At 59.6% G+C, this 56,648-nt stretch carries 50 protein-coding genes, 4 tRNA genes and 1 pseudogene (1 of these 55 only partly in view); 35 read left to right on the top strand and 20 right to left on the bottom strand.

Going from position 1 to position 56,648, the window contains the following annotated elements:
• On the top strand, positions 1-195 hold the end of the coding sequence (locus NL64_RS21255) for a class II glutamine amidotransferase (RefSeq protein ID WP_034150022.1). 582 nt of this gene lie to the left of the window's left edge; only the last 195 of its 777 coding nucleotides appear in the window; its start codon lies off the left edge, out of view; its stop codon occupies positions 193-195.
• 12 nt (positions 196-207) lie between these two features.
• Positions 208-750, top strand: coding sequence for a DUF2937 family protein (locus NL64_RS21250; RefSeq protein WP_034150021.1), 543 nt, complete (start codon positions 208-210; stop codon positions 748-750).
• A gap of 104 nt (positions 751-854) precedes the next feature.
• Here NL64_RS21250 and NL64_RS21245 read toward each other — a convergent pair whose 3' ends face one another.
• Complete coding sequence (locus tag NL64_RS21245) at positions 855-1,769, bottom strand: LysR family transcriptional regulator (protein WP_034150020.1); 915 nt, start codon at positions 1,767-1,769, stop codon at positions 855-857.
• 146 nt (positions 1,770-1,915) lie between these two features.
• Here NL64_RS21245 and NL64_RS21240 point away from each other — a divergent pair, with 146 nt between their 5' ends.
• The 4 genes from NL64_RS21240 (at position 1,916) to NL64_RS21225 (ending at position 5,643) form a co-directional block, all read left to right on the top strand.
• A complete protein-coding gene (locus tag NL64_RS21240) occupies positions 1,916-3,202 on the top strand; it encodes an MFS transporter (RefSeq protein WP_034150019.1) in 1,287 nt (428 codons plus the stop codon).
• A 73-nt stretch (positions 3,203-3,275) separates the two neighbouring features.
• Positions 3,276-4,028 carry a 5-oxoprolinase subunit PxpA gene (locus NL64_RS21235; protein ID WP_034150018.1) on the top strand — a complete coding sequence of 251 codons (753 nt, stop codon included), beginning with the start codon at positions 3,276-3,278 and terminating at the stop codon, positions 4,026-4,028.
• Entirely contained in the window at positions 4,025-4,729 is a 705-nt protein-coding gene (locus NL64_RS21230) for a 5-oxoprolinase subunit B family protein (RefSeq protein WP_034150017.1), read from the top strand. Before NL64_RS21235 ends, NL64_RS21230 begins: the two co-directional genes overlap by 4 nt.
• Positions 4,726-5,643 carry a biotin-dependent carboxyltransferase family protein gene (locus NL64_RS21225; RefSeq protein WP_034150016.1) on the top strand — a complete coding sequence of 306 codons (918 nt, stop codon included), beginning with the start codon at positions 4,726-4,728 and terminating at the stop codon, positions 5,641-5,643. Before NL64_RS21230 ends, NL64_RS21225 begins: the two co-directional genes overlap by 4 nt.
• Before the next feature lie 113 nt (positions 5,644-5,756).
• Here the strand turns inward: NL64_RS21225 and NL64_RS21220 are convergent, their stop codons facing one another.
• Positions 5,757-6,935: a vWA domain-containing protein gene (locus tag NL64_RS21220; RefSeq protein ID WP_027925858.1), complete on the bottom strand. Its 1,179-nt coding sequence runs from the start codon at positions 6,933-6,935 to the stop codon at positions 5,757-5,759.
• An 18-nt stretch (positions 6,936-6,953) separates the two neighbouring features.
• On the bottom strand, positions 6,954-7,799 hold the full coding sequence (locus tag NL64_RS21215) for an AAA family ATPase (RefSeq protein ID WP_034150015.1): 846 nt from the start codon (positions 7,797-7,799) through the stop codon (positions 6,954-6,956).
• A gap of 202 nt (positions 7,800-8,001) precedes the next feature.
• On the opposite strand from NL64_RS21215, the gene NL64_RS21210 reads away from it, so the two are divergent.
• Together NL64_RS21210 and NL64_RS21205 are read left to right on the top strand one after the other, a co-directional pair.
• Positions 8,002-8,232, top strand: a complete 231-nt coding sequence (locus NL64_RS21210; protein ID WP_034150014.1) for a DUF4160 domain-containing protein — start codon at positions 8,002-8,004, stop codon at positions 8,230-8,232.
• Positions 8,220-8,720: a DUF2442 domain-containing protein gene (locus tag NL64_RS21205; protein ID WP_034150013.1), complete on the top strand. Its 501-nt coding sequence runs from the start codon at positions 8,220-8,222 to the stop codon at positions 8,718-8,720. Before NL64_RS21210 ends, NL64_RS21205 begins: the two co-directional genes overlap by 13 nt.
• Here the strand turns inward: NL64_RS21205 and NL64_RS21200 are convergent.
• Positions 8,717-9,823, bottom strand: coding sequence for a DUF748 domain-containing protein (locus NL64_RS21200; RefSeq protein WP_437176928.1), 1,107 nt, complete (start codon positions 9,821-9,823; stop codon positions 8,717-8,719). The genes NL64_RS21205 and NL64_RS21200 overlap by 4 nt on opposite strands.
• A 98-nt stretch (positions 9,824-9,921) precedes the next feature.
• Here NL64_RS21200 and cysK point away from each other — a divergent pair, with 98 nt between their 5' ends.
• The 4 genes from cysK to NL64_RS21185 all read left to right on the top strand — a co-directional run bounded on the left by cysK (position 9,922) and on the right by NL64_RS21185 (position 13,397).
• Positions 9,922-10,896 carry a cysteine synthase A gene (gene cysK, locus NL64_RS21195; RefSeq protein ID WP_034150011.1) on the top strand — a complete coding sequence of 325 codons (975 nt, stop codon included), beginning with the start codon at positions 9,922-9,924 and terminating at the stop codon, positions 10,894-10,896.
• A 231-nt stretch (positions 10,897-11,127) separates the two neighbouring features.
• A complete protein-coding gene (locus NL64_RS21190) occupies positions 11,128-12,066 on the top strand; it encodes an aspartyl/asparaginyl beta-hydroxylase domain-containing protein (RefSeq protein WP_034150010.1) in 939 nt (312 codons plus the stop codon).
• Between the two features lie 206 nt (positions 12,067-12,272).
• The gene (locus NL64_RS30395; protein WP_172668696.1) at positions 12,273-12,437 is read left to right on the top strand and encodes a hypothetical protein; all 165 of its coding nucleotides are present in this window, start codon (positions 12,273-12,275) and stop codon (positions 12,435-12,437) included.
• Between the two features lie 96 nt (positions 12,438-12,533).
• Entirely contained in the window at positions 12,534-13,397 is an 864-nt protein-coding gene (locus NL64_RS21185) for a DMT family transporter (RefSeq protein WP_034150009.1), read from the top strand.
• A 69-nt stretch (positions 13,398-13,466) separates the two neighbouring features.
• On the opposite strand, the gene NL64_RS21180 is transcribed toward NL64_RS21185, so the two are convergent.
• The 4 genes from NL64_RS21180 to NL64_RS21165 form a co-directional block, all read right to left on the bottom strand.
• Positions 13,467-14,408, bottom strand: coding sequence for a LysR family transcriptional regulator (locus tag NL64_RS21180; RefSeq protein ID WP_034150008.1), 942 nt, complete (start codon positions 14,406-14,408; stop codon positions 13,467-13,469).
• A 69-nt stretch (positions 14,409-14,477) separates the two neighbouring features.
• Positions 14,478-16,007, bottom strand: a complete 1,530-nt coding sequence (locus tag NL64_RS21175; protein WP_034150007.1) for a tripartite tricarboxylate transporter permease — start codon at positions 16,005-16,007, stop codon at positions 14,478-14,480.
• The gene (locus tag NL64_RS21170; protein WP_034150006.1) at positions 16,004-16,537 is read right to left on the bottom strand and encodes a tripartite tricarboxylate transporter TctB family protein; all 534 of its coding nucleotides are present in this window, start codon (positions 16,535-16,537) and stop codon (positions 16,004-16,006) included. The genes NL64_RS21175 and NL64_RS21170 overlap by 4 nt, the downstream gene beginning before the upstream one ends.
• A gap of 53 nt (positions 16,538-16,590) precedes the next feature.
• Complete coding sequence (locus tag NL64_RS21165) at positions 16,591-17,607, bottom strand: Bug family tripartite tricarboxylate transporter substrate binding protein (protein WP_034150005.1); 1,017 nt, start codon at positions 17,605-17,607, stop codon at positions 16,591-16,593.
• Between the two features lie 505 nt (positions 17,608-18,112).
• Between NL64_RS21165 and NL64_RS21160 the strand changes: the two genes are divergently transcribed.
• From NL64_RS21160 to NL64_RS21135, 6 genes are all read left to right on the top strand, one after another.
• A complete protein-coding gene (locus tag NL64_RS21160) occupies positions 18,113-19,435 on the top strand; it encodes an MFS transporter (RefSeq protein ID WP_034150004.1) in 1,323 nt (440 codons plus the stop codon).
• A complete protein-coding gene (locus tag NL64_RS21155) occupies positions 19,428-20,384 on the top strand; it encodes an amidohydrolase family protein (protein WP_034150003.1) in 957 nt (318 codons plus the stop codon). The genes NL64_RS21160 and NL64_RS21155 overlap by 8 nt, the downstream gene beginning before the upstream one ends.
• Positions 20,381-21,385, top strand: a complete 1,005-nt coding sequence (locus tag NL64_RS21150; protein ID WP_034150002.1) for a 4-hydroxythreonine-4-phosphate dehydrogenase PdxA — start codon at positions 20,381-20,383, stop codon at positions 21,383-21,385. Before NL64_RS21155 ends, NL64_RS21150 begins: the two co-directional genes overlap by 4 nt.
• A gap of 575 nt (positions 21,386-21,960) precedes the next feature.
• On the top strand, positions 21,961-23,136 hold the full coding sequence (locus NL64_RS21145; protein WP_034150001.1) for an L-rhamnonate dehydratase: 1,176 nt from the start codon (positions 21,961-21,963) through the stop codon (positions 23,134-23,136).
• A gap of 52 nt (positions 23,137-23,188) precedes the next feature.
• Complete coding sequence (gene araD1 / locus NL64_RS21140) at positions 23,189-24,184, top strand: AraD1 family protein (RefSeq protein ID WP_034150000.1); 996 nt, start codon at positions 23,189-23,191, stop codon at positions 24,182-24,184.
• 136 nt (positions 24,185-24,320) lie between these two features.
• Entirely contained in the window at positions 24,321-25,901 is a 1,581-nt protein-coding gene (locus tag NL64_RS21135) for an aldehyde dehydrogenase (NADP(+)) (protein WP_034149999.1), read from the top strand.
• A gap of 129 nt (positions 25,902-26,030) precedes the next feature.
• Here NL64_RS21135 and NL64_RS21130 read toward each other — a convergent pair whose 3' ends face one another.
• Positions 26,031-26,939, bottom strand: coding sequence for a DMT family transporter (locus NL64_RS21130; protein WP_034149998.1), 909 nt, complete (start codon positions 26,937-26,939; stop codon positions 26,031-26,033).
• Positions 26,940-27,096: 157 nt separating this feature from the next.
• Here NL64_RS21130 and aceK point away from each other — a divergent pair, with 157 nt between their 5' ends.
• The 3 genes from aceK to NL64_RS21115 all read left to right on the top strand — a co-directional run bounded on the left by aceK (position 27,097) and on the right by NL64_RS21115 (position 34,495).
• Entirely contained in the window at positions 27,097-28,815 is a 1,719-nt protein-coding gene (gene aceK / locus NL64_RS21125) for a bifunctional isocitrate dehydrogenase kinase/phosphatase (RefSeq protein ID WP_034149997.1), read from the top strand.
• A gap of 306 nt (positions 28,816-29,121) precedes the next feature.
• The gene (gene hrpA, locus NL64_RS21120) at positions 29,122-33,033 is read left to right on the top strand and encodes an ATP-dependent RNA helicase HrpA (RefSeq protein ID WP_034149996.1); all 3,912 of its coding nucleotides are present in this window, start codon (positions 29,122-29,124) and stop codon (positions 33,031-33,033) included.
• A gap of 340 nt (positions 33,034-33,373) precedes the next feature.
• Entirely contained in the window at positions 33,374-34,495 is a 1,122-nt protein-coding gene (locus tag NL64_RS21115; protein WP_034149995.1) for a beta-ketoacyl-ACP synthase III, read from the top strand.
• A 130-nt stretch (positions 34,496-34,625) separates the two neighbouring features.
• On the opposite strand, the gene xopAW is transcribed toward NL64_RS21115, so the two are convergent.
• From xopAW to NL64_RS21100, 3 genes are all read right to left on the bottom strand, one after another.
• Positions 34,626-35,471, bottom strand: a complete 846-nt coding sequence (xopAW, locus tag NL64_RS21110) for an EF-hand domain-containing protein (RefSeq protein ID WP_034149994.1) — start codon at positions 35,469-35,471, stop codon at positions 34,626-34,628.
• A gap of 186 nt (positions 35,472-35,657) precedes the next feature.
• Entirely contained in the window at positions 35,658-36,707 is a 1,050-nt protein-coding gene (locus NL64_RS21105) for a sensor histidine kinase (RefSeq protein ID WP_034149993.1), read from the bottom strand.
• Positions 36,707-37,465 (bottom strand): response regulator, encoded by a 759-nt coding sequence (locus tag NL64_RS21100; protein WP_034149992.1) that lies wholly within the window; start codon positions 37,463-37,465, stop codon positions 36,707-36,709. Before NL64_RS21100 ends, NL64_RS21105 begins: the two co-directional genes overlap by 1 nt.
• Positions 37,466-37,758: 293 nt before the next feature.
• On the opposite strand from NL64_RS21100, the gene pyrF reads away from it, so the two are divergent.
• Positions 37,759-38,457, top strand: coding sequence for an orotidine-5'-phosphate decarboxylase (gene pyrF, locus NL64_RS21095; RefSeq protein WP_172668695.1), 699 nt, complete (start codon positions 37,759-37,761; stop codon positions 38,455-38,457).
• A 102-nt stretch (positions 38,458-38,559) separates the two neighbouring features.
• On the opposite strand, the gene NL64_RS21090 is transcribed toward pyrF, so the two are convergent.
• Complete coding sequence (locus NL64_RS21090; protein WP_034149990.1) at positions 38,560-39,564, bottom strand: NADP-dependent oxidoreductase; 1,005 nt, start codon at positions 39,562-39,564, stop codon at positions 38,560-38,562.
• 236 nt (positions 39,565-39,800) lie between these two features.
• Here NL64_RS21090 and NL64_RS21085 point away from each other — a divergent pair, with 236 nt between their 5' ends.
• The 4 genes and pseudogenes from NL64_RS21085 to NL64_RS31210 all read left to right on the top strand — a co-directional run bounded on the left by NL64_RS21085 (position 39,801) and on the right by NL64_RS31210 (position 44,267).
• Positions 39,801-40,562, top strand: a complete 762-nt coding sequence (locus tag NL64_RS21085) for an SDR family oxidoreductase (protein ID WP_034149989.1) — start codon at positions 39,801-39,803, stop codon at positions 40,560-40,562.
• Positions 40,563-40,820: 258 nt separating this feature from the next.
• The gene (locus tag NL64_RS21080) at positions 40,821-42,194 is read left to right on the top strand and encodes a PLP-dependent aminotransferase family protein (RefSeq protein WP_034149988.1); all 1,374 of its coding nucleotides are present in this window, start codon (positions 40,821-40,823) and stop codon (positions 42,192-42,194) included.
• Positions 42,195-42,302: 108 nt separating this feature from the next.
• Positions 42,303-43,406, top strand: a pseudogene (locus NL64_RS31215) (HAMP domain-containing protein); the annotation flags it as partial.
• Positions 43,386-44,267: a methyl-accepting chemotaxis protein gene (locus NL64_RS31210; protein WP_437176930.1), complete on the top strand. Its 882-nt coding sequence runs from the start codon at positions 43,386-43,388 to the stop codon at positions 44,265-44,267. The pseudogene NL64_RS31215 and the gene NL64_RS31210, both read left to right, overlap by 21 nt.
• Here NL64_RS31210 and NL64_RS30170 read toward each other — a convergent pair.
• Together NL64_RS30170 and NL64_RS21070 are read right to left on the bottom strand one after the other, a co-directional pair.
• Positions 44,257-44,394, bottom strand: a complete 138-nt coding sequence (locus NL64_RS30170; RefSeq protein WP_155292772.1) for a hypothetical protein — start codon at positions 44,392-44,394, stop codon at positions 44,257-44,259. The two genes, NL64_RS31210 and NL64_RS30170, sit on opposite strands and share 11 nt — an antisense overlap.
• 72 nt (positions 44,395-44,466) lie before the next feature.
• Positions 44,467-45,225: a hypothetical protein gene (locus tag NL64_RS21070; RefSeq protein ID WP_034149986.1), complete on the bottom strand. Its 759-nt coding sequence runs from the start codon at positions 45,223-45,225 to the stop codon at positions 44,467-44,469.
• 387 nt (positions 45,226-45,612) lie between these two features.
• Here NL64_RS21070 and NL64_RS21065 point away from each other — a divergent pair.
• The 4 genes from NL64_RS21065 (at position 45,613) to NL64_RS21050 (ending at position 46,025) form a co-directional block, all read left to right on the top strand.
• Positions 45,613-45,688, top strand: a tRNA-Glu gene (locus NL64_RS21065).
• Positions 45,689-45,690: 2 nt separating this feature from the next.
• Positions 45,691-45,766 (top strand) — tRNA-Gly (locus tag NL64_RS21060).
• Between the two features lie 104 nt (positions 45,767-45,870).
• Positions 45,871-45,946, top strand: a tRNA-Glu gene (locus NL64_RS21055).
• A gap of 3 nt (positions 45,947-45,949) precedes the next feature.
• Positions 45,950-46,025 (top strand) — tRNA-Gly (locus NL64_RS21050).
• Positions 46,026-46,107: 82 nt separating this feature from the next.
• Here the strand turns inward: NL64_RS21050 and cqsA are convergent.
• From cqsA to NL64_RS21035, 3 genes are all read right to left on the bottom strand, one after another.
• Positions 46,108-47,328 carry an alpha-hydroxyketone-type quorum-sensing autoinducer synthase gene (cqsA, locus tag NL64_RS21045; protein WP_052321276.1) on the bottom strand — a complete coding sequence of 407 codons (1,221 nt, stop codon included), beginning with the start codon at positions 47,326-47,328 and terminating at the stop codon, positions 46,108-46,110.
• A gap of 185 nt (positions 47,329-47,513) precedes the next feature.
• Complete coding sequence (locus NL64_RS21040) at positions 47,514-48,152, bottom strand: LysE family translocator (protein WP_034149985.1); 639 nt, start codon at positions 48,150-48,152, stop codon at positions 47,514-47,516.
• 90 nt (positions 48,153-48,242) lie between these two features.
• Complete coding sequence (locus NL64_RS21035) at positions 48,243-48,869, bottom strand: serine-tRNA(Ala) deacylase AlaX (protein WP_034149984.1); 627 nt, start codon at positions 48,867-48,869, stop codon at positions 48,243-48,245.
• 91 nt (positions 48,870-48,960) lie between these two features.
• Here NL64_RS21035 and NL64_RS21030 point away from each other — a divergent pair, with 91 nt between their 5' ends.
• Complete coding sequence (locus NL64_RS21030) at positions 48,961-49,959, top strand: LysR family transcriptional regulator (protein ID WP_034149983.1); 999 nt, start codon at positions 48,961-48,963, stop codon at positions 49,957-49,959.
• Positions 49,960-50,019: 60 nt separating this feature from the next.
• Here NL64_RS21030 and NL64_RS21025 read toward each other — a convergent pair whose 3' ends face one another.
• On the bottom strand, positions 50,020-50,427 hold the full coding sequence (locus NL64_RS21025) for a PA2817 family protein (protein WP_007972361.1): 408 nt from the start codon (positions 50,425-50,427) through the stop codon (positions 50,020-50,022).
• An 81-nt stretch (positions 50,428-50,508) separates the two neighbouring features.
• Positions 50,509-52,956 carry an acyl-CoA dehydrogenase gene (locus NL64_RS21020; protein WP_034149982.1) on the bottom strand — a complete coding sequence of 816 codons (2,448 nt, stop codon included), beginning with the start codon at positions 52,954-52,956 and terminating at the stop codon, positions 50,509-50,511.
• A 248-nt stretch (positions 52,957-53,204) separates the two neighbouring features.
• Between NL64_RS21020 and NL64_RS21015 the strand changes: the two genes are divergently transcribed.
• The 4 genes from NL64_RS21015 to NL64_RS21000 all read left to right on the top strand — a co-directional run bounded on the left by NL64_RS21015 (position 53,205) and on the right by NL64_RS21000 (position 56,374).
• Positions 53,205-53,864 (top strand): transglutaminase-like domain-containing protein, encoded by a 660-nt coding sequence (locus NL64_RS21015; protein WP_034149981.1) that lies wholly within the window; start codon positions 53,205-53,207, stop codon positions 53,862-53,864.
• A gap of 44 nt (positions 53,865-53,908) precedes the next feature.
• Entirely contained in the window at positions 53,909-54,532 is a 624-nt protein-coding gene (locus NL64_RS21010; RefSeq protein ID WP_034149980.1) for a glutathione S-transferase family protein, read from the top strand.
• A 133-nt stretch (positions 54,533-54,665) separates the two neighbouring features.
• A complete protein-coding gene (locus tag NL64_RS21005) occupies positions 54,666-55,598 on the top strand; it encodes an ABC transporter ATP-binding protein (RefSeq protein ID WP_034149979.1) in 933 nt (310 codons plus the stop codon).
• Positions 55,595-56,374 (top strand): ABC transporter permease, encoded by a 780-nt coding sequence (locus NL64_RS21000; protein WP_034149978.1) that lies wholly within the window; start codon positions 55,595-55,597, stop codon positions 56,372-56,374. Before NL64_RS21005 ends, NL64_RS21000 begins: the two co-directional genes overlap by 4 nt.
• The last annotated feature ends 274 nt before the right edge of the window (positions 56,375-56,648 follow it).

Below are 56,648 nucleotides of genomic sequence, written 5' to 3'. Positions count from 1 at the left end.
GCCCCGTTCGGCCCGGCCCGCTTGAAGGATGTCGATGTGATCGTCGACTTCCAGGCCGAAACCACGCCCAACGACGTGGTCACGGTGATCGCTACCGAACCCTTGACCGAAAACGAAACCTGGACCCGCTACGAACCGGGCCAATGGAGCCTGTGGCGACGCGGCGAATGCGTCAGCCAGGGCAAGACCGAATAAGGATTCTCCTCCATGTTGCTCAGTTATCTACGGCTGGTGTTGTTCGCGGCGGGCCTGTTGATCGGTGTCCAGGTGCCGGGGTTCATCAACGACTACGCCAAGCGGGTCGAAGCGCATTTGATTGAAGCGCAGGCCAGCCTCAGCGGTTTTCAAGGCACCGCCAATCAGTTCTTCAAGGGCGATATGCAGGCACTGGTGGCGCATTATCGCGCCAGCGAAGACCCGATTTTCCGTAGCGACGCCGACAGCCTGAGTAACCTGCTGACTCGTCAGGTGGCGTTGGACAAGCAATTCCAGGCGATGCAGGGGCCGTGGTACATCCGCTTGCTGCAAGTGGTGTTGGCCGCCGATCCGGACATCCGCAAGGAAACCTGGAATGGCTACAGCTACCAGATCCTGCTGACGCCGGAAGCGATGGTCTGGGGCATGAGCGGGGCGTTACTGCTGTCGTTCGGGATTGAATGCCTGTTCCGCTTGATCGACTGGGTGGTGTTGGGCGGCAAGCGTTTGCGCCAGAGCCGGCCGATTGAAGAGCGGGATTTGCGCGGGTTGTAAGATCAACATCAAAAGATCGCAGCCTTCGGCAGCTCCTACAGGGATCCGCCCCCGACGCGTTCCCCTGTAGGAGCTGCCGAAGGCTGCGATCTTTTGATCTTGCTTCAACGATTCAAAACGATGTAACCCTCACCCACCCTGCGCGCATACCCCTCCAGCACCTGCTGACACAACGCCACAATCTCCTCGACCCATTCCGCGCCCACCCGCCACGACACCACCACCTGCAAATTCGGTGGTCGTTGCTCGATGTCCAGCAAGGTCAACTCGCCACGCGCCAGTTCCTCGGCCACCAGCACCGGCGGTAGCGCGCCGATGCCGAAGCCGTCACGCAGCAACCGGGTAATTGCCGACACCGAATTCACGCAGTTCAATCGCGGCGCCATGACGCCGTTGGCCTGCATCAAGGCGAGCACTTCCTGGTGCGGATGGGAGTTTTTCGAGTAAGTGATGATCCGCTCATTCGCCAGGTCGGCGATGCCCGAATACTCACGGTTGTACAGGGAATTGCTGGCGACGATCCAGCCCATCGGGTGGCTGGCCAGTTCCAGGCTGCGCACGCTTTCCTGGCGCAGCAGGTCGGTTTGCAGGATCACATCGAGAAAGCCTTTTTGCAGCTGATCGCAGAGGTTCAGCGAGGTATCGGCCACCAGCTCGATTTCCACCAGCGGGTAGTGATCGGTCATCTGCGCCACCAGCGGACTCAGCCAGGTATGGATCACCGTGTCCATCACGCCGATGCGCACGCGACCGGTCTTGCTCGAACGGGTCTCGATCGACTGCTTGAGCGCCTGCATGGTGTCCATCATCTGCTCGGCGTAATCGAGCACTTTCAAGCCTTCCGGCGTCAGGCTCACGCCGCGTGAGTCACGCAAAAACAACTTCACCCCGAGCTCGCTTTCGAGCACGGCGATGCGGCTGGAAATCGACGCCTGGGTGGTGAAGAGCTTGTCGGCGGTCAGGCGAAAACTCTTGAGTCGTGCGACCCAGACGAAGGTCTCGAGAAACTTCAGGTTCATGGGATAAAGATTTCTTATGCCTAAGGCGGGTTTTTATTAGTTGGACGCAGCGGGGGCAGGCGCCCAAGAATCAGGCCATCCGGTTCCCACGATAGGCGTCGTCGGGGCTCAGAACAATACCAATAAAATCAGCGCGGAGATTTGCCATGAGTGCGCCCGACACCCCCTTCATTCCGAAAGCCTCGGCTCGCCCGGGACCTTTCGACTGGTATCGCAATATCAATCAGCAGGAACGCCGCACCTTCTGGAGCTGCAAGATCGGCTATGGCCTGGACGGCATGGACACCCAGATGCTCAGCTTCGTGGTGCCAACCCTGATTGCCATGTGGGGCATCACCACCGGCCAGGCCGGGCTGATTCATACCAGCACGCTGATCGCTTCGGCCATCGGTGGTTGGGTGGCGGGGATTCTCTCTGACCGCATCGGTCGCGTGCGCACCTTGCAACTGACGGTGCTGTGGTTTGCCTTCTTCACCTTCCTCTGCGGTTTCGCGCAAAACTACGAGCAGCTGCTGATCGCGCGCACATTGATGGGCTTCGGCTTCGGCGGTGAGTGGACGGCCGGCGCGGTGCTGATCGGCGAAGTCATTCGCGCTCAGGACCGTGGCAAGGCCGTGGGTATGGTGCAATCGGGTTGGGCGCTGGGCTGGGGACTGACGGCGATCCTGTATGCGCTGCTGTTCTCGATCATGCCGCCGGAAGACGCCTGGCGCGCACTGTTCATCCTCGGCATCGTGCCGGCGATTTTCGTGATCTTCGTGCGCCGCCTGGTGAAAGACCCGGAAATCTACCGCGAAGCCAAAGCCAGGCAGGAACCGAGCAACCCGTCGAAGTTCTACGAGATCTTCGCCCCTGGCATGCTCTTCACCACGATTCGCGCTTCGTTGCTGACCACTGGCGCATTGGGCGGCTATTACGCGATCACGTCCTGGTTGCCGACTTTTCTGAAGAACGAACGCGGTTTGAGCGTACTCGGCACCGGCGGTTATCTGGCGATGGTGATCATTGGTTCCTACGTCGGCTACGTCATCAGCGCCTATTTGACCGACATCCTCGGGCGCAAAAAGAACTTCATCCTGTTCGCGGTGGGTTCGTTCACCATCGTCTTGCTGTACACCCAACTGCCAGTCAGTAACGGCGTGATGCTGTGGCTGGGCTTTCCGCTGGGCTTCTTCGCCTCGGGCATCTTCAGCGGCATGGGTGCGTTTCTGACCGAATTGTTCCCTACGCGCATTCGCGGTTCGGGCCAGGGTTTCTGCTACAACATCGGTCGGGCGCTGGCGGCGTTGTTCCCGCTGTTAATCGGCCTGCTCAGCCAGACAGTGCCGCTGAGTGTAGGAATCGGTGCCTTTGCGGCGGTTTCCTACGGCGTGGTCATCCTCGCGGCGCTTAGCCTGCCGGAAACCCGTGGCAAGCAACTCGACGCCCAGTAACTGATAACCTGCGGGCATGTCCTACGGATGTGTCCCGCAGCTAAAAAGAATAAAGCCTACAGGAGTGTTCATCGTGAGCCGCCTGCTACTGAACTGCGACATCGGCGAGAGCTTCGGCAACTGGACCATGGGTCTGGACGCCGAGGTCATGCCCTTCATCGATTGCGCCAACATCGCCTGCGGTTTCCATGCCGGCGACCCGAGCATCATGCGCAAGACCGTCAGCCTGGCCCTCAGCCACGGCGTGCAGATTGGTGCGCACCCGGCGTATCAGGATCTGGTGGGATTTGGCCGTCGTTCCATGGCTTATTCCACCCAGGAACTTCAGGACATTCTGCATTACCAGATCGGCGCCCTAGACGGTATTTGCCGGGCCCAGGGCGGGCGCGTCAGCTACGTTAAACCCCACGGTGCGATGTACAACGACATGATGGCCAACCCGGCGCAATTGCGTGCGGTGCTGCAAGCCGTGGCGTCCTATAACCGCAGCTTGCCGTTGATGCTGATGGCCACCCGCGACAACAGCGCCGCGCAGCAGTTGGGCGAGGAGTACGGTGTGACGTTGTGGTTCGAAGCCTTCGCCGACCGCGCCTACGACAGCGCCGGCATGCTGGTGTCGCGTCAATTGCCGGGGGCGGTGCATCACGATCCGGAAAAAATCATCGAGCAGGCGCTGATCATTGCCCGTGGCGATCACCTTACCGCCAGCGATGGCAGCGCCTTGCATTTGCAGGCCAACACCCTGTGCGTGCACGGCGACAACACCAGCTCGGTGGCCGCCGTGCAGCGCATTCGTGAAGCCCTGAATCAGCAGAGCGCGTCATGAAACTGCGGGTAGAAGTGGTCGCGCTCGATTGCCTGATGGTGCGTCTGTTCGATGAAATTGCCGAAGCCAACATGCCTTGGATGCTTGCTGCCAGCGAAAGTCTGCGGGCTGCATTCGGTGAGCATTTGATCGATTTGGTGCCGTCTTACACCACGTTGATGGTGCATTACGACCTGACCGCGTTGAGCCCGGTCCAGGCTCGGGAATTAATCGCTGAAGCGTTAATCGATCTATCGCCCAATGCACGCACAGGTGGCAAATGTCATGTGCTGCCGGTCTGGTACGACTTGAGCGTCGGGCCGGAGCTGAACCTGTTGTCGCAGCGCAGCGGCTTGGCGGTGGCGGAGGTGATCCGTCGGCACTGCGAGCGTGAATATCAGGTGTTCGCCTTGGGCTTTGCGCCGGGGTTCGCGTTCATGGGTTTAGTGGAAGAAGTGCTGGCCGCACCGCGTCTGAACACACCGCGCAAGAGGGTCGCCGCTGGCAGCGTCGGCATCGCTGAGCGGCAAACGGCGGCCTATCCGGTGGTTTCTCCGGGCGGCTGGAACCTGATCGGCAGAACGCCAGCCAAATTGTTCGACCGCCACCGCGACGGCTACAGCCTGATGCAACCGGGTGACACCGTGCGTTTCGAAGCGATCGGCCATGCCGAGTTCATCAACCTGGGCGGCGACGACACGCCATTGGAGGCGCAGGCATGAGCCGACTGACGATTGAAGCGAGTACGCCGTTGTGCCTGTTGCAGGATGCCGGTCGTTTCGGCGTGCGGCATCTGGGCGTGACCCAGGGCGGCGCGGCCGATTGGCGTTCGATGTCGTGGGCTAATTGGTTGCTGGGTAATGGACTGGATGCGCCGGTGATCGAAATCACCCTGGGCGGGTTCAGTGTCGTGGCCGAAGACGATTGCGTGCTGGCGCTGGCGGGGGCGGATCTTGGCGCGCAGGTGAACGGCGAGCCGCTGGCTCCGTGGCGCAGTTTCAGGCTGCATAAGGGCCAGCGATTGCAATTCACCCAGCCATTGCTCGGCGCCCGCGCTTATCTGGCCGCGCCGGGTGGCTTCGATGCGCCGAGGGTATTGGGCAGTAGCTCGACGGTAGTGCGTGAAGAGCTTGGTGGACTGGACGGGATGGGCCGGGCGCTGGGCAGGGGCGAGTCGCTGGGTTATTCGGGGAATTCGGTCATGTTGTTGCGGGAGTTGTCGTCAGAGCAGCGACCGAATCTGAACCTCAACGAACCGTTGGACGTGGTGCTCGGTGCGCAGATCGGAGAATTCAGCGGGCAAAGTTTGTTCGACGCGTTCAACAGTGTGTGGAGCCTCGACAGCCGCGCCGACCGAATGGGCATTCGTCTGTTGGGCACGCCCTTGCAGTACCAGGGCAAACCGATGATTTCCGAGGGGATTCCGCTGGGTGCGGTGCAGGTGCCACCGGACGGGCAACCGATTGTGTTGCTCAATGACCGGCAGACCATTGGCGGTTATCCACGGTTGGGAGCGTTGACGCCGTTGGCATTGGCGCGGCTGGCGCAGTGTCTGCCGGGGGCGCAGGTGCGATTGCGGCCGGTGGTGCAGGAAGTGGCGCATCGGGAGCACGTCGAATATCTACAGCGCTTTTAACTGTGGCGAGGGAGCTTGCTCCCGCTGGACTGCGCAGCAGTCCCATTTTTTTGAGAAAAGGGGTCGCTTCGCAACCCAGCGGGAGCAAGCTCCCTCGCCACAGGTTCAGTGTGTTATTTGGAAAGAAACCGCATCCCTTCCTCCAACCCGCGAAGGGTCAGCGGATACATCTGGTCATCAATCAAATCCCGCACAATATTGGTCGACGAGGTATAGCCCCAAGTGTCCTTCGGATACGGGTTGATCCAGATGAGCTTCTTGTACTTCTCCTTGAACCGCTGCATCCACACGTAACCTGCTTCTTCGTTCCAGTGCTCGACGCTGCCGCCGGCCTGGGTGATTTCGTAGGGGGCCATGGCGGCGTCACCGATGAAAATCACTTTGTAGTCGGCGCCGTATTTATGCAGCAGGTCCTGGGTCGACGTGCGCTCGGAGGTGCGGCGCATGTTGTTCTTCCACACCGATTCATAAATGAAGTTGTGGAAGTAGAAATATTCCAGATGCTTGAACTCGGTCTTGCAGGCCGAGAACAACTCCTCGCAAATTTTCACATGGGCGTCCATCGAGCCGCCGATGTCGAACAGCAGCAACAGCTTCACGGTGTTGCGCCGCTCTGGACGCATCTGGATGTTCAGCAACCCGGCATCTTTGGCGGTGTGGTCGATGGTGCCATCGATGTCCAGTTCTTCCGCCGCACCCTGGCGGGCAAACTTGCGCAACCGCCGCAAGGCGACCTTGATGTTGCGCGTGCCCAGTTCCACTGAATCGTCGAGGTTTTTGTATTCGCGCTGATCCCAGACCTTGACCGCTTTGCCCTGGCGCTTGCCGGCATCGCCGACCCGAATGCCCTCCGGGTTGAAACCGCCGGAACCGAACGGGCTGGTGCCACCGGTGCCGATCCACTTGTTGCCGCCGGCGTGGCGCTCCTTCTGTTCTTCCAGGCGTTTCTTGAACTCTTCGATCAGCTTGTCCAGCCCGCCGAGCGACTGAATCGCCGCCCGCTCTTCGTCGGTCAGCGAGCGCTCGAATTCTTTGCGCAGCCAGTCTTCGGGGATCAGGGCCTGCAAGTGATCGTCGAGTTTTTCCAGGCCGTTGAAGTAAGCACCAAAGGCCCGGTCGAACTTGTCGAAATGCTTTTCGTCCTTCACCAGGATCGCCCGGGACAAGTAGTAAAACTCGTCCATGTCGGCGAAGGTCACGCGCTGTTTCAGCGCGTTGATCAGGTCCAGCAGCTCGCGTACCGAGACCGGCACCTTGGCTGCGCGCATTTCATTGAACAGGTTGAGCAGCATGGTATTTGCCCCGGATGATCAACGACTGCCGCGACGGCTCATGAACGCCAGGCGCTCAAGCAGTTGCACGTCCTGTTCGTTCTTCACCAGCGCACCGGCCAGCGGCGGAATGGCTTTGGTCGGATCGCGTTCACGCAACACCGCTTCGCCGATGTTGTCGGCCATCAGCAGCTTTAGCCAGTCCACCAGCTCGGACGTAGAAGGCTTTTTCTTCAGGCCCGGCACCTTGCGCACATCGAAGAACACGTCCAGCGCTTCGCTGACCAGGTCTTTCTTGATGTCCGGGTAGTGCACGTCGACGATTTTCTGCAGCGTGGTGCGGTCGGGGAAGGCGATGTAGTGGAAGAAGCAGCGGCGCAGGAAGGCGTCTGGCAGCTCTTTTTCGTTGTTGGAGGTAATGATGATGATCGGGCGTTTCTTGGCCTTGATGGTCTCGTCGATCTCGTAAACGTAGAACTCCATCTTGTCGAGTTCTTGCAACAGGTCGTTAGGGAACTCGATGTCGGCCTTGTCGATTTCGTCGATCAGCAGGATCACCCGCTCTTCGGATTCGAACGCTTCCCAGAGCTTGCCCTTTTTCAGGTAGTTGCGAACGTCGTGGACTTTTTCCGTCCCCAGTTGCGAATCACGCAGGCGGCTCACCGCATCGTATTCGTAGAGGCCCTGGTGCGCCTTGGTGGTGGATTTGATGTGCCAGGTAATCAGCTTGGCACCAAAAGATTCGGCCAGTTGCTCGGCGAGCATGGTCTTGCCGGTGCCCGGTTCGCCCTTGACCAGCAATGGCCGTTCCAAGGTAATGGCGGCGTTGACTGCCAGCTTCAGGTCATCGGTGGCGACGTAGGCCTGGGTGCCTTCGAACTTCATCTGCTAATCCTCGAACGGTAACGCCGACCTGAACGAGGCAGGGCGGGGCGCAATAATTGTAGTACCCGACTATAACGCGCTGCCCGGTCGACTGTGAACGCAGACGGCTTATTCAGTCTCTGAATGGGGCGTCACATCTTGACTTGGTTTCGGCGGCTGGCCAGTATTGAGATATCGCCATTTTGGCGATAGCTTGCCGGGCATGTCTACTAAATATCGATTTCGCGATACGTACCGCATTCAGTTGCGCGAGAAGGATCATCCGCCGCCTCATGTACACCTGACCGGTGGCGGGCTGGACGTCATGTTGAGCCTGGAAACCGTCGAAGTGATGGTAGGCAAGGCACCGCCGCTGATTATCAAGGAAGCACTGGAATGGGTCAGGGCCCACCAGACGCAATTGCTGGAGGATTGGAAACGATGTTACCCATGAAACGACCACGGCTGTCGGCGGTGCGGGCATTGCCGAATCACCGGCTGGCGCTGACCTTTATCGACGGCCAGCAACTGACGCTCGACCTGAGCCGCGATCTTGAGACCTTTCCAGGGTTGCAGCCATTACAGGGAAACGCATTCAAGGATGCGACGCTCGGTGATGATGGCTGGTGTGTGGAGTGGCCTGAGCTGGACATTCAGATTGGCGCCGACACTTTGTACCTGGATGCACTCGCGCAAAACGCTTCGGATGAAAACACCCGCATCTTCATTGACTGGCGTGCTCGTACTGGATTGCCCCTCAACCAGGCGGCCGAGGCATTGGGGGTCAGTGCCCGCAGCATCAGCCGGTACAGCAGCGGTCGCGAAGCGGTGCCCCGATCACTTGCCCTGGCCTGCCTTGGCTGGGACTTTCTGCAACAGCAAACGAAGCAGCCACGCGCGGCCGAGGACTCCGGCCGCTACACCGTCACGCGCAAACGTTAGCCGGCATCTGGCTTGGGTCGTTCATAACGCGCATTGAAGGCCTGGATGAAACCATTGCGTAAAATCTGCAAAAACGCCTGGAACGCGCTGATATCTTGCCGATGTACGTTGCCGCTCAGTTCGACGCGGGTGGCAAACTGGTTCTTGCCCTGATTTTTCAATACCGTTTCGGAGCCACCGACGATGGCTTCCCATATGGAACGAAAAATCCCTTTGTCTTTGTTTTCCACGTCCTGCTGCCAGTTGAACACGTCGACGTCTTTGAGCAGCGGTTTGATGTAGCCGGTTAATTTCGCCTTTTTGGCCTGTGCTTCGATTACCACGTCGCCATGGCCGGCATTGAAATCGAATTTGCCGTAGGCCGAGGCAAAGTCGTTCATGCGTTTGAGCTCGATGTCCCTGGCTCGCAGGCGGAATTCGAAATCCTCGAAGTTGCTCAGCGGATCGAAGGTTGCTGTGGTTTCCAGAGGCGCGTGCCCCAGCAGCAGGGCTTTGCCTTCGAAGCGCGCGTCGCGTTTGCCGTCGGTATCGACTACGTTGGTCAGGTTGTAAATGCTGGCGTTGACCTTGGTTGCGTTCATGTTCACGGGCGGTTTGGAGTTGAAGTTTCGAAAGGTGATCTTGCCGTCATCGATCTTTACTTCGTTCAACGTGATCGGCAGCAACTTGCCCAATTGGGCACGCCAGTCGGTGCCTTGACCGGTTTGGGAGTTCTTCTTGTTGGCGCCACCGTCGACGAAGTTCACTTCGGGGTTGACGAACCGCACCTCGGCTACGACCGCGTGGTCATACCACAGCGAGTGCCAACTGACCGAGAGGTCGATCAGCGGCGCATTGACGAACGGCACCGGCACCTTGCCGTCGACTTTGACGATTTTCAAGCCGTTGATTTTGTAGGCCCCACGCCACAGGGCCAGGTCCACATCGGTGATCTGACCGCGATAGTCGCCCATGTCCGCCAATCGGTCATTGAGGTAATCACGGACCAGATAGGGCAGCGCGAAGTGCAGGGCAATCAGCAGCACAACGAGGCCGGCGAAGGTCCATAGGGGCCAGCTGTATCGACGTTTCATAGTGGCAAATCTCTGGCGTTCTAAAGCCATTGACTGCGCGGGGCTCCGGACGTTCGACCTGACTGGACGCCTACCGGTAACAGGCATACCTTTGTGCGCTTATTAAATGCTGTAGTAAGGACCCAGCCATGAGCCGCATTTACGCTGACAACGCCCATTCCATCGGCAATACACCGCTGGTGCAGATCAACCGTATCGCCCCGCGCGGTGTGACCATCCTGGCCAAGATCGAAGGGCGCAACCCGGGTTATTCCGTCAAGTGCCGGATCGGCGCCAACATGATCTGGGACGCCGAAAGCACCGGCAAACTCAAGCCTGGCATGACCATCGTCGAACCGACCTCCGGCAATACCGGCATTGGCCTGGCCTTTGTGGCCGCCGCGCGTGGCTATAAATTGATGCTGACCATGCCGGCGTCCATGAGCATCGAGCGCCGTAAAGTGCTCAAGGCGCTGGGTGCTGAGCTGGTGTTGACCGAGCCGGCCAAGGGCATGAAAGGCGCCATCGAGAAGGCGGGCGAAATAGTTGCCAGCGATCCTTCGAAATATTTCATGCCGGCACAGTTCGATAACCCGGCCAACCCCGCCATCCATGAAAAAACCACCGGGCCGGAAATCTGGAATGACACCGATGGTGCTGTTGACGTCCTGGTGGCAGGCGTCGGCACAGGCGGAACCATTACCGGCGTTTCGCGGTACATCAAGAATACCCAGGGTAAACCGATTATCTCGGTGGCGGTGGAGCCAGTGGTGTCGCCGGTGATCACCCAGGCGTTGGCCGGTCAAGAGATCAAGCCGAGCCCGCACAAGATCCAGGGCATCGGCGCCGGGTTTGTGCCGAAAAATCTGGATCTGTCGATCGTCGACCGCGTGGAGTTGGTCAGCGACGAGGAGTCCAAGGCCATGGCTCTGCGCTTGATGCAGGAAGAAGGCATTTTGTGCGGTATTTCCTGCGGTGCGGCGATGGCGGTGGCGGTACGCCTGGCGGAGACCCCGGAGATGCAGGGCAAGACCATTGTGGTGATTTTGCCGGATTCTGGTGAGCGCTACCTGTCGAGCATGCTGTTCAGCGATCTGTTTACCGACCAGGAGAATCAGCAGTAACAGCTTCTTTTGGAAAGAGAGTGGAGGGGGGGTAAATCCTCCCACCACGGCGAGTTTGATTCGGGTCAGCCGGCGTTCAGGACCGCTGTGTTAATCAGTGCTTTATTGCACAACCGTTAAGAGTGAATGCTGAGACAGGCAGTTTTTTCATGGGTTGGCAGTATTTATCATGCCGCCTGCGACGTCGGGTAAATGGCGTTGTGCAAAGTGTCTACTGCCAAGGAGTTGTTGATGACCTTTTCATTTGTCGCCAAGGCGTCGCTGTTGCTGCTGTTTCTGGGCAGTACCCTCTACGTGCATTTGCGTGGCAAGGCGCGTTTGCCGGTCCTGCGTCAATTCGTTAACCATTCGGCGCTGTTCGCACCCTATAACGCTCTGATGTACCTGTTTTCCGAGGTACCTTCGAAACCCTATCTGGACCGTAGCAAGTTCCCTGAACTGGACGTGCTCAAGGACAATTGGCAGGTCATTCGCGAGGAAGCGATGCACCTGTTCGGCGAGGGCTACATCCGCGCGGCCGAGAAGAACAATGACGCCGGTTTCGGTTCTTTCTTCAAGAAAGGCTGGAAGCGTTTTTACCTCAAGTGGTATGACAAATCGCTGCCCTCGGCAGATCTCCTGTGCCCGAACACCGTGGCCCTGCTCAGCCGTATTCCCAAAGTCCGCGGCGCCATGTTCGCGCTGCTGCCGGGCAACAGCCACCTCAATCCCCATCGCGATCCCTTTGCCGGTTCCCTGCGTTATCACCTGGGCCTGTCGACACCCAATTCCGACGATTGCCGCATCTTCGTCGACGGTCAGGTTTACGCCTGGCGCGACGGTGAAGATGTGATGTTCGATGAAACCTACGTGCACTGGGTCAAGAACGAAACTGACAAGGCGCGGGTGATCCTGTTCTGCGACATTGAGCGGCCACTGAGCAACCGCTTGATGACGGGCATCAACCGCTGGATCAGCGATCTTCTGGGCCGCGCCACCGCCCCGCAGAACCTCGATGACGAACCCGTTGGCGGGATCAATCAGGCTTACGCCTGGAGCAAAAAATTCAGCGACAAGGTCAGCGATGTGGTGAAGCAGTGGAAGCGTCGTAACCCCAAGGCCTACCGAGTCTTGCGTCCAGTGCTGGCGGTGGCGGTACTGACGTTGTTGGGGTGTTGGTTGTTTGGGTGAGATCTGTAGGAGCTGGCTTGCCAGCGATCGCGGCCGAACCATCAACCTTGATATCGCAGACATTGCGCTATCGCCAGCAAGCCGGCTCCTACAGGTCTGCGGCGAGTTCAATCAACTCATTGCAATATGTGTCGAGCGCTGGTTATAGTCAGCGCGCAGTGAGTTTCAGGACTCACTTTTTTATCCCTCAAGAAAAGATCAGCCCAATGCCTGCATCCCTCATCAACGCGGTAGTCGATTCAGCGGTCAACGCTGGCGTCGCGCCGTGCGGGAATCAGCAGCCGGGGCAGATCAGTCATTACCCCCCTCCTGTCAGTCGCACGCCAGTGTGCGCGGTGGTCTCGCCGCCGGGTGTTGGCGTTTCGGGCTGATCAGCGATTTCTGCTGTTACCTGCGCCCATCTAAACAAAACGACTGAATTTCAGCTTCGGCTGAGTTGGCTTTTTGCCTGACTACAGGTGGTATTCATGTTTGTCCTTACGAAAAAATCCGCGCTCGCGGCGGCGTCCACGAGCCTGTTCGTTTTGCTGTGGAGCAGCGGGGCGATTTTCTCCAAATGGGGCCTGGCCCATGCGTCGCCGTTTGCGTTTCTGCTGATTCGCTTCGCCATCGCTTTGTGCGGTTTGATCCTGCTGGTGCCGTTGCTCAAGCTGAAGTTGCCCAAGGGCGGCAAGCCGATGTTGTATGCGATGGCCACGGGTGTGGTGTTGCTGGGGGCTTATCAGATTTTCTATCTGCTGGCCCTCGACCTGAAAGTGACGCCGGGGGTGATGGCGACGATCATGGGCGTGCAACCGATTCTCACAGTGGTGATCATGGAGCGTCAGCGCTCGGCCAGCCGGATCTTCGGCCTGTTGCTGGGGCTGACCGGGTTGATCATGGTGGTCTACCAGGGCATCGGTCTGGCCGGCATGTCGCTTGCCGGGATGCTCTTCGGTTTGCTGGCGCTGGCGAGCATGACGTTTGGCTCGATCATGCAGAAACGCATCACCGATAATCCTCTCGGCACGTTGCCGGTGCAGTATCTGGCCGGGCTGTTGCTGTGCGGGATTTTCGTGCCGTTCCAGCCGTTCCACTTCGAGCACAGCAGTGGTTTTATCGTGCCGGTGTTGTGGATGGGGCTGGTGGTGTCGGTGCTGGCGACGTTGTTGCTTTACCGCTTGATCGCCCGGGGCAATCTGGTGAATGTCACCAGTCTGTTTTACCTGGTGCCAGCGGTGACGGCAGTCATGGACTACCTGATTTTCGGCAATCGCCTCGCGATGTTGAGCATCCTCGGCATGTTGCTGATCATCGTCGGTCTGGTGTTCGTGTTCCGTAAAACCGGTTAAAACTCGCCACCCTTGTAGGAGCCAGCAAGCCGGCTCCTACAGGTTTTGCGTTATCCGTGAAGAACCGTTTTATTTTGTCAGCGCATGTTCGGCGCGCACCGAGTTCATGAACGCCTGCATCGCCGAGGATTGAATGCGATGGCGGCGAGTGATCAGCCCGTACGGCGGCAGTCGTGCTTCGAACTTGATCGGCAACACCGCCAGCAGATCACGGCCGGGATAATCCTCGACCACCGAGACCGGGGTGACACCAAGCATATCGGTCTGCTGAATCAACGAGAGCAGGGTCATGATCGAAGTGGTTTCGACGATGCTGTTGGGGATGTCGACCCGCGCATTGTGGAACACCTGATTGATGATCGCGCGCATCGGGCTTGGCTGCTGTTGCAGTACCCAAGTCATGTTCTGCAATTCCGCCCAACCCAGATGCTTCTCCTGCGCCAGCGGATTTTGCGCACCGGCAATCACGCACAGTTCTTCTTCACCAAGGCTGTCGAAAAGCAGTTCTTCGGCCCGGGCACCGGGCGGAATCCGGCCCAGCACGATGTCCAGTTGATCTTGCAACAGCGCCTGCACCAGCACGTCGCTGGTATCGACCTGAATGCTCATGGACAAGCGTGGATGGCTTTGCTTCAAGGTGGCGATGGTGCGGGTCAACAGCCCCGAGGCCAGCGCCGGAATGGCGCCGACGGCGACTCGGCCGAGGTTGCCCGATTGCAGCGCCACCAGCTCTTCGCGCATGCCGCTGAGTTCGGCAAACACCATGCGTGCGTAGTAGATGACGGTTTCCCCGAACGGGGTAGAGCGCATGCCCCGAGGCAGACGTTCGAAGAGCTCGACGCCGAGCAAATCCTCGGCTTCGTGCAGCATCTTGGTGGCGGCCGGTTGGGTCATGCCGATGTGGTCGGCGGCGCGGCGCAACGAGCCGAATTCCTGGAGTGCCAGCATCAGCCGCAATTGGCGCAGACGCAGTCGACTGTGGATCACGTTGGCATCAGGAATTCGGGACATTGGGCCGTGCTCGCAAAAGGGACTGCGGCAAGCCTGACAACAAATGTCAGGCGTTGCCAGCATTGCGTGTCACAGCACCGATTTTGGCTTGGCGACGTGAGGTTTGCGCAGGCCCATCAACGTTGCCAAGGCCTTGGAAATCAGCGGCCAGAACAGCATCAGCAGCGCCGCCGTGGTCAGGCTGCCCACCAATGGGTTGGACCAGAAGATCCCCAGGTGCCCGTCGGAAAACAGCATCGACTGACGGAACGCGTCTTCGGCCTTGTCGCCCAGCACAGCAGCCAATACCAGCGGCGCGATCGGGTAGCCGAGTTTCTTGAACAGATAACCCAGCGCGCCGAAGCCCAGCATCAGTACCACGTCGAAGAACGAGTTGTGCACCGAGTAGGCACCGATGGCGCAGACCATAATGATGATCGGCGCGATGATCGAGAACGGAATGCGCAGGATCGAGGCGAACAGCGGCACGGTGGCCAACACTACGATCAGACTCACCACGTTGCCCAGGTACATGCTGGCGATCAGACCCCAGACAAAATCATGCTGCTCGACGAACAGCGTCGGGCCGGGGTGCAGGCCCCAGATCATCAAACCGCCGAGCATCACCGCCGCCGTGGCCGAGCCGGGAATGCCCAGGGTCAGCATTGGCAACAGAGCGCTGGTGCCGGCCGCGTGGTCGGCAGTTTCCGGGGCGATCACGCCTTCCAGTTCACCCTTGCCGAAGTTGTCGCGGTTCTTCGAGAAGCGCCGCGCCAGGCTGTAGCTCATGAACGAGGCAGCGGTCGGCCCGCCAGGTGTAATACCCATCCAGCAACCCACCATGGTGCTGCGCACAATGGTCCACCAGTAGCGCGGCAACTTGGCCCAGGTACGCAGGATCACCATCGGCGTGATGCGCGCATGTTCGCCACGGAAGACCAGGCCTTCTTCGACCGTGCAGAGGATTTCGCCGATACCGAACAGACCAATCACCGCCACTTCGAAGCTGATGCCGGTCATCAGGATCGGTTGATCAAACGTCAATCTCAAGTTGCCGGACACAGTGTCCATGCCGACCGCCGCCATGGCGAAACCGATCATCATCGCCACCACGGTTTTCAGCGGCGGGTTCTTGCTCATGCCGATGAAAGTGCAGAACGCCAACAGGTACACCGCGAAGAACTCGGGTGAACTGAATGACATGGCGAACGCGGCAATCTTGGTCGAGAGGAAAGTCAGCAACAACACCCCGGCCAACGCGCCGAGCAGTGCCGAACTGAACGCAGCGGTCAGGGCCTCGGCGGCGCGACCTTCGCGGGCCATCGGGTAGCCGTCAAACGTCGTCGCCACCGATGAGGGCTCACCGGGGATGTTGAACAGGATCGAGGTGATCGAGCCGCCAAACAGCGCACCCCAATACATGCATGACAGCAGAATGATCGCCGACACCGGCGACATGGTGAACGTCAGTGGCAGCAACAGTGCCACGCCGTTGGGGGCGCCGAGGCCGGGCAACACGCCGACCAGAATGCCCAGCAGCACGCCGATCACCATCAGGCCGATGTGGCCCGGGGTCAGGATCAGGTTCATGCCTTGCAACAGGGAATCGAATTCGCTCATTTGAAATTTCTCCCGGCCAGGGCAATCCAGTCACCCAACGGGCCGGCATCCAGCGGGACCTTGAACCACAGCGCGAAAATCAGGTAGCTGGCGAGTACCGCGCCGAGGGATACCGTGCCGATCATTAATTTGCCATAAGGCTTGGCGCGGACTTTGTCACGCCACATGAACCAGGCGATGAAGCACGCCGAGGAGACGTAGATGCCGGTGAGCGGCATGGCACCGACGAACAGCGCAATCGGGATGAACACCGACAACACTTGCTTGAACGCACTGCGACTGACGAATGCGATGCTCAGCGCTTGCCAGCGGACCACGGTCAACACGCCGTTAGCGACGCTCGCGGCGCTCAACATCAGGCCGATGTAGAAGGGGAAGTAACCCGGCTCGGGGCCGGCATCGCCCCAACCGATACCTTGTTCGACGCTGCCGAACATCACCACCACGCCAATCAGCGCCGTGAAGATCGCCAGGCCGAGCTCGACCCAACGGGTACCGACGAACGCGGGTGAATCCGAGGAATGAGACATGAAAACACCTCCAGCAGATGACGGCCGCCCGCAGGCGAGCGGCCGTGACAACCTTAGTTTTTCAGCCAGCCGGCTTCTTTGAATACCGGCGTGACGCGGGCGGTGTCTTTTTCGATGTAGGCGGTCAGCGGCTCGCCTTCGAGGAAGGTTGGCACCAGAGCGTTCTGCTTCACGTAGGCCTTGAACTCATCGGTCTGCGTGACTTTGCGCATCAGCTCGACGTAGAACGCGCGTTGCTCGGCAGTGATGTCGCCGGGCATGAACACGGTACGTGGGAAGCGGTATTGATCGATGCCCAGGCCTTGTTCGTGGCAGGTCGGCACGTCGGCCCAGGATTTATCGCCGGCGACTTTCTCGGTATAGCTCATGCGTTCCTTACTGAACACACAAAGCGGCTCGACCTGGTCGCCGCGCCATTGGCTGATGCTTTCGCTCGGGTTGTTGACGTTTGCGGCGATGTGTTTGCCGGCCAATTGAGTCGCGGCTTCGCTGCCGCTCTTGAACGGGATGTACACCAGTTTGCTGTTGTTGGTCTGGTTGAGCAGCAGGGTCAAAGTCTGGTCGACATCCTTGGACTGGCTGCCGCCCATGCGCAGCTTCGATGGATCAGCCTTGGCCGCTTCGTAGAAGCCTTTTGCGTCTTTCCATGGCGCATCCTTGTAGCTCCAGAGAATGAAGTCATCCTCGGCCACGGCGGCAATCGGCGTCAGCTCCTGCCATTGGTACCCGAGCTTGGACACCAGCGGCAACAGGTAGATGTTGTTGGTGCCGATCACCAGTTTCTCGGCATCGCCCTTGTTCATTTTCATGTCGAGGAACGCTTCGGCGCCGTTGCCGCCGCCCTTGTTGAGGACGATGGTATTAACGTCGAGAAACTTGTGCGTGGTGATGATCGACTGGATCAGGCGACCGAGTTGGTCAGTGCCGCCACCAGGGCCACCGGCGACCACGATTTCGACGTTCTTGTCCGGTTGCCAGGCGGCCTGAGCGAGAGCGGGAAGGGTTGCGGCGGCGATCAGCGTGCAGCCAAGAAACAGACGGGAAGAGCGACGGACGAATGCATTTCGCATGGGAAGGGCCTCGTATCTGTGTTTTTGTAATTGTTATGAGCGACTTGTTTGAGCGGTTAAGCCGCAAGCCTTGGACTGAGTGTGGGAAGCCGCCGCCTCCGCGTCTAGTCAAAACAATACATACACCGATAGCCTGGGGTTATAGCTCTCAAACGGAAAAGCCACGGATCTTGCTCGGAGCATTGCGCTAGAGCATTTTTCGTAACAAGTCGAAATAGTAAGGGAAGGGTGAAAGCCCATTGAAAGCGGGGTATGCCATAACCCGAAGCTATCACCTGATTTCAAGTTTTGATTAGACGGTTATCACAGAGCCTTCGATAGTGCTCAACAACGCCGTGGAAAAAACGGCACAACCCTGTAGGAGCCGGCTTGCTGGCGATAGCGGCGTGACAGGCGCCATCAATGTTGATTGATGCGCCGCGATCGTCGGAACGCCGCCCGCAGCAAGCCGGCTCCTACAGGTTGATGTTTGCACCCCACAAAAATAATAAAAGAGGTACGCACCATGGCTCGTCCCAGTGCTTCCCTGAACCTGACGACCGCAGCAGCGATCCCGCAGGCCACTGCTTTGAAGGCCAGCAATGTGCGTTGGCGGATCTTCGCGATCATCTTTGCGCTGACCATGGTCAACCTGATCGATCGGGTGTCGCTGTCCATCGCCATGCCGACCATCGCCCAGGAATTTTCCCTTTCTCCAAGCATGCAAGGGCTGATCCTCAGCAGCTTCTTCTGGGCCTACGCGCTGTTGCAGATTCCTGGCGGCTGGATGATCGACCGCTTCGGCCCGCATCGGGTCATCAGCTGGTCCACAGGGTTGTGGGGCACGTTCCAGGTGCTGGCGGCGTTTGCCACCGGCGGTTTGTCGTTGTTGTTTGCCCGGGTGGCGTTGGGGGCTTCGGAAGCGCCGTTGTTCCCGTCCGGCGGCAAGCTGATTTCCCTGTGGCTGGCGCCCAGCGAACGCAGTCGCGGCGCGGTGCTGATGGACAGCGGCAGTCCGCTGGGCGTGGCGCTCGGTGGGTTGATCATTGCCTATCTGATTGCTTCGCTGGACTCGTGGCGCCTGGCCTTCGTGATCGCTGGCGTCGCGACATTGGCGCTGGCTTGGCTGGCGCGGCGTTATCTGCGTGATGACCCGACCACCCACCCGCAAGTCAACGCCATGGAGCTTGAAAAGATCAACGCCGGGCGCGCCACGCCAGCCGCTGAAGCCGCTCGCGCACCGGTCAAAGGCTTGGGCATCGCCGCTCGTTCCCTCAGCGGTTTGCTGATCGGTCGTGCCAGCTGGGCGATGGTGTACTTCGGTCTGCTGACCTGGGGTCCGAGTTATCTGGCACAAGCGCGGGGCTTTGATATCAAGGGCATTGGCGCGGCGACCTTCGTGATTTTCGTCTGCGGCGCGTTGGGTTCGTTGACGGGCGGTTTCCTCTGCGACGGCTTGATCCGCAAGGGCGTCAGCCGTGGTGTGGCGGTCAAGAGCCTGCTGGCGTTTTCCGGCCTGGTGGCCCTCGGCGCGTTCCTGTTGTTGCCGACCCTGAGCAATCCTTTTGCGGCCGTGGCGCTGTTGGCCATGACCGCGTTTTTCCTGATGTGGGGCAGCCTCTATTGGAGTTTCCCCGCTTTGCTGGCAGCGCCGGCGCGGGTCGGGTTGATCGGTGGGGTGATGAACATGGCCGGCAGCACCGGCGGGATCGCGGTGCCGATCCTGGTGGGCGTCATCCTGCAAATGACCGGTGGCTTCGCCCCGGTACTCGGTTTCTTTGCCGCGTGTTCCGCCGTGTTTGTGCTGGCAACGATGTTCATCAGTCTCGACGAGGTGCGTTATGGGTGAACGCTGGAATGGACCGATCATCGATGCCCATCATCACTTCTGGGATCCATCGATCAATGACCACCCTTGGCTGGCGCCCGAAGCGAATATTCCGTTCCGCTACGGCGACTACAGTTCGATCAAGCGCCGCTATTTTCCCGAGGATTACTTCGCCGATGCCGGTGACCATCGGGTGGTGCAAACGGTGTATGTCGAGACCGAATGGAACCCCCAAGACCCGATTGGCGAAACCCGTTTCATCGAACAATTGGCCGCCCGTTATGGCGTGCCGAATGCGATCGTCGCGCAAGCCTTTCTCGACCACCCCGACGCCGTCGCGGTGCTTCACGAGCAAGCCACGTACAAGTGCGTGCGCAGTGTTCGGCACAAGCCTGGCGGACCGACTTCACCCCAGCAATTCGGCCGCGTGCGCAGCTTGATGAGCAACGAGCATTGGCGACGCAGTTACGCCGCGCTGGAAGGGTTGGGTCTGCATTTCGACTTGCAAACCCCTTGGTGGAACCTGCCCGAAGCTGAACGCCTGGCCCGGGACTTTCCCGGCATCACTCTGATTCTCAACCACGCCGGGTTGCCCAATGATCGCAGCGCCGAAGGTCTGGCCGGATGGCGCGCGGCGATGGCGCGGCTGGCGGAGTGGCCGAACGTGCAGGTGAAAATTTCCGGGCTCGGCCAGGCAGGGCGGGCGTGGCGCGCCATCGACAACGCCTGGATCGTGCGCGAAATCATCGCCATGTTTGGCACCAAGCGGGCGATGTTCGCCAGCAACTTTCCAGTGGACAGCCTGTGTGGCTCGTTCGATGACATCTACAGCGGTTTCAAATCCATCGTCGCCGATCTGCCAGTGGCCGATCAGGAGCGACTGTTCTACAGCAACGCGCAGCGCATCTATCGCTGCGAACCTTGCGCCATTGACCGGGCGCAGCCTGAATCCTTGAGGAGTGAAGCATGAACAAGACAACCATCGCGATGGTCCTGGGTGATCCGGCGGGCATTGGCCCGGAACTGATCGCACGCTTGCTCGCCGAGCCGGAAGCGCGCAGCCAGGCCAATGTGATTCTGATTGCCGACGAGGCGGAAATGCGGCGCGGCATGCGCATCGCCGGAATGGAATTTCCCTATCGTCGAGTGGAGTCGCTGGAGCAGTTGTCGTTCGGTGATGACACGCCGCTGTTCTACGATTTTCGCGGTGACACCGTCGGTGAATTCCCGCGCAGCGAGGCCAGTGTCATCGGTGGTCGCTACAGCCTCGATACCCTGGAAGTGGCGCTACGCCTGACCGAGGCGGGGACCACCGACGCGATTCTGTTCGGGCCGCTGAACAAGACCTCGCTGCACATGGCCGGCATGGCGCACAACGACGAACTGCACTGGTTCGCCGAGCTGCTGGATTTCCACGGGCCGTTCTGTGAGTTCAACGTGCTCGACAACCTCTGGACGTCGCGGGTGACCTCTCATGTGGCGCTGTCCGAAGTCTCCGGTCTGCTCAGTGAGCAGCGGGTGGTGGAAGCGATTCAACTGATCGACACCGCGCTCAAGCGCAATGGTCTGGAAAAACCGCGCATCGGTGTTTGCGGACTCAATCCGCACAACGGTGACAACGGCTCCTTCGGCCGCGAAGAACTGGACATCATCGGCCCGGCCGTGCGCAAGGCGCAGGCGCTGGGGATCGCGGCGGAAGGGCCGTACCCGGGCGACACGATTTTCCTCAAGGTCCAGGGCGATGCCAGTGCCTTTGATGCGGTCGTCACCATGTATCACGACCAGGGTCAGATCGCGATCAAGTTGATGGGCTTCTCCCGTGGCGTCACGGTGCAGGGCGGCCTGCCGATCCCGATCACCACTCCGGCCCACGGCACCGCGTTCGATATCTCGGGGCAGGGCAAGGCGAATGTGGGCGCGACTCGCCAGGCGTTTGAGATTGCTTGCCGGATGGGTGGCAACAGCTACTGACACAACGCAATACCCCTGTAGGAGCCGGCTTGCTGGCGATGCGGTCTGGCAGACACCCTTGAAGTGACTGCCAGGTTGCTATCGCTGGCAAGCCAGCTCCCACAGTGATTGGTGGTGTCTCCGAATTTTTTGATCAATGCAATTCCCCTGTAGGAGCCGGCTTGCTGGCGATGCGGTCTGGCAGACACCCTTGAAGTGACTGCCAGGTTGCTATCGCTGGCAAGCCAGCTCCCACAGTGATTGGTGGTGTCTCCGAATTTTTGATCAATGCAATTCCCCTGTAGGAGCCGGCTTGCTGGCGATGCGGTCTGGCAGCCACGTTTATGTGTCTGACGGACTGCAATCGCCAGCAAGCCGGCTCCTACAGTTTTGTTGAATGGCTGATAACCCGATCTAGGCATTATCAAGTTTTTGGTATCACCCCAGGTTATCGCCGGATACGAACAAGTGATTATCCGCAGCCCCTTGGCGCTGGCTAAAGTCGCTCCATCGAATGCCTGGAACCGGTCACCCGAGCGGCTCCGCGCAGCGACACAACAATGACAAGAAGCCGGCAGCGCAAGGAAACTGTATTCATGAAAATCAAAGCGATCCGTACCCGCGTATTCGAGTGGAAAGGCAAAGTCGTTCCACCTCAAGCGCACTTCTGCACCAACGCCAGCGACATCCTCTTCGAACGCGGCGACGCCATGGGCTCGTTCCGTTTCCACGGCTGGCTGGTGGTGGAAGTCGAGACCGACACTGGCCTCGTCGGCATCGGTAACTGCGCCCTGGCACCCCGTGTCGCCAAGGAAATCATCGACACCTACCTGGCGCCGATCGCCATTGGCGAAGACCCGTTCGACAACGAATACATCTGGCAGAAAATGTACCGCCAGAGCCACGCCTGGGGCCGTAAAGGCATCGGCATGGCGGCGATCTCGGCGATCGACATTGCGATCTGGGACATCATGGGCAAAGCGGTGAACAAGCCCGTCTTCAAACTGCTTGGCGGTCGCACCAAGGAAAAGATCTGGACCTACGCCTCCAAACTCTACGCCAACGACAACCTCGACCTGTTCCTCGAAGAAGCCCAGGGCTATCTGAACCAAGGCTTCACCGCGCTGAAAATGCGTTTCGGCTACGGCCCGAAAGACGGCCCGGCCGGCATGCGCAAGAACATCGAACAAGTGCGTGCCCTGCGTAATTTGGCCGGCCCTGACGTCGACATCATGCTCGAATGCTACATGGGCTGGACCCTGGAATACGCCCGTCGCATGTTGCCGAAACTGGCCGAATTCGAACCACGCTGGCTCGAAGAACCGGTGATCGCCGACGACATCGAGGGCTACATCGAACTGAAAAAAATGGGGATCATGCCGATCTCCGGCGGCGAGCACGAATTCACTTCCTACGGTTTCAAGGACCTGCTGGAACGCCGCGCCATCGACGTGATCCAGTACGACACCAACCGCGTCGGCGGTATCACCGCCGCACGCAAGATCAACGCCATGGCCGAGGCCTGGTCGGTGCCGGTGATCCCCCACGCCGGGCAGATGCACAACTATCACCTGACCATGTCCACCACTGCTTCGCCGATGGCCGAGTTCTTCCCGGTGTTCGACGTCGAAGTCGGCAACGAACTCTTCTACTACGTGTTCAAGGGCGAGCCGCAACCGGTCAACGGCTACATCCAGCTCGACGACAACAAGCCGGGCCTGGGCCTGGAAATCTCCGATGAATACTTGAGTGACTTCAACATCATCGAGTGACCTTGAGGCGCCGCAAATCTGCGGCGCCGTCCATGACTTTCCGGAGGCCGACATGCGCCTGATTCAATTCGAAAACACTGCCGGTGAACGCCAGGTCGGGCTCGTCGACGGGGCACAGGTCCAAGTGCTCCAGCGCACCCGCACCACCCGTGAACTGGCCCTCGCGGCGATCCGCGGCAAACGCAGCCTGCAAGAAGAAGTCGCTTCGCGCGGCATCGAGCCGGGCCCGGATTACGCGCAGCTGTTGCAGCTGGGCAAAGTCCTGCCACCGCTGGACCACGAAGACCCGGCCCATTGCCTGATCAGCGGCACCGGCCTGACCCATCTGGGCAGCGCCTCGGCGCGGGACAAAATGCACCAGCAGGAAGGCGCCGCCGAAACGGGCATGACCGACACCATGCGCATTTTCAAATGGGGACTGGAGGGCGGCAAGCCAGCAGCGGGGCAGGTCGGTGCGCAACCGGAGTGGTTCTACAAGGGCGACGGCAGCATCGTCGTGCGTCCGGGCGCGGATTTCCCGGTGCCGCCGTTTGCCGAAGATGCCGGTGAAGAACCGGAGCTGACCGGGCTCTATGTGATTGGCGACGACGGCCAGCCGTATCGGGTCGGTTATGCACTGGGCAACGAGTTCTCCGACCATGTCATGGAGCGCCGCAATTACCTGTACCTGGCGCATTCGAAACTGCGCTATTGCTCGTACGGTCCGGAACTGCGCGTGGGTGAGTTGCCCAAGCACCTGGTCGGCACCAGTCGCATCAAGCGCAACGGCGAAACGATCTGGGAGAAAGAGTTTCTCAGCGGCGAAGACAACATGTGCCACAGCCTCGCCAACCTCGAATTCCACCACTTCAAGTACGCACAGTTTTTGCGCCCCGGCGATGTCCACGTGCATTACTTCGGCACCGCCACGCTGTCGTTTGCCGATGGCGTGAAAACCCAGCCGGGGGATCGTTTCCAGATCAGCCTCGATGAGTTCGGTGCGCCACTGGTCAATGGCATTGGCGAAAGTGCCCAGCCGTTGCCAATCGGTCACGTGCGCGCCCTCTGACCCCGAATCGGGATTGTCGACGTACCTGTGGGAGCTGGCTTGCCAGCGATTGGCCTTCCAGCCTTGTGCCTTCCTTGTGGACGCCATCGCCAGCAAGCCGGCTCCTACAGGGTCTGCCATTGATCAAGGAATTCGCATGACCATTCTTCTCGGACACAACTACATCGGCGGCCGCCGCAGCGCCAACGGCACCTTGCAGTTGCAAAGCCTCGATGCGACCACCGGCGAGCCCTTGCCCGGCACATTTTTCCAGGCATCTGAAAGTGAAGTGGATGCCGCCGCCAAAGCCGCCGCTGCGGCGTACCCGGTCTACCGCAACCTGAGCGCGGAAAAACGCGCAAAATTCCTCGACGCCATCGCCGATGAAATCGACGCTCTTGGCGATGACTTCGTTGCCACCGTTTGCCGTGAAACCGCGTTGCCGGCCGGGCGTATCCAGGGTGAACGCGGTCGCACCAGCGGCCAGTTGCGGCTGTTCGCCAAGGTCCTGCGTCGCGGTGATTTCTACGGTGCGCGCATCGACCGCGCGTTGCCGGACCGCCAGCCATTGCCACGCCCGGACCTGCGTCAGTACCGCATTGCGTTGGGGCCAGTCGCGGTGTTCGGCGCCAGCAATTTCCCGTTGGCGTTTTCCACTGCGGGCGGTGATACCGCTTCGGCATTGGCCGCCGGTTGCCCGGTGGTGTTCAAGGCCCACAGCGGGCACATGGCAACCGCCGAGTGGGTGGCGGACGCGATCATCCGCGCCGCCGAACGTACGGAAATGCCGGCCGGGGTGTTCAACATGATTTATGGCGGTGGCGTCGGTGAGTGGCTGGTCAAGCATCCGGCGATCCAGGCTGTGGGCTTCACCGGATCGCTCAAGGGCGGCAATGCCTTGAGCCACATGGCCGCCACGCGGCCGCAGCCGATTCCGGTGTTCGCCGAGATGTCGAGCATCAACCCGGTGTTCCTGTTGCCGGAAGCGCTGGCAGTGCGCGGCGAGCAGATCGCCGCGCAACTGGCCGGCTCGGTGACGCTGGGCTGTGGTCAGTTCTGCACCAATCCGGGCCTGGTCATCGGCCTGCGTTCGCCGCAGTTCAGCCTGTTTCTGGAAACCTTCTGCGTCAGCATGAACCAGCAACCGCCGCAGACCATGCTCAATGCCGGCGCGCTCGCCAGTTACAGCCGAGGCCTTGGCGAGTTGCATGAACATCCGGGGCTGACGCATCTGGCGGGTAAACCGCAGCAGGGCAATCAGGCGCAACCGCAGGTGTTCCAGGCCGATGTCAGCCTGCTGCTCAAGGGCGATGAATTGCTTCAGGAAGAAGTGTTCGGGCCGACCACCATCGTCATCGAAGTCGAGGATCGAGCGCAGCTCGCGGCGGCGCTGCATGGCCTTCGTGGGCAACTGACGGCGACGCTGATTGGCGAGCCTGACGAGTTGCTGGAGTACCGTTGGCTGGCGGAGGTGCTGCAGGAAAAGGTCGGGCGGATTCTGCTCAACGGCTATCCGACCGGAGTCGAGGTGTGCGAGGCGATGGTGCATGGCGGACCGTATCCGGCGACCTCGGATTCGCGGGGAACGTCGGTCGGTACGCTGGCCATTGATCGTTTTCTGCGGCCGGTGTGCTTCCAGAATTACCCGGATGCGTTGTTGCCCGAGGCATTGCAGGATGGAAATCCGCTGGGGATTCGGCGGTTGGTGGATGGGGAGGTGAGTCAGTCAGCCTTGTAGCGCCCGGATCACCCCATCGCTGGCAGGCCAGCTCCCACAGGTTTGGCGTGGTGCACGGAAATAGTGTCCGACGCCAATCCCTGTGGGAGCTGGCCTGCCAGCGATGGGGCCTTTAGCGCCACCACGCATCTATTTGGCTGTTACCTCAGCCACCTTCACCAACGCCGGCTTCAACACCAGCCACAACGCCACGGCAATCAGCACGCCACCATAGATATGCGCCATCGACAGCGGCTCATCCAGAAACAGCGCCCCCCACAACACGCCGAACAGCGGGATCAGGAAGGTCGTGGTCATCGATTTCACCGGGCCAACCGAGCTCAGGAGGCGGAAGTAAATGATGTACGCAAACGCCGTGCAGCCCAGACCCAGCCCCAGCAACGACAGCCAGACACTCCAACCACCCCAGCTCGCTGGTGGTTGGCTGATCACGCTGTAGCCGAACAGCGGCAGCAAGAACAACGTCGCGCCGAGCATGCTGCCCAGTGCCGACAAACGGCTGTCGAGACCACCGGCCTGATCGAGCCAGCGGCGGGCCAGAAATCCCGCAAATCCGTAGCACGTGGTCGCGAGCAGGCAGGCGACGGCACCCATCAGCAGCTCCATATCGAACGCCACCGGACCGGCACGGGTCAGCACACCCACGCCGAACAGCCCGAGGAACACGCCGCCGAGCTTGGCGCCGGTGAGGCGTTCATGGAAAAACAGGCCGCCGATCAGCACGCCCATCAAGGGTGTGGTGGCATTGAATATCGACGAATAACCGGCGGGCAGCACCTGCGCGGCCACCGAATACAGCGTCGCCGGAATCCCGGAGTTGATTACCCCGAGCAACATCACGGTCTTGAGTTTGCCCTTGAAATCCCAGCTGATGCGCATCAGCCCCAGAATCACCAGCAGTCCGGCAGCGGCGATCGATACCCGGAAAAAAGCGGTAGGAATGCTGCCAATTACCGGCGCAATGATGCGCATGAACAGGAAACTCGCACCCCAAATGGCCGCCAGCGACAGTAAACGGAATAAATCGACGGGGTTCACAGCGTGTTCCTTCCTTGTTGGGGCCGAGAGTGTTGCCGAGCCCCTGATCGATGGCAACCGAAAACCGAGCAATTAATTCAGCTCGAAAATTACACTTCTCCTGCACCCGCTTCACTGGCTAAGCTCAGGGCTCACGAATTCCCGCAGAGGTCTCACCATGCCGCAGCAATGGCCAGCCGCCGACATCGCCCGCTTGATCCTCGATGGCTTTGACGATTACCGCGAGCATTTCCGCCAGATCACCGACGGTGCCCGGGCCCGTTTCGAGAAGGCTTTGTGGCAGGAGACGCAATCGGCGTCGGCGGCGCGGATCAACCTCTACGAAGAAAAAGTCAGCGAAACCGTGGAGCGACTGCGCACAGCGTTTGACGCCGACACGCTGGACGTCAGTTGCTGGCCGCTGGTGAAAAACGCCTACATCAGCCTGATCGACCTGCGCTTCGACGATGAACTGTCCGAGACCTGGTACAACTCGATTTTCTGCGGGCTGTTCAGCCATGACCTGATCAGCGACGGCTGCATGTTCATCCACACCACCCGGCCGAGCCTGCGCCGGGCCCGCGCCGCGCAAACCCGCACGTATAAACCGCAGGGCCAGTTGTCCAGCATGCTGGCGAGCATTTTTGCCGATTACCGTTTCAGCGAGGAATTCGCCGACCTGCCCGGCGACCTGCGCCGCCTCGAAGCGCAACTGCGTGAGAACCTGCCGGACTGGGTGTGCAAGGATCCGGAGCTGAGCGTCGAACTGTTTTCCTCGGTGCTCTACCGCAACAAAGGCGCGTATCTGGTGGGGCGCATCTACACCGCCGATGAACAATGGCCGCTGGCGATTCCGCTGCTGCATCGCGAAGGCCATGGCATCCAGATTGATGCGCTGATCACCGACGAGGCGGACGTGTCGATCATCTTCTCGTTCACCCGTTCGTATTTCATGGTGGATGTGCCGGTGCCGGCGGAGTTCATCGGCTTCCTCAAGCGCATCCTGCCGGGCAAGCACATCGCCGAGCTGTACACCTCGATTGGTTTCTACAAACACGGCAAGTCCGAGTTCTACCGGGCGCTGATCAATCACCTGGCCAACACCGACGACCAGTTCATCATGGCCCCCGGCGTGCGCGGCATGGTCATGAGCGTGTTCACCCTGCCGGGGTTCAACACCGTATTCAAAATCATCAAGGACCGTTTCTCGCCGTCGAAAAACGTCGACCGCGCCACGGTGATCGAGAAGTATCGCTTGGTGAAAAGCGTCGACCGCGTCGGGCGCATGGCCGATACCCAGGAGTTCGCCGACTTCCGTTTCCCGCTGAGCAAGTTCGACCCGGCGTGCCTGGAAGAACTGCTGGAAGTCGCGCAGTCCACGGTGTCGGTAGAAGGCGACACCGTGCTGATCCGCCACTGCTGGACCGAGCGCCGCATGACGCCGCTGAACCTGTACCTGGAAAACGCCAACGAGGCGCAGGTCCGCGAAGCGCTGGAAGACTATGGCCTCGCGATCAAGCAACTGGCGGCGGCCAACATTTTTCCCGGCGACATGCTGCTGAAGAACTTCGGCGTGACCCGTCACGGTCGGGTGGTGTTCTACGACTACGACGAGATCTGCTTTCTTACCGAGGCCAACTTTCGCCACATCCCGGAGCCGCGTACGCCGGAAGACGAGATGGCGTCGGAACCGTGGTATTCGATCGGGCCGCTGGATGTGTTTCCTGAAGAGTTTCCGCCGTTCCTGTTTGCCGACTCAGGGCAGCGCAAGTTGTTCGAGCAGTTGCATGGCGAGCTGTACAACGCCGACTACTGGAAAAGCCTTCAGGACGCGATTCGCGCCGGCAAAGTAATCGACGTGTTCCCGTATCGCCGCAAAGGCCTGGATAACGAATAACGCAACAACCCCCTGTAGGAGCCGGCTTGCTGGCGATAGCGGTCTCACGGACGCCATCGCCGGCAAGCCGGGGCTCTTAGAGTGAACACCCTGTGGCGAGGGAGCTTGCTCCCGCTGGGTTGCGAAGCGACCCCAAAACAATCCACCGCGCAGTTTCAGGTAATTCGCGGTGACCGTATTGCGGCTGCTTCGCAACCGAGCGGGAGCAAGCTCCCTCGCCACAAAAGCAGGTTGCATTCGTCGCGAGTGAGCCAAATCTGCGACAATCGCCCCTCTGCGCCACTAGACGACTGAATTGCGTACCCGATGACCGACGAATCGCCCTCCATCGACAAACTGCTGAAAAACCTTGATCACGCCATGCTCGCCGACCGCCACCGGCTGCGGCGGCAGTTGCTTGAGCTGCGCAAGAAACCCGACGAGGCCAAGCTGGCCCAGTGGGTGGCGCGCATGCAGGCGTCCTGTGATCAGGTGCTGGCCCGCCGCGCCAGCCTGCCGGTGATTCGATACGACGACAGCCTGCCAATCGCCGCCAAGCGCGACGAAATCAAAGAGGCGCTGCTCAAGCATCAGGTGCTGATCATCGCCGGCGAAACCGGCTCGGGTAAAACCACCCAGTTGCCGAAGATCTGCCTGGAAATCGGTCGCGGTCAGCACGGTTTGATCGGCCATACCCAACCGCGCCGAATCGCTGCGCGCAGCGTCGCCGCCCGGGTCGCCGAAGAACTCGGCACGCCATTGGGCGCGCTGGTCGGCTATCAAGTGCGGTTCGAGGATCAAAGCGATTCCAACACCCTGATCAAACTGATGACCGACGGCATCCTGCTGGCGGAAACCCAGAACGACCGCTACCTGGAACGCTACGACACGATCATCGTCGACGAAGCCCACGAACGCAGCCTCAACATCGACTTCCTGCTTGGTTACCTGAAAACCCTGCTGCCGCGCCGTCCGGACCTGAAAGTCATCATCACCTCGGCAACCATCGACCTGGAGCGTTTTTCCAAGCACTTCGACGATGCGCCGATTGTCGAAGTCTCCGGCCGCACCTTCCCGGTGGACACCTGGTATCGCCCGCTGACCCTGGAGCAGGACGAAGAGGGCAACCGCGTCGAGGACGATTTGACCGTGGATCAGGCGATTCTCGCCACCCTCGACGAAATCGCCGCTTACGAGCGCAGCGAGCGCCGCAGTCCCGGTGACGTGCTGGTGTTTTTGCCGGGCGAGCGCGAGATTCGCGACGCAGCCGACATGCTGCGCAAAGCGCAACTCAAGCACACCGAAATCTTGCCGCTGTACGCGCGCCTGTCGCCGGCCGAGCAACAGCGGATTTTCCAGTCGCACCCTGGCCGCCGCGTAGTGCTGGCGACCAACGTCGCGGAAACCTCGCTGACCGTGCCGGGCATTCGCTACGTGATCGACAGCGGCACCGCACGCATCAGCCGCTACAGCTACCGCGCCAAGGTCCAGCGCCTGCCCATCGAAGCGATTTCCCAGGCCAGCGCCAACCAGCGTAAAGGCCGATGCGGTCGGGTCGAGCCGGGTATCTGCGTGCGCCTGTACAGCGAAGAAGATTTCCTTGGACGGCCGGAATTTACTGATCCGGAGATCCTGCGGACCAACCTCGCGGCAGTTATTTTGCAGATGCTGCATCTGCGCCTCGGTGAGGTCACCGCGTTCCCGTTTATCGAGCCGCCGGATGGCAAGGCCATCAGCGACGGCTACAACCTGCTGCAAGAACTTTCGGCGGTGGACCGCAACAGCCAGCTGACCCCGCTCGGTCGCCAATTGGCGCGGCTGCCGGTGGACCCGCGCATGGGCCGCATGTTGCTGGAAGCGGCCAAGCTTGGCAGCTTGCAGGAAGTGCTGATCGTCGCCAGCGCCATGTCGATTCAGGACCCACGCGAGCGTCCACCGGAGCGTCAGCAAGCGGCGGATCAGGCGCATGCCCAGTGGAAAGACGTCGACTCGGACTTCGCCGGGCTGGTCAATCTGTGGCGCGGTTTCGAAGAGCAGCGTCAGGCATTGACCGCCAGTCCACTGCGTAATTGGTGCCGCAAGAATTTCCTGAATTACCTGCGCCTGCGTGAGTGGCGCGATTCCCATCGTCAATTGAGCCTGATCTGCCGCGACATGCAGCTGAGCCTCAACAAAGAACCGGCGGATTATCCGAAGCTGCACAAAGCGGTGCTCGTCGGGTTGCTGAGTCAGATCGGCCAGAAAACCGAAGATGGCGACTACCTTGGCGCCCGTCAGCGGCGCTTCTGGATTCATCCGTCGTCGGGCATTGGCAAGAAGCGCCCACAATGGCTGATGACTGCCGAACTGGTGGAAACCACCAAGCTCTACGCGCGGATGGTGGCGAAGATCGATGCCGACTGGATCGAACCGCTGGCCGGGCACCTGATCAAGAAAAACCACTTCGAACCCCATTGGGAGAAGAAGCGTGGCCAGGTCGTGGCCTTCGAGCAGATCACCCTGTTCGGCTTGATCGTGGTCGGTCGCCGGCCGGTGCATTACGGCCCGGTCGACCCGGTGGTGTCCCGCGAACTGTTCATCCGCGAAGCGCTGGTGCGTGGCGAAATCCAGTCCAAAGCCAAGTGCCTGACCGCCAACAAGCAATTGCTGGAACAACTCGACGAACTGGAAGCCAAGGCCCGCCGTCGCGACATTTTGGCCGACGAAGAAACCCTGTACGCCTTCTACGATGCACGCCTGCCGGCAGAGATTCACCAAACGGCGACTTTTGACAGCTGGTATCGGATCAACAGTCAGAAAGACCCGCAGCTGCTGATCATGCGCGAGGAAGACGTGCTGGCCCGTGAGGCCAGTGAAGTCACCGCCCAGCATTATCCGGACACCCTGCACATCGGCGATCTGGAATTGGCCCTGAGCTACCACTTCGAACCGAACCATCCGCGTGATGGCGTGACGTTGCGCGTGCCGGCACCGCTGTTGCCGATGCTGCCGCCGGAGCGTCTGGAATGGCTGGTGCCGGGTGTCATTGAAGCCAAGTGCATTGCCCTGGTGCGTAACCTGCCCAAGGCTCTGCGCAAGAGCTTCGTGCCGGTGCCGGACTTCGTCAAAGCTGCATTGCAACGCATGACCTTCGCCGAGGGCTCGTTGCCTCAGGCGTTGGGTCGCGAGTTGCTGCGCATGACCGGTGCCCGCGTCAGCGACGAAGCCTGGAGCGAGGCAGCGCAGCAGGTTGAAAGCCATCTGCGGATGAACCTGGAAATCGTCGACGCCCAAGGCAAGTTCCTCGGCGAAGGTCGCGATCTGGCCGAGCTGACCGCGCGTTTTGCCGAGGCGAGCCAGGCTGCGTTGGCCGTGCCGCAAACCGCGAAAAGTCAGCAACCGGTCGAGCCAAAAGTGTTTGCTGCCGTGGCCGAGAGAACCCAGCAGAAGATCGCCGGGCTGTCGATGACGGTGTATCCGGCGCTGGTGGAAGAGGCGGGTACGGTCAAGGAAGGGCGCTTCTCGACGCCGGCCGAAGCCGAATTCCAGCATCGTCGCGCCTTGCAGCGTTTGTTGATGCAGCAACTGGCGGAACCGGCGAAGTTCCTGCGCGGCAAGTTGCCGGGCCTGACCGAACTCGGCCTGCTGTATCGCGACCTCGGGCGCGTGGATGCGCTGGTGGAAGACATTCTGCTGGCCAGCCTCGACAGCTGCATCCTCGACGGCGAAGACCCGTTGCCCCGCGATGGCGCCGCATTGGCGTCCCTGGCCGAACGCAAGCGCGGCGCCTGGACCGAGCACGCCGAGCGTCTGGCGAAGCTGACTTTGGACATCCTCAAGCTCTGGCACGGTTTGCAGAAACGCTTCAAGGGCAAGATCGATCTGGCGCAAGCCGTGGCCTTGAACGACATCAAGCAGCAGCTCAGTCATCTGGTGTACCCGGGGTTTGTCCGGGAAACGCCGATGCAATGGCTCAAGGAGTTGCCGCGTTATCTGAAAGCGGTCGAGCAGCGTTTCGAGAAAATTGGCGCTCAGGTGCAGCGGGATCGGGTCTGGGCCGGCGAACTGTCTGGCCTGTGGACGCAATACCAGACCCGCGCCAACAAGCACGCCCAGGAAGGCAAACGCGATCCGCAACTGGAGCTGTATCGCTGGTGGCTGGAGGAATACCGGGTGTCGCTGTTCGCCCAGCAGTTGGGCACCAAAGTGCCGATCTCCGACAAGCGTCTGAACAAGCAGTGGACCCAGGTCGAGCCGTGATCCCGACTCCTTCGCGACTCCCATGACCCACTGGGATTTACTGTGGGAGCTGCCGGAGGCTGCGATCTTTTGATCTTTGTTTTTAAAATCAAAAGATCGCAGCCTGCGGCAGCTCCTACAGGGTGAGCGGTGTTTCACCCAGCAATAAGGGGCCAAAATCTCGCGTTTATGGCAAACTTCGCGCCTATAAACGCCGGCCCCGCGGTTTTGAGCCTCTCAGGGTTCGGGCGGTACGGAATAAAGCGATGCCAGGTTGGCTTTCCCGTCACGGGAACGAACCCTTTGTGTATTGGTACGTCGGTGCCAATGCTTTCTGCCTGAACAGATTAGAGACACGACCATGCATAACGTCGTCATCAGCGGCACCGGCCTGTACACCCCGGCCAACAGCATCTCCAACGAAGAGCTGGTGCAGTCTTTCAATACGTATGTGGCGCAATTCAACGCCGATAACGCCGACGCCATCGCACGCGGTGAAGTCGAAGCGTTGACCGAGTCCAGCGCAGCGTTCATCGAAAAAGCCTCTGGCATCAAGAGCCGTTTTGTCATGGACAAGGACGGCATCCTCGACCCGCAACGCATGGCGCCACGCCTGCCGGAGCGTTCGAACGACGAATGGTCGGTGTTGTGCCAGATGGCGATCGGCGCGGCTGAGCAAGCCCTGCAACGCGCCGGCAAGACCGCAGCGGACATCGACGGCGTGATCGTCGCTTGCTCCAACCTGCAACGCGCCTACCCGGCCATTGCCATCGAAGTTCAGGAAGCGCTGGGCATCCAGGGTTTCGGTTTTGACATGAACGTGGCGTGTTCCTCGGCGACCTTCGGCATCCAGACCGCCGCCAACAGCATCCAGCTGGGCCAGGCCCGGGCGATTTTGATGGTCAACCCGGAAGTCTGCACCGGTCACCTGAACTTCCGCGACCGTGACAGCCACTTCATCTTCGGCGACGCCGCGACTGCGGTGATCATCGAACGTGCCGAGCTGGCGACGTCCCAGTACCAGTTCGACATCGTCAGCACCAAGCTGCTGACCAAGTTCTCCAACAACATCCGTAACAACTTTGGCTTCCTCAACCGCGCGGCGGAAGAGGGCATCGGTGCCAAGGACAAACTGTTCGTCCAGGAAGGCCGCAAGGTATTCCGCGATGTGTGCCCGATGGTGGCCGAACTGGTCGCGACGCACCTGGAAGAGAACCAGCTCAACGTCAGCGACGTGAAGCGCTTCTGGCTGCACCAGGCCAACCTCAGCATGAACCACCTGATCGTCAAGAAACTGCTGGGTCGCGACGCCACCGAACAGGAAGCACCGGTGATTCTCGACACCTACGCCAACACCAGCTCCGCCGGTTCCGTGATTGCCTTTCACAAGAATCAGGACGATCTGCCCGCCGGTTCGTTGGCGGTGCTCAGCTCGTTCGGCGCCGGTTACTCGATTGGTAGCGTGATTCTGCGCAAGCGCTGAGTTAGCGGCCCAGCCGAAAACCTGTGGGAGCTAGCCTGCTGGCGATAGCGGTGTGTCATTCAACATTAAAGTTGGTTGACCCACCGCTATCACCAGCACGCTAGCTCCCACATTTGTTTCAGGTGGAACTTCAGGTCGCTTCGTTCAAGTACTTGCCCACGCTCGCCACGTTGTCGAGCGAATACTGCTTGCTCAGGTTGGCGATCATTTTCTTCAGGGCTTCGCTGGTGGTTGACTGAGCGGTGGCGCTGTCGATGTTTTGCTCCCGCCCGGCTTGCAGGGCAGCTTTGAGTTCATCGCTGCTGACACCGCCGCTGCTGTCGCTATCGAGTACCTTGAGCAAGGCCGCGCTGGTGTCGGTGCTGGTCGATGAATCGCCCGACTGTAATGCGCTGGTCAGTTCGGTGGCGCTGACGCTGCCGTCACTGTCGGCGTCGAAGCTGCTGAACAGTTCGTCGCTGGACGCCTGCTGTGGCGGAGGCGGTGGGGGCGCAAGGCTGGCGGCGAGTTCGTCCTTGCTGATGGTGCCGTCTTCATTCTTGTCCAGTGCCGAGAAGACTTCACTGGTGTCGGCGCTGCTGCCAGCACTGGTCAGGCCGCTGCTCAGCTCATCGCTGCTGATGGCGCCGTCGCCATCGGCGTCCAGGGCACTGATCAATGCGTCAGCCAGTTCGGTGTCCGGCGCCTCGTCCCGTGGCGGCGGTGGCGGGGAAGCCATCGCAGCCATCTCTTCGCTGCTCAGGTCGCCACTGTCGTCGCTGTCCAGGTCGGCGAAGTTCTTGCTCAGGCTGACCAGCAGGCCGTCATCGCTCTTCTGCGACAACGCACTCTTGAGTTCATCCTGATCCACCGAACCATCGGTGTTGGTATCCAGTTTGGCGAGCAGCTCTTTTTGGAACTGTTGCGAGCGGGCGCTGCTGGTTGAGGTGCTACTGGTGCCGGTATAGCTCGTGTAGTTGCTGACGCTACCAATCATTGGGCTCACTCCTTGGAATGGAAAACCGGTTGGTGCACCGGCTTATGCAGCCTCAAGGGGCAAGTTGTCGTGGGTATGTGGGGTTTGTACCGTTCGGTACACAGAAAAAAGATCGCAGCCTGCGGCAGCTCCTACAGGGGATCGCATTTCCATGTAGGAGCTGCCGCAGGCTGCGATCTTTTTACGTCAGGAGCGCGGCAGGCGAATAACCGCCGTCAACCCGCCCCCCGGGGTTTCTTCCAGGCTCAATTGTCCGTCCATTCGCTCTGCCGCCTCGCGGGCGATGGTCATGCCCAAACCGACGCCACCGGAGTTGCGATTGCGCGAACCCTCCAGGCGAAAGAACGGTTCAAACACCGCTTCACGCTGTTCCTCCGCAATCCCCGGGCCATGGTCGATCACTCGAATAATCAACTGCTCGCGATGGTCTTCAATGGTAATCAGCGCCTGCCCGGCATAGCGCAGAGCGTTATCCAGCAAGTTGTTGACGCAGGATCGCAACGCCATCGGCTGTACTTGCAGCGGCGCGCAATGACCGCTGGCCTGGACGTCGGCACCCTGGTCCTGGGCGTTTTCGCTCAAGGATTCAACCAGCGCCTGCACGTCCATCAACTGCGGTTGCTCGCTGGTGCGCTGCTCGTGCAGGTAGGTGAGGGTGGCGTCGAGCATGCTGATCATGTCGTCCAGATCCTGACGCATCTGGCCTTGCAACTTGTCGTCTTCGATCTGCTCCAGCCGCAACTTGAGCCGCGACAGCGGCGTGCGCAGGTCATGGGACACCGCGCCGAGCATCCGCGAGCGCTGCTGCACTTGCTCGATGATCCGGCGTTGCATCTTGTTGAAGGTGTGCGCCGCTTGCCGCGCCTCCCGTGGACCGGACTCTTCCAGCGGTGGACTGTCGAGGTTCTCGCTCAGGCGTTCAGCGGCGTCACTCAGGCGCTGGATCGGCCGGCTCAGCAGTTTGGCCCCGTACCAGGCAGCGATGATCAGCGAGATCAATTGAAAGGTCAGCGGCACCATCGGCCCGCCAAACCACGGCCGTGGCGGACGATTTTCGAAACGCGGATCGGTTGTCGGGCGTTGTCCGTCGAAGTTTTCGGAAAACTCCGGCGGCGGGGGAGGCGGTGGCGGGCCGTAATAGTGAAACCAGGCAAAGGCCAGCAGGTGCGCCAGGATAATCGCCACCAACAACACGCCAAACAGGCGGCCGAACAGCGTATCGAAGCGCCCGCGCATCAGCCGATGTCTCGGGCGTCGAACAGGTAACCTTCACCGCGCACAGTTTTGATCAACTGCGGGGCTTTCGGGTCATCGCCCAGTTTTTGCCGCAGGCGCGAGACCAGCAGGTCGATGCTGCGATCAAAGGCTTCGATCGAACGACCGCGAGCGGCATCCAGCAACTGTTCGCGACTCAGCACCCGGCGTGGACGTTCGATGAACACCCACAACAGGCGGAACTCGGCGTTGGACAGCGGCACCACCAGACCATCGGCGGCAATCAACTGGCGCAGCACGCTGTTCAGGCGCCAGTTGTCGAAACGGATGTTCGCCCGCTGTTCACTGCGATCGTCGCGCACCCGGCGCAGGATGGTCTGGATGCGCGCGACCAGTTCACGTGGCTCGAATGGCTTGGCCATGTAGTCGTCGGCACCCAGTTCCAGGCCGATGATCCGGTCGGTGGGTTCGCAACGGGCGGTGAGCATCAGGATCGGGATGTCCGACTCGGCGCGCAGCCAACGGCACAGCGACAACCCGTCTTCGCCGGGCAGCATCAGGTCGAGCACCACCACATCGAAATGCTCGGCTTGCAGGGCCAGGCGCATGGCGGCGCCATCGGTGACGCCGCTGGCGTGAATGTTGAAGCGGGCCAGGTAATCGATCATCAGTTCACGGATCGGGACGTCATCGTCGACGATCAGGGCGCGAATGCTCCAGCGTTTGTCGTCGCCGGGCGCTTTTTGATCGTCATTCACAGGAGCGAGGGTGTTGTGCATGCGTGCGTTCATCTGCCAGGTAGGCTGCCAACCACAAAGATAGGCTGCGAGGTTGTGGCTTCAGCATAGGCGTCCGGCCCGGAGGCGGGAAGTGCTGTAAGGGCGTGTTGCGGCTGCCGAGGGTAGCGGTAAAGGGTGTTGTGGGCGTGTCGGGTATGTACCGAACTCGACACAATTGCGCCAGCGGCTAGTCTTGCCTGGGCATTCTCGACGATTTACCGATCATCGGGTCCCGCAGCCGCGCTGGTTCCGCTACAATGCGCGCCGATTTCGACTTGCCTGAGAGCCCACTCATGTCCGCCTGCCAGACTCCTATCATCGTCGCCCTGGATTTCCCCACCCGTGACGCCGCACTGAAGCTGGCCGATCAGTTGGACCCGAAGCTGTGCCGGGTCAAAGTCGGTAAAGAACTGTTCACCAGCTGCGCCTCGGAAATCGTTGGCACCCTGCGTGACAAGGGCTTCGAAGTGTTCCTGGACCTCAAGTTCCACGATATCCCGAACACCACCGCGATGGCCGTAAAGGCGGCTGCAGAGATGGGCGTGTGGATGGTCAACGTGCACTGTTCCGGTGGCCTGCGCATGATGGCGGCGTGCCGTGAAGTGCTGGACAAGCGCAGCGGTCCGCAACCATTGCTGATCGGCGTGACCGTGCTGACCAGCATGGAGCGTGAGGACCTGGCAGGCATTGGTCTGGACATCGAGCCGCAGGAGCAGGTGCTGCGTCTGGCCGCACTGGCGGAAAAAGCCGGGATGGACGGTCTGGTGTGCTCGGCTCTGGAAGCCCAGGCTCTGAAATCGGCGCACCCGTCGCTGCAATTGGTCACCCCGGGGATTCGCCCGGCGGGCAGCGCCCAGGACGATCAGCGCCGCATCCTGACCCCGCGTCAGGCGCTGGATGCCGGTTCTGATTACCTTGTGATTGGCCGTCCGATCAGCCAGGCGGCCGATCCGGCGAAGGCGTTGGCTTCCGTAGTCGCCGAACTGGCCTGAGATAACTTGTAGGAGCCGGCTTGCTGGCGATAGCCTCACCACGGTTCACCTGAACCACCGCGGTGAGGCCATCGCCAGCACGCCGGCTCCTACAGGTTGGGGTTAAACCTTCAACACCAACTTGCCGAAATTCTCCCCGCTGAACAATTTCATCAGCGTCTCCGGGAACGTCTCCAGTCCTTCGACGATGTCTTCCTTGCTCTTGAGCTGACCCTTGGCCATCCAGCCGGCCATTTCCTGCCCGGCGGCAGCGAATTGGGCGGCGTAATCCATTACCACGAAGCCTTCCATGCGCGCACGGTTGACCAGCAACGACAGGTAGTTGGCCGGGCCTTTGACCGCTTCCTTGTTGTTGTACTGGCTGATGGCGCCGCAGATCACTACCCGCGCCTTCATGTTCAAGCGGCTCAGTACCGCGTCGAGAATATCGCCGCCGACGTTATCGAAATACACATCCACGCCTTTCGGGCATTCGCGCTTGAGGCCGGCGATGACGTCTTCGTTCTTGTAGTCGATGACGCCGTCGAAGCCCAGTTCATCAATCAGGAACTTGCACTTGTCCGCACCACCGGCGATGCCGACCACCCGGCAACCCTTGATCTTGGCGATTTGCCCGGCAATGCTGCCCACAGCGCCGGCCGCGCCCGACAGCACCACGGTATCGCCGGCTTTCGGTGCACCGACGTCGAGCAGGGCAAAGTACGCGGTCATGCCGGTCATGCCCAGTGCCGACAGATAACGCGGCAGCGGTGCCAGATTCGGATCGACTTTGTAGAACCCGCGGGGCTCACCGAGGAAGTAGTCCTGCACCCCCAGCGCGCCGTTGACGTAGTCCCCGACCGCAAAACCCGGATTGTTCGAAGCCACGACTTTGCCTACACCCAGCGCGCGCATCACCTCGCCAAGGCCGACCGGCGGGATGTAGGACTTGCCCTCGTTCATCCAGCCACGCATGGCCGGGTCCAGGGACAGGTATTCGTTCTTGACCAGAATCTGACCCGCCGCCGGCTCGCCAACCGGTACTTCCTGATAGGTGAATGTCTCGCGGGTTGCTGCGCCCACAGGACGTTTGGCGAGCAGGAATTGGCGATTGGTCTGATTAGTCATGACAGGCACTCAAGATGAATGAAGCCTTGTTGATAGCCTTTCATCGGCGATGCCGCAAGTTTGGCTGATGCGGCGAATGCAGGTTGATCCAGTGCAGTGATAGTTGGCACGGCAGTTCCATCACTGCAACTCATGGGCGCCCAACCGGCCTTTTGATAGTGCTGCCGTGCCACGGGACGCTGTGGCTAGACTGCGAACACGCGATCCCCGCATCCACTCTCTTCGAGGACATAACAATGAGCATGACGTTTTCCGGCCAGGTCGCCGTAGTGACGGGCGCCGCCAATGGTATTGGCCGGGCGACGGCCCAGGCGTTCGCCGCCGAAGGCTTGAAAGTGGTTGTGGCCGACATGGACACGGCGGGCGGCGAGGGCACCGTGGCGCTGATTCGTACCGCGGGCGGCGAAGCGACCTTCGTGCGCTGCAACGTCACGGTGGAAAGCGAAGTAAAAAATCTGATGGATGAGGTGGTGAATACCTACGGCGGCCTCGACTATGCCTTCAACAATGCTGGTATCGAGATTGAGAAAGGCAAACTGGCCGACGGCACGCTCGATGAGTTTGACGCGATCATGGGCGTTAACGTCAAAGGCGTGTGGCTGTGCATGAAGTATCAATTGCCGTTGCTGCTGGCCCAGGGTGGTGGCGCAATCGTCAACACCGCGTCAGTGGCTGGACTTGGCGCAGCGCCGAAGATGAGTATCTACGCAGCCTCGAAACACGCGGTGATCGGCTTGACCAAATCGGCGGCCATCGAATACGCGAAGAAAAAGATCCGGGTCAATGCGGTTTGCCCGGCGGTGATCGACACCGACATGTTCCGCCGCGCCTATGAGGCCGACCCGAAGAAAGGCGAATTCGCCAATGCCATGCACCCGGTCGGCCGCATCGGCAAGGTTGAGGAGATCGCCAGCGCGGTGTTGTACCTGTGCAGCGACGGCGCGGCATTCACCACGGGGCATTCGTTGGCGGTGGATGGTGGCGTGACGGCGTTCTGAAATACTCCTCCATAGCCCACACCAAACCTGTAGGAGCGAGCCTGCTCGCGATGAGGGAGTGTCAGTCGACATCAATGTTGTCTGATACGCCGCCATCGCGGGCAGGCTCACTCCCACAGGTTTTTTGTTTCCGTGAATACACCGGGCAATGTGTTTCAAATGGTTAGAACCAACGGCTTTGGCGGCGTTGGCGTACATCTTGGCAAGCACTCCTGTGATTAACTGTTTCCCGCAAAACAAACAGGAGTTTGCTTGCTCATGGATTTGAGAATCGATCGACAGGCTTTGGTGCCGGTCGTACAGCAAATCGTCGACGCGCTGATCTGTTGGCTGCGTTGTAACGATGTGGTGCCGGGAGCGCGTTTGCCTTCGGTGCGGCAAATCGCGCGAATCAATCTGCTCAGTCAGTCGAGTGTCGTCGAGGCGTGTGAGCGTCTGGTGGCACAAGGGCTGCTGGAGTCGCGGCATGGTGCAGGTTTTGTCGTCGCTGCCTCGACTGGGTTCGCGCTGGGGCCACAGGACGAAGGCACAGACATCACGCAGCATTCGATGCTGTGCGAGCTACAACTGGGCAGTGGTGGACTCCCCGAGAGCTGGCGTGAGACGGATGATCTGGCGTACGCGATTCGTCAGGTGAGTCGCACCGACATGGCTGGCCTGTTCAATTACAGCACGCCGCTGGGATTGCCGGCGTTGCGCCAGCAAATTGCGAGACGCCTCAGACAGCTGGATATGTGCATCGAAGAGGACCGAATCCTGACCACCGCGGGGGCCAGTCAGGCGTTGGACTTGATCGTGCGCACGCTGCTTAAACCGGGTGATTGCGTGGTGGTGGAAAGCCCCGGTTATCCGATGCTGTTCGAGTTACTCAGACTGCACGGTGTCCGTATGCATGAAGTGGCGCGTACTCCGCGCGGGCCGGACATCGCCGCGCTTGAGGCGCTATTGCAAGAACACCGGCCTCGCGGATTGTTCATCAACAGTTTCCATCACAACCCGACGGGTTGCTGCCTGACACCGGTCGTGGCACAGCGGCTGCTTCAGTTGGCGAAAACATACGGAGTGCAGGTCATCGAGGACGACGTCTATGCAGACCTGCACAGCGGTCCCGGCAAGCGTCTCGCCGCCTTGGATAACAGCGTGATTTACGTCGGCAGTTACTCCAAGACACTCAGCAGTTCCTTGCGTGTCGGCTTCGTCGCGGCAGCTGCCGAGGTCATTGCACGATTGGCCGAAGTCAAAATGATCAGTAGCCTCGGCGCCTCTCGATTTTGCGAATCGGTGCTGGCCTGCCTGTTGGCTAGCGGTGCCTACCGCAAGTTGGTGCAGCGTCAGCGGCAACGCTTGAATAGCGACAGGTTGGCGACGTTGCAGCTGCTCGAAGACGCCGAATGGGAGGTTTTCGGCAAGCCGGCGGGAGGTCTGTTCATTTGGGCGCGATCACGCACATTCGATGACGGCCAGGTGCGGTCATACGCGCGGCGATTTGGCATTTCGCTGTCATCAAAGACAGCCTTCAGTCCCAATGGCGAGGCCTGTGGATGGCAGCGCATCAATGTGGCCTGTGCTTGCGATCCCCGCGCCCGAGCATTTTTCCAGGCCACCGCTCAGGATCGACCTCAAGCGTCCTGAAAGCGACGCCAGCGTAGCTTTTTGCCATTATTCCGACGCCAGAGACTTGTGTTGCTACAGACCCGTTGCGAATCTGCGGCTATTGATTATGGCAGGGGACTAAGTGCAATGATTTCGGCCGTGCAAGGACGTTTTGCCAACCTCGGTATGGCGAAAAAACTGGGTATCGGGTTTGTGCTGGTGCTGTTATTGACCGCCCTGGTGGCGGCCATCGGTGTCTGGTCCCTGCAAACCATCAGCCAGCGTTTCGACGGGCTCAAGCAGATGTCGTCGCTCAACAGTGGTTTGCTGAAAGTGCGACTGCTGGAGCAGGAATATGCCTTGCACGCCAATCCGGAAATCGTCGACGCCCTGCACGAAGGCGTTGACGGCCTGATTGCCCTGGCGAACCAGCTCAAGGCGCAGTCGGCGGCCAACGTACCGGTGATGAATGACGTCGAGCAGTCCCTTGGCGCTTATCGCAAGGCGTTTGACGAGTTCGTCTCGCTCAGTCAGGCCAAGGACCTGGCGCTGGAAATGGCCAGTTGGTCGGTGTCCAGCGTCGCCAATAATCTCGATGTGCTGCAGGCCGGGCTCGCCGATGACGGCGCTTATACCTTGAAGGATTCTGAAGGCAAGGACGGTGCGCAATTCATCGAACAGGCCAGTCAGGTCAGCCAGGTATCCCGGCTGATGCTGCAAGCCATGAATGAAGCGCGCGTACGCCTGGACCAGAGCCGCAAGGGCGATGACAGCGCCGGGCAGGGCAAGATCGAACAGGCCAGTCAGGCGCTGACTCAGGCAGAGCAACTGAAAACCACGGTCAAGGACGAGGGGTATCAGACGGTCCTTAATGAGGTGACCGGTCACATCGCCAGTTTCAGCGACAAGCTTGCCGAGTACACCGGCTTGCTGGAACAGGAAAAAACCGTCTATCAGCAACTGCATCAACGTGCTGCCCAAGTGGTGGAGCGGGTAGATCAGGCCTATGTCGCCGAAGATCATTCAATGCAAGCGGAGCTGAAAAAGAACTCATTGCTGATCATCGGTTCTTCCGCACTGGCCTTGTTGGTCGGGCTGATTGCGGCGTGGGTGATCACCCGCTTGATCGTGGGGCCGTTGCGCAGCGTGATCCGTGTGGCGCAGCAAATCGCCTCGGGAGATTTGAGCGCGACGGTTGAAGTGACGCGTCGTGACGAGATCGGCCAATTGATGCAGGCCATGCAACAGATGGGCGCGGGTTTGAGCCATATCGTCAGCGGTTTGCAGGCGGGCATCGAACAACTGGCCACTTCTGCGCAATCGCTGTCGGCGGTGACGGAACAGACCAACCTCGAAGTCAGCAGCCAAAAGGAAGAAACCGAACAGGTCGCCACGGCCATGAACCAGATGACCGCCACGGTGCATGACGTCGCACGTAATGCAGAGGAAGCCGCCCAGGCCGCGCAAACAGCGGATGGCAAGGTTGAAAGTGGCCAGCACGTGGTTCGCCAGAGCATGGCGCGGATCGAACAACTGGCGGATTCAGCCAACTCGGCCAGTTCGAGTATCGAAAGCCTGAGCGCGGAGATCCAGAACATCGGTTCGGTGCTCAACGTGATCAAGAGCGTGGCCGAGCAGACCAACTTGCTGGCGCTCAACGCCGCCATTGAGGCGGCGCGGGCCGGCGAGCAGGGCAGGGGCTTTGCGGTGGTGGCCGATGAGGTGCGTGCACTGGCCAAGCGGACCCAGCAATCGACCGAAGAAATCGAGCGATTGGTCAGCGCCTTGCGCTCGGCGGCGCACGCGTCAGTGCAGCAGATTCAGAGCAGTGGCGAACTGGTGAAACTGGCGGTCAGCGATGCGCTACAGACCGAGAGTGCGCTGGGAAGCATTGCGGCGGCGGTGTCGTTGATCCAGCAGATGAACCAGCAGATTGCTGCCGCTGCCGAGGAACAGAGTTCGGTGGCCGAGGAGATCAATCGCAGCGTCACGAGCATTCGTGCCAGCGCAGATCAATCTTCGTTGGCGATGCAGGGGAACGCGGCGTCGAGTATCGAGTTGGCGCAGTTGGGGGTTGAGTTGAAGGGGATGGTGGGGCATTTCAGGCTTTGATGGCGGCCTGATAGAAATGCGTACTTGTGTAGGAGCCGGCTTGCTGGCGATGGTCGTTAACGATTACACGCAGTGACGGGTTGAACGCGGTGTACCAATCGCCAGCAAGCTGGCTCCTACAGGTCATCTTTGTTCCCCGAGATTCCGTGAGCCCAAAGAAAAGCCACCTTCCGGTGGCTTTTCTGTATTCGCTCAATGATCAGTCGTAGATCACTTTCTTCTTCCAGTCCGCATCGGCCTCGACGTCCTTGAGGCCTTCGGTCAACTGGTTGACTTCACCTTCTACCGGGGCAATGCGGTCCATGACTTGCGCGTTGGCGCGGGCCAGGAGTTTTTCCAGGTATTCCAGCTGTTCGGCGTAGACCTGTGGTTCCTGTTGTTTGCGCAGGTATTGCACGCCACGTTCGAACGCCAGGCGTGCCTGACCCGGCTGGTTCTGTTGCAGGGAATGCTGGCCGAGATTGTTGAAGAATTCGATGTGCAGCAGCACCAGGATATGGCGAACCTCACGGATCCAGCGCTTGGCTTCATTGGGTGGCAGGAAACCGTCCTGGGCGGCGCGGGTGATTTGGCCGTGCAAGGCTTCGAGCAGGAAGCGCACGTCCTTGGCCTTGGCTTCGGTCTGGATCGGTGCCGGCGGGTTGTTGACCGGGATCGACTCGCCTTGGCCAACCAGGGTCTCAAGCTCGGTGATTCGTGCTTTAAGGTTGGAGCTGGTCTTTTCCAGGTTCAGCAGGCGTTGGCAGACGTTCAGTTCCAGGCGGGTTATCAGCAGCTTGAGCGCTGGTGTCATTAACTGGCCGGGAAAGGTCTCGGTGATTTCTCCGCAACGACGCATGCGATCGTTGAGTTCAACCTTGGTGCGGGCCCTTTCCACCTTATTGTTTTCCACCACATGGTTGATGTAGCCAATGGCGATCAAGAGTGCGATCCCGACTACGACGAGCAGGGTGATCATGAGTGGTGTCACCGGTAAGACCTCTCTTATAGGGTTTGTGCGCGAGTGTAGTGGCTTGGCATTTAAGCGCCTAGGGCCGCTCGACGAGTTGGATCAGCGGGCTTCAACTTGTATCGGCCTGGACCTGTTTATATAGATGCTGGCACTCACGGAGCAGATTGCCATCACTCGTGCGTCGACTATAACGTCTTGGCGGGTGTCAGAATATAGGCGCCAAACACCGGATGACGGAAAAACCGGAATGCTGCCGAAAAGCAGGGCGAAGTCATTGATTTAAATAAATTTATAACTGGGGGTTGACGACCTCTCAATCCATCCATAGAATGCGCGCCACTTGCAGCGTAAAGCACACAGCGAAACGAAGCAGGTAGTGAATGTTGTACGTGTGTCCCCTTCGTCTAGTGGCCTAGGACACCGCCCTTTCACGGCGGTAACAGGGGTTCGAGTCCCCTAGGGGACGCCAATGCGGGAATAGCTCAGTTGGTAGAGCACGACCTTGCCAAGGTCGGGGTCGCGAGTTCGAGTCTCGTTTCCCGCTCCAATTTTAAACAGCGTTGCTTTCGGGCAGGGCTGAGTGAAACCAGAACCAAGTCTTCGGATGCGGATCTGGGCACCGAAACACACACCATGTGTTCCGGGCAGCGTGTCCCCTTCGTCTAGTGGCCTAGGACACCGCCCTTTCACGGCGGTAACAGGGGTTCGAGTCCCCTAGGGGACGCCATTTGCGGGAATAGCTCAGTTGGTAGAGCACGACCTTGCCAAGGTCGGGGTCGCGAGTTCGAGTCTCGTTTCCCGCTCCATATTTAACAAAAACGCCGCTCAGCAATGAGCGGCGTTTTTGTTTGTGCGCGATTTGTACCTGTCCTAACAGTCGGCTGATGTCTAACGTCTCCATAGCTTTAGCCTTACATCATTTCTAATGTCAGCGCAGGCTTTGATCAGACGCTCGATATCTTCATCGCTGAGACCAGAGTTCATTGAAAGTCGAATTAATGAGCGATTGAGTCCGGTTGCGGGAGCGCAGAAAACTGAGCCGAATATGCCTCGCGCCTGCAAGGCGTCCCGCAATCGCAAGGTCAGCAATTCAAGCCCCGGTTCCAGGGCAATAATCTGTTCGCTTCCTGCACTCACGTCATAGCCGAGTTGCGTGAGGGCTGTTCTGACTTTACGGGTGATTGCATGCAGCCTGCTGCGCCGGTCATCGGCGTGCTGCAGAAATTCAGCAGCCTGTTCGAACCAGGTCAACTCGTGATCGAGCAGGCTGGAGCTGAAAATGGCGGGATAGGACTCCATGGCAAAATAATCCCTGAAACTGGCAGGGCACGTAATCAGACCGGCGCGCCCGGCAAATGCCTTGGCCAGGCTGACGGTTTGGAAATGAACTTTGTCGTACAGGTGATGGTGAGCGACCAGTCCTGCGCCCTGTGTCCCATGCGTTCCGAGAGAATGGGATTCGTCGACGACCAGCGCGCAATTATGCCGTTGGGCAACATCGGCGAAATCAGTCAATGGGCAGCGACTGCCATTGGTGCTGTAGATCGCATCGACAGCAATGATTCCCTGACCATGTTTCTTGATCTGGCGCTCCGCATGCGTGGCGTCGTTGTGAGCGAAAGCGACTGAGCGCGCACCCGCGGCGTGCGCTCCCTGCCACAAAGACATGTGCGCATGGATATCCAGATAAACAGGGATGGTGGGGCTGGCAATAGCTTGCAGCAGTCCAACATTGGCGGTCCAGCCTGATTGGCAAAGGATACTGGCTTGAGCGCCCATGAAGTGCGCCAACCGTTGCTCCAGCTTGGCCATGGGCGTGTCACCGTGAACGAACACGGCAGACATCAACAATTGGTGCCGGGTTTGAAGGACGGCGCGGGCCTGGGCTTCGATCAATTGATGCTCGGTTGCCAGGCAAAGATAGTCGTTGCTCGACAGATGCAGTGCGTCGGGACCCGGTTCTGCGCCACGCAACAAATGCTGACCTGCCCAGCGTTGCTGGACCCGCCCAATGGAGTGACTTTCTATTCGTGCCTGAACAAAGTCAGGCAGGTGAGCGTAGTGGGGTTGTTGCGGGGCAGGGTGGGGTATTAGGTGTGATTCCGGCATGGATCAACTCCTTTGCGCAGCGATCAGTAGGTTTGATCGCCGTGCCTCGTTGATCGAACTACACCCCCGAAAGCTCTCCCTGACTACTGTCAGAGTTGACAGTTCTTTAGAGAATTCGACGAATGACCACCAAATAAAAAGGCCCGCCAGTCAGTCTGAGCGGGCCTTTTTAATGCGCGGTGAATTTACATCGACAAAATCAACCGTCCCGCAAAAAGAATAAGGATCACGCCCATCGTGCGTTCGAACCAGTGCCCCATCCGCATAAACAGCAACCTCACCCTGCTGCTTGAAAAGAACACCGCAACAATCACAAACCACAGCGCATTCACAACGCACATCCACACTCCGTACAGCGCCTGAATCTCCAGCGGCGTGCTGGCGCTGATGATGGTGGTGAAGATTGCCAGGAAGAACAGGGTGGCTTTGGGGTTGGTGGCGTTGGTCAAAAAGCCTGTAGTAAATGCCTTCAGCAACGTTTGCTCGACGACGGGTTTATCAGTCGGCTCATCGCCTTCCATAACTGACTTCGGACGACTGCGCAGCAGGTTCACACCCAGATAAAGAATGTAGGCACCGCCCACGACCTTGGCCGCCGTCAGCAACCAGGGAATGGTGTGCATCAGCGCACCGACACCCAGCAAGGTATACAGCACATGCACGGAAATCCCTGCACCGATCCCCAAGGCTGTACAGATGCCAGCCACGCGGCCGAAACGCACGCTCTGGCGAATTGTCACCGCAAAATCCGGTCCGGGAGCGACCACGGCCAGAAAGTGAATGGTCGCCAGCGCCAGAAACTCACCCAGGTAATTCGAAAGCATCTCAGGTCCATCTATCAGAGCGTCAACGAAGCCTGCGAATGCAGGCTCCCTCGGAGGAATGCGATGTCGCAGTCGATATCGCCTAAAGGCTCAATCCACGTGATAGTGGACGGACAACGTGCCTTTCTTTTGCGAAACGGATTCGATTGTGACCGTGCCCAAATCCTTCAGGCTCCGTACATGGGTGCCACCGCAGCCATAGGCGGGCAGTTCACCGAACCCGATTTCCCGGGCGCCTTCGCGCAACGACGTCAGGCGCGGTAGATCGTGGGCGATCCACTGCTCGATGCCGTGTTGAACGGTCTGGACGTCGACGTCGAGTGCCGATTCTGCAGGCTTGAACTGCACGCGACCTTCGCCAGGCCAGTGATGCGCCTTGATCGGCATCCAGCCCATGGCCTGGACAAAATGGCCAATCAAATGGCCGGTGGAGTGCATGCGTGTATTGATCTGGCGGCGCGGCTCATCGACCCGGATCTGGGTCATGCCAGGCTTTACCGGATGATCGACGAAATGGACGATCCGATCCGGATCCTGAACCACGCGCAGCACCCGGCTTTCGCCAATCCAGCCGGTGTCAAAGGGTTGCCCGCCGCCCTGAGGGTGAAACAATGTTGCGCGCAACACCACGGCGAACTCGTTCTCGCTGGGCGTGCATTCCAGGATTTCCACATTGGCCTTGAGGTCATCACTATGGAAAAAGAGGCGAAGCGTCATATTCCATGCTCGTATGAATGTTTCCATTTTTCATTATATGAAGTGTGGAATTACGTGATAATCCGTTCAAACATCAAAGGACTGTTGCGTCGTGAGCATAAATCTTCCATTGCCGTTGCTTGGAGAAATGGCGATCTTCGTCAGGGTTGTCGAGACCGGCAGCTTCTCCGAGGCGGCTCGCCAGTTGGGCTCTTCGCCCTCGGCTGTGAGTCGCAGCATCTCGCGACTGGAGAAAGCCCTGGCCACCCGTTTGCTTCAACGGACCACGCGAAAGTTACGTTTGAGTGACGGTGGCGAGGAGGTATTCAAGCGTTGTCAGGAGATGGTCAACGCGGCTCGCTCAGTCATGGAAATCAGTGGTCAGTTCACAGATGAGCCCGAGGGGGTGGTGCGCCTCAGCGTCCCGAAAGCGGTCGGCCGGATCGTGATTCACCCGCATATACCGGAGTTTTTGCGCCGTTATCCCAAGGTGGATGTAGAGCTATTGCTGGAGGATCGGCAGGTGGACCTGATCGACGATCACGTCGACCTGGCGATTCGTATCACCGACCGGCCGCCAGCGGGATTGGTGGGGCGACAGTTGCTGAGCATCGACCATTTACTCTGCGCCACACCCCAATATCTGGCCGAGCACGGTACACCTACTCACCCCCATGACTTGCTCAACCACAGTTGCATTTACTTGGGCGAAACCCCGAGCGATGCGCGCTGGAAGTTCAAGAAAGGCAGCAAATCTGTCACCGTCGGCGTGCGCGGGCGATACGCCGCCAATCACACGGGTGTACGTTTTGGCGCGGTGTTGCAGCATATCGGTATTGGCAGCCTGCCGTATTTCACGGCGCGTCGTGCCCTGGAGAAGGGGTTGATGGTGCAAGTGCTGCCAGACTGGACGTTTCTGGCGTCCTACCACGGCGGCGCCTGGTTACTGCATTCGCCTACTCGCTACCTGCCACCCAAGCTACGGGTGTTGATCGATTACCTGGTGGAGTGCATGGAGAATGAACCGACGCTGGGCAAACCAGGCAAGTCCGGCAACTTGAGTACGGCTGTATCGGAGTATGAGTTGCCCGAGAGTGATGGGTTGTTCTGAATCAAAAGCAAAAGATCCAAAAAAATAGGCCCGCATGTTCAACCATGCGGGCCTTTTGCATCAGTGCTTACTGTCCTGATTCGACAACGCCAGCAGCTGTTTTTCCTGGTTCCAGTCAAACGGTTCGTCATTCTGTTCCGCTTCAAAACGACGTTCTTCCAGCGCCTGATACAGGTCGATTTCATCATCGGGCATGTAGTGCAGGCAGTCACCGGCGAAGTACCACAGCAGGTCGCGCGGCACCAAATGGGCGATTTGCGGATAGCGGGTGATGACCTGGCAAAGGATGTCCTGGCCCAGATATTGGCTTTCGATCGGGTCGACCGGTAGCAGTGCAAGTAGTTCGTCGAAGCGCTCGAGGAACAAGGCATGGCTTTCGTCGGGAACCTGTTCGGCCTCACCCACGGCGACCAGGATGCTGCGCAAATGGTCGAGCAAAACGAGATGGTCGGCAACGATGTTGGACACGAGATAAGTCCTCAAGAGCAAAACGGGCGCGGGAGTATAAAGCTCCCGCGCGCATTTTCCCATGATAGAGAGCCGGATGGGTCAGCGGACCTTACCATCGGTCAGTGCTATTTCCTCTTTATCGAAATCATCGACATCGATCACCTTGCGCTGCGCCGCTTCTGCGTCACGCAGGGTCTGCGCTTCGACCGGTTGCAACACGCCGGCTTCCAGTGCCGCATCGATGACATGTTCGCCAGCGGCCGGTTTGAGTTGGCCGCTCTTGAGCGCGACATGCAGTTTTTTTCGCAAGGGTTGTGCCGCGTTCAATTGATCGTAGGCGTGCTGCAGAACGCCAACCGGATCTTCGTTCGATTGCGGGCGATAGCAGCCCAAGAGCAATTCCTCCAGGGCCGGATCGCCCTTGGCACGACCGATCACTGCTGCAACTTCGGCACCGAGCTTGTCCGATGGTCCCTTATGGCGACGACCGAACGGGAACACGATCACTCGCAACAGGCAGCCCAACACCTTGTTCGGGAAGTTGCTCAGCAGCTCATCCATGGCTCGCTCGCCGTGCCCCAGGCTTTCCTCCATGGCCCAGGTGAACAGCGGCGTCATGTATTCCGGCGCGTCGAGGTCGTTGTAGCGCTTGAGCGCGGCGCTCGCCAGGTACATGTTGCTGAGGACATCACCCAGACGTGCCGACAGGCGTTCGCGGCGTTTCAGTTCGCCGCCGAGCAACATCATGCTGAGGTCGGCCAGCAGCGCGAACGCAGCGGCCTGACGGTTGAGTGCGCGGAAGTAACCTTGGCTGAGCTTGTCGCCGGGCACGTGTTCCAGATGCCCGAAACCGAGGTTCAGCACCAACGTGCTGGCCGCGTTGCTCACTGCAAAACCGATGTGTTTGAGCAGCAAACCGTCGAATTCGATCAGTGCCTGATCCTTGTCCTCGCGAGTCGCGAGGGCCATTTCCTTGAGTACGAAAGGATGGCAGCGAATTGCGCCTTGGCCGAAGATCATCAGGTTGCGCGACAGAATGTTCGCGCCTTCCACGGTAATGAAAATCGGCGCGCCGTTCCATTTGCGCCCGAGGTAGTTGTTCGGCCCCATGATGATCGCCTTGCCGCCGTGCACATCCATCGCCTGGCTGATGCACTCGCGACCGCGTTCGGTGAGGTGGTACTTGAGAATCGCCGACAGCACCGATGGTTTCTCGCCGAGGTCCACTGCGTTGGCAGTCAGCATTCGTGCGGCGTCCATCATCCAGGCGTTGCCACCGATACGCGCCATGGCTTCCTGGATGCCTTCGAAAGCGGAGATCGGAACGTTGAACTGCTCGCGAATCTGCGCGTACTGGCCGGTTACCAGGCTAGTGAACTTGGCCATGCCAGTGCCTACCGCCGGCAGGGAGATCGAACGCCCGACCGACAGGCAATTCATCAGCATCATCCAGCCTTTGCCGAGCATTTCCTGGCCGCCGATCAAGAACTCCAGCGGCACGAAAACGTCCTTGCCGGAGTTCGGGCCGTTCATGAACGCCGCACCCAATGGCAGGTGTCGACGGCCGATTTCAACGCCGGGGAGATCGGTCGGAATCAGTGCCAGGCTGATGCCCAGGTCTTCCTCTTCTCCCAGTAAATGGTCCGGATCGTAAGCCTTGAACGCCAGGCCGAGCAGGGTGGCCACCGGGCCCAGGGTGATGTAGCGCTTTTCCCAGTTCAGGCGCAGGCCGAGGGTTTCCTTGCCTTCCCATTCACCTTTGCAAATCACCCCGGTGTCGGGCATGCCGCCCGCGTCGGAACCGGCCAGAGGACCGGTCAGTGCAAAGCAGGGAATCTCGTCGCCGCGCGCCAGACGTGGCAGGTAATGGTTGCGTTGTTCGTCAGTGCCGTAATGCAGCAACAGTTCGGCAGGGCCGAGGGAGTTGGGGACCATCACGGTGGAGGCGAGGTCGCCGCTGTGGCTCGCCAGTTTCATCGCCACCTGGGAGTGGGCGTAAGCGGAGAAACCCTTGCCGCCAAACTCCTTGGGAATGATCAGGGCAAAGAAGCCGTTGTCCTTGATGTAAGCCCAAGCCTCGGCGGGCAAATCCATGGTTTGACCGAGCTGCCAGTCGCTGACCATGCCGCAGAGTTCTTCGGTCGGGCCGTCAATAAAGGCCTGTTCCTCTTCGCTCAGTTGCACTTTGGGATAGGACAGCAGTTTGTTCCAGTCCGGGCGACCACTGAACAGTTCGCCGTCCCACCACACGGTGCCCGCTTCGATGGCATCGCGTTCGGTTTCCGACATCGGCGGCAGGGTTTTCTGGAACCAGTTGAACATCGGTGCGCTGAAGAATTTGCGCCGCAGATCAGGCAATAGCAGGGGCGCCGCCACAGCGGCGGTCAGCACCCAGAAGATAAACAGCAGCCAACCCGGTGCGCGGCTGAACGCGCCCATTGCCAGCAGATAGACAGCCACGATGCCCAAGGCAGGCAGTGGCGCGATGCGACGGTGGGCTAAATAAGCTATCCCGACAACCAGAACCAGTATCCACAACAGCAGCATATTTAATCCTCCGTGAACCCAGGGCGAACCAACCCACAGAGCTTAGACGGCATCCGCGAAACGGGGTGGTCAGAGCGATGTGATTGAAATCGTGGGAAACCCTGGATGATTGTGTAGGCCTTATCCGCGACAGACCGTGAAAGATCGTTCATTGAGCGGGCGGCAAAGCGCCCATGTTTGGCCGAAACGTCGTTATCTCTGTGCTGAACCTCTCGCTAGACTCGGGACTTCCCCAGGAGATTGCCCTCATGCACGAGTATCTGAGTCCCGGTCGCTTCATCGATAGTGACCACCCCTCGGTGGTGGAGTTCGCCGAAAAACATCGTGGCGCCAGTCGCGACTCGCTCGAGCAGGCGATCCATCTCTATTACGCCGTGCGCGAGGCCGTGCGTTACAACCCGTATACCTTCAGCCGTGATCCGCAAACCTTGCGCGGCAGCTATGCGCTGGCGACCGGGGAAAGTTACTGCGTGCCCAAAGCCACGTTGCTGGCCGGTGCAGCACGGCATTGCGGGATACCTGCACGGATCGGTCTGGCGGATGTGCGCAATCATTTGTCGACGCCGCGTTTGCTCCAATTGCTCAAGAGCGACGTATTCGCCATGCACGGCTACACCGAGCTTTATTTGAACGGGCGTTGGGTCAAGGCGACGCCTGCCTTCAACCAGGGTTTGTGCGAGCTGTTCAATGTGGCGCCGCTGGAATTCGACGGGATCAACGACAGCGTTTTTCATCCCTTCAATCGCGACGGCGAGAAGTTGATGGAGTACCTGATTGATCACGGTCAATACACCGACGTACCGGAAACGTTCTTCTTCGAACACCTTGAAAAGTGTTATCCGCACCTGTTTGGCGAGCAGCTACCGCAGCTGCTGGGCGACATGCAGAGCGATTTGAGTCGCGCCTGATCCGGCGTATGCTGCCTGCGCATTCATCAATCGAGAGGGCGGTCATGCTGAAGATCTGGGGTCGGAAAAATTCATCGAATGTCAGAAAACCTTTGTGGGCCGCCGAGGAGCTGGGCCTGGACTACGAGGCCATCGATGCGGGCGGCGCCTATGGTGTCGTCGATACGCCCGAGTACCGCGCCATGAACCCCAATGGCCGTGTGCCGGTGATTGAAGACGACGGTTTCGTATTGTGGGAATCCAACGCCATCGTCCGTTACCTGTTGGCCAAACATGCGGCGAATACCCCGTGGTGTCCGGCAGATCCGCAAGTACGGGCCACCGCGGACAAGTGGATGGACTGGACCACTTCCAATTTGGCCGGACCGTTCCGCACGGTTTTCTGGGGCGTGTTGCGTACCCCGGCCGATCAGCAGGACTGGCCCGCGATCAAGGCTGCGATCAAGGAATGCGAAGCGCTGCTGGCGATGGCCGATCAAGCGCTGGCGACCAAGCCTTACCTGTCCGGTGACGAGATCGGCATGGGCGACATTCCCCTGGGCAGTTTCATTTATGCCTGGTTCGAGATGCCGATCGAGCGTGCGCCAATGCCACATCTAGAGGCTTGGTACGCGCGGTTGCAAGAGCGTCCGGCGTATCGCAAGGCCGTTATGACCGCGTTGACTTAATACCTACTATCGACACACTTGACTGTACTTGTGTGGCGGCGACAAGCACCATTGCGCTCATGCAGCGCGGTTGCATTGCTCGCCGCCCGCCACTATTTATCCTTTTCTTCCCTTCTTGGTGCATAAATCCGATATGAGTTCCGCTCTGTCCATCCGGCAGCTAACCAAAACCTACGGCAACGGTTTCCAGGCCCTGAGTGGTATCGATCTGGATGTCGCCGAAGGTGACTTCTTCGCCTTGCTCGGCCCGAACGGCGCCGGCAAATCCACGACCATCGGCATTCTCTCGACCCTGGTGAACAAGACCAGCGGCACGGTGAATATCTTCGGTCACGACCTGGACAAGAACCCGGCGCAGCTCAAACGCTCCATCGGCGTCGTGCCCCAGGAATTCAATTTCAACCAGTTCGAAAAGACCTTCGACATCGTCGTGACCCAGGCCGGTTACTACGGCATTCCATCGAAAGTCGCCAAGGAGCGCGCCGAGCAGTATCTGACCCAACTCGGTCTGTGGGACAAACGCGATGTGCCGTCGCGTTCGCTGTCCGGCGGCATGAAGCGTCGTTTGATGATCGCCCGTGCGCTGGTTCACGAACCGCGCCTGTTGATCCTCGACGAACCGACTGCCGGCGTGGACATCGAACTGCGACGTTCGATGTGGACCTTCCTCACCGAGCTGAACCAGAAAGGCATCACCATCATCCTCACCACGCACTATCTGGAAGAGGCTGAGCAGCTGTGCCGCAACATCGGCATCATCGACCACGGCGTCATCGTCGAAAACACCAGCATGAAGCAGTTGCTCGGTCAGCTGCATGTCGAGACTTTCCTGCTGGACTTGAAGAACGGTGTCAGCGCGCCGCCGCAACTGATCGGTTATCCGTCACGCTTGCTCGATGGTCACACCCTGGAAGTCCAGGTCGACAAGAGCATGGGCATCACGGCGCTGTTCACTCAGCTGGCGCAGCAAAACATTGAAGTGCTGAGCCTGCGTAACAAAACCAATCGCCTCGAGGAGTTGTTCGTGTCCCTGGTGGAGAAAAATCTGTCGAAGGTGGCGGTATGAGTTCCGAGCTGCAACCCAACCTCGTTGCCCTCAACACCATTGTTTACCGTGAGGTCCGGCGCTTTACCCGGATCTGGCCGCAGACGCTGCTGCCGCCAGCGATCACCATGGTTCTGTATTTCGTGATTTTCGGTAACCTGATCGGTCGGCAAATCGGCGATATGGGTGGCTTCACCTATATGGAATACATCGTGCCGGGGCTGATCATGATGTCGGTGATCACCAACTCCTACGGCAACGTGGTATCGAGTTTCTTCGGCAGCAAGTTCCAGCGCTCCATCGAAGAACTAATGGTATCGCCGGTTTCCCCGCACACCATCCTGATCGGCTACACCCTCGGTGGCGTATTGCGCGGGTTGATGGTCGGGATCATCGTGACGCTGCTGTCGCTGTTCTTCACCGATTTGCAGGTGCATCACCTGGGCGTGACCATTCTGGTGGTGGTGCTGACGGCAACGATCTTCTCGCTGCTGGGTTTCATCAACGCCGTGTTTGCGCGCAACTTCGATGACATCTCGATCATCCCGACGTTTGTGCTGACGCCGTTAACCTACCTGGGCGGGGTGTTCTACTCGATCTCGTTGCTGCCGCCATTCTGGCAGACCGTGTCGTTGGCCAACCCGGTGCTGCACATGGTCAACGCATTCCGTTACGGCATTCTTGGGGTGTCGGATATCCGGATCAGCATTGCGATTACGTTCATGCTGGTGGCAACGGTCGTGTTGTACCTCGGTTGTGCGCGGTTGCTGGTGAGTGGGCGCGGGATGCGTACTTAAGATCTCAATGCATCTATTCCCCTGTAGGAGCCGGCTTGCTGGCGATGACGGTCCCGTCGCCAGGGGATGTACTCGATCTATTGTGGGAGCGAGCCTGCTCGCGATGGCGGCCTAACAGCCGACCTTTTCTTTGTTGACAGCGTACATATCCATTCCTGCTGTAACGGCGACTTATGGTTTCGCACTTACGGCGAGTCACTTGGAAGAGCCCCAAGTAACCAAGGGCTCTTGCCCTTTTCGTTCGGTGCCTCGCAGGCTCGGCATGCCCTCGCTC

It is taken from the genome of Pseudomonas fluorescens, from assembly GCF_000802965.1.
Classification (GTDB): Bacteria; Pseudomonadota; Gammaproteobacteria; order Pseudomonadales; family Pseudomonadaceae; genus Aquipseudomonas; species Aquipseudomonas fluorescens_A.
The sequence above is the reverse complement of the archived record's forward strand: the minus strand, read 5'-3'. Positions and strand labels throughout refer to the sequence as shown.

What these genes read in the sequence shown, in the direction of transcription:
- NL64_RS21250 (WP_034150021.1), top strand. Translation starts at nt 208, where the DNA reads ATGTTGCTCAGTTATCTACGGCTGGTGTTGTTCGCGGCGGGCCTGTTG.
- NL64_RS21245 (WP_034150020.1), bottom strand. Translation starts at nt 1,769, where the DNA reads ATGAACCTGAAGTTTCTCGAGACCTTCGTCTGGGTCGCACGACTCAAG.
- NL64_RS21240 (WP_034150019.1), top strand. Translation starts at nt 1,916, where the DNA reads ATGAGTGCGCCCGACACCCCCTTCATTCCGAAAGCCTCGGCTCGCCCG.
- NL64_RS21230 (WP_034150017.1), top strand. Translation starts at nt 4,025, where the DNA reads ATGAAACTGCGGGTAGAAGTGGTCGCGCTCGATTGCCTGATGGTGCGT.
- NL64_RS21225 (WP_034150016.1), top strand. Translation starts at nt 4,726, where the DNA reads ATGAGCCGACTGACGATTGAAGCGAGTACGCCGTTGTGCCTGTTGCAG.
- NL64_RS21220 (WP_027925858.1), bottom strand. Translation starts at nt 6,935, where the DNA reads ATGCTGCTCAACCTGTTCAATGAAATGCGCGCAGCCAAGGTGCCGGTC.
- NL64_RS21215 (WP_034150015.1), bottom strand. Translation starts at nt 7,799, where the DNA reads ATGAAGTTCGAAGGCACCCAGGCCTACGTCGCCACCGATGACCTGAAG.
- NL64_RS21210 (WP_034150014.1), top strand. Translation starts at nt 8,002, where the DNA reads ATGTCTACTAAATATCGATTTCGCGATACGTACCGCATTCAGTTGCGC.
- NL64_RS21205 (WP_034150013.1), top strand. Translation starts at nt 8,220, where the DNA reads ATGTTACCCATGAAACGACCACGGCTGTCGGCGGTGCGGGCATTGCCG.
- NL64_RS21200 (WP_437176928.1), bottom strand. Translation starts at nt 9,823, where the DNA reads ATGGCTTTAGAACGCCAGAGATTTGCCACTATGAAACGTCGATACAGC.
- cysK (WP_034150011.1), top strand. Translation starts at nt 9,922, where the DNA reads ATGAGCCGCATTTACGCTGACAACGCCCATTCCATCGGCAATACACCG.
- NL64_RS21190 (WP_034150010.1), top strand. Translation starts at nt 11,128, where the DNA reads ATGACCTTTTCATTTGTCGCCAAGGCGTCGCTGTTGCTGCTGTTTCTG.
- NL64_RS30395 (WP_172668696.1), top strand. Translation starts at nt 12,273, where the DNA reads ATGCCTGCATCCCTCATCAACGCGGTAGTCGATTCAGCGGTCAACGCT.
- NL64_RS21185 (WP_034150009.1), top strand. Translation starts at nt 12,534, where the DNA reads ATGTTTGTCCTTACGAAAAAATCCGCGCTCGCGGCGGCGTCCACGAGC.
- NL64_RS21180 (WP_034150008.1), bottom strand. Translation starts at nt 14,408, where the DNA reads ATGTCCCGAATTCCTGATGCCAACGTGATCCACAGTCGACTGCGTCTG.
- NL64_RS21175 (WP_034150007.1), bottom strand. Translation starts at nt 16,007, where the DNA reads ATGAGCGAATTCGATTCCCTGTTGCAAGGCATGAACCTGATCCTGACC.
- NL64_RS21170 (WP_034150006.1), bottom strand. Translation starts at nt 16,537, where the DNA reads ATGTCTCATTCCTCGGATTCACCCGCGTTCGTCGGTACCCGTTGGGTC.
- NL64_RS21165 (WP_034150005.1), bottom strand. Translation starts at nt 17,607, where the DNA reads ATGCGAAATGCATTCGTCCGTCGCTCTTCCCGTCTGTTTCTTGGCTGC.
- NL64_RS21160 (WP_034150004.1), top strand. Translation starts at nt 18,113, where the DNA reads ATGGCTCGTCCCAGTGCTTCCCTGAACCTGACGACCGCAGCAGCGATC.
- NL64_RS21155 (WP_034150003.1), top strand. Translation starts at nt 19,428, where the DNA reads ATGGGTGAACGCTGGAATGGACCGATCATCGATGCCCATCATCACTTC.
- NL64_RS21150 (WP_034150002.1), top strand. Translation starts at nt 20,381, where the DNA reads ATGAACAAGACAACCATCGCGATGGTCCTGGGTGATCCGGCGGGCATT.
- NL64_RS21145 (WP_034150001.1), top strand. Translation starts at nt 21,961, where the DNA reads ATGAAAATCAAAGCGATCCGTACCCGCGTATTCGAGTGGAAAGGCAAA.
- araD1 (WP_034150000.1), top strand. Translation starts at nt 23,189, where the DNA reads ATGCGCCTGATTCAATTCGAAAACACTGCCGGTGAACGCCAGGTCGGG.
- NL64_RS21135 (WP_034149999.1), top strand. Translation starts at nt 24,321, where the DNA reads ATGACCATTCTTCTCGGACACAACTACATCGGCGGCCGCCGCAGCGCC.
- aceK (WP_034149997.1), top strand. Translation starts at nt 27,097, where the DNA reads ATGCCGCAGCAATGGCCAGCCGCCGACATCGCCCGCTTGATCCTCGAT.
- hrpA (WP_034149996.1), top strand. Translation starts at nt 29,122, where the DNA reads ATGACCGACGAATCGCCCTCCATCGACAAACTGCTGAAAAACCTTGAT.
- NL64_RS21115 (WP_034149995.1), top strand. Translation starts at nt 33,374, where the DNA reads ATGCATAACGTCGTCATCAGCGGCACCGGCCTGTACACCCCGGCCAAC.
- xopAW (WP_034149994.1), bottom strand. Translation starts at nt 35,471, where the DNA reads ATGATTGGTAGCGTCAGCAACTACACGAGCTATACCGGCACCAGTAGC.
- NL64_RS21105 (WP_034149993.1), bottom strand. Translation starts at nt 36,707, where the DNA reads ATGCGCGGGCGCTTCGATACGCTGTTCGGCCGCCTGTTTGGCGTGTTG.
- NL64_RS21100 (WP_034149992.1), bottom strand. Translation starts at nt 37,465, where the DNA reads ATGCACAACACCCTCGCTCCTGTGAATGACGATCAAAAAGCGCCCGGC.
- pyrF (WP_172668695.1), top strand. Translation starts at nt 37,759, where the DNA reads ATGTCCGCCTGCCAGACTCCTATCATCGTCGCCCTGGATTTCCCCACC.
- NL64_RS21090 (WP_034149990.1), bottom strand. Translation starts at nt 39,564, where the DNA reads ATGACTAATCAGACCAATCGCCAATTCCTGCTCGCCAAACGTCCTGTG.
- NL64_RS21085 (WP_034149989.1), top strand. Translation starts at nt 39,801, where the DNA reads ATGAGCATGACGTTTTCCGGCCAGGTCGCCGTAGTGACGGGCGCCGCC.
- NL64_RS21080 (WP_034149988.1), top strand. Translation starts at nt 40,821, where the DNA reads ATGGATTTGAGAATCGATCGACAGGCTTTGGTGCCGGTCGTACAGCAA.
- NL64_RS31210 (WP_437176930.1), top strand. Translation starts at nt 43,386, where the DNA reads ATGCAGGCCATGCAACAGATGGGCGCGGGTTTGAGCCATATCGTCAGC.
- NL64_RS30170 (WP_155292772.1), bottom strand. Translation starts at nt 44,394, where the DNA reads ATGACCTGTAGGAGCCAGCTTGCTGGCGATTGGTACACCGCGTTCAAC.
- NL64_RS21070 (WP_034149986.1), bottom strand. Translation starts at nt 45,225, where the DNA reads ATGATCACCCTGCTCGTCGTAGTCGGGATCGCACTCTTGATCGCCATT.
- cqsA (WP_052321276.1), bottom strand. Translation starts at nt 47,328, where the DNA reads ATGCCGGAATCACACCTAATACCCCACCCTGCCCCGCAACAACCCCAC.
- NL64_RS21040 (WP_034149985.1), bottom strand. Translation starts at nt 48,152, where the DNA reads ATGCTTTCGAATTACCTGGGTGAGTTTCTGGCGCTGGCGACCATTCAC.
- NL64_RS21035 (WP_034149984.1), bottom strand. Translation starts at nt 48,869, where the DNA reads ATGACGCTTCGCCTCTTTTTCCATAGTGATGACCTCAAGGCCAATGTG.
- NL64_RS21020 (WP_034149982.1), bottom strand. Translation starts at nt 52,956, where the DNA reads ATGCTGCTGTTGTGGATACTGGTTCTGGTTGTCGGGATAGCTTATTTA.
- NL64_RS21015 (WP_034149981.1), top strand. Translation starts at nt 53,205, where the DNA reads ATGCACGAGTATCTGAGTCCCGGTCGCTTCATCGATAGTGACCACCCC.
- NL64_RS21010 (WP_034149980.1), top strand. Translation starts at nt 53,909, where the DNA reads ATGCTGAAGATCTGGGGTCGGAAAAATTCATCGAATGTCAGAAAACCT.
- NL64_RS21005 (WP_034149979.1), top strand. Translation starts at nt 54,666, where the DNA reads ATGAGTTCCGCTCTGTCCATCCGGCAGCTAACCAAAACCTACGGCAAC.
- NL64_RS21000 (WP_034149978.1), top strand. Translation starts at nt 55,595, where the DNA reads ATGAGTTCCGAGCTGCAACCCAACCTCGTTGCCCTCAACACCATTGTT.